We start from the raw sequence: 53287 nt of genomic DNA on the forward strand, positions 1-53287 counted from the left end.
AGTGAGCAGAAAGACAAAAACTCTGCTCACTTTTATTTTAAAAAGAAAAAGAACCGAATCAAAATGATTCGGTTCATAAAGTCTGATCTTCGTCAATGTCTTAACTTAATGACATTGCTTCAATTAGCCTTGCTTTTTTGTGTCTATAAATCAATTTATAATTTTACTTATTTATTCAACGTAGTATTTGCTTCAATTACTTCTAATGGCAAAGTAATATGAAGATCATCAACATCTTCATTATTCATCATCTTAGTCAACATTCTCATCGCTACCGCCCCGATATCATAAAGTGGTTGGCGAATGGTAGTCATTTTTGGTCTAACAATTTCAGCGACCATAGTTGATGCAGCAGAAATAATTTCTAATTCCTCTGGAACTTTAACATTATTATCTTGAGCCGCATTCAAAATACCAGCTGCAGCCATGTCGCGTGTCGCAATTACACCATCAATTTTATCTGCATACATCTTATTAAAGATCTTGTAGCCATCTTCATAGGATTTGATTTCTGAATAAATATGAGGTGTCAAATTGTGGTCAGACATAAACTTATTATAAGCTTTAATACGGTGAGCAGCATTTACATAAGCCTTTTCATCGTTTAAGACTAAAGCCAAATTGCGTTTGCCATCTTGATATAAAATATTTAAAGCTGTCTCTTCTGCTTTCTCGTAATCAATTGCCACACTACCAAAATCTGGATTAGAATCAATTGTTCCAGCTAATACGACTGGAGTGTTTGTTCTAATCAAAGCATTTCTAGCTTTTTCAGACATTTGATTAGACATATAAATTACTCCATCGACTTGTTTATTCAATAAATTTTGAATAACCTGATCATCCTCAAGCAATTTATTTTCAACACTTGATAAAAGGATATTGTACTTATACATCGTTGCAATATCATCAATACCTTGAGACAATTCAGCAAAGTGTAAATTAGTAAACCCCGGTACAATTAAGCCAACTGTTGTAGTCTTCTTCGAGGCTAGGCCTTGTGCAACCGCATTTGGTTGATAGTGTAAACGATCAATAACTGCTAAAACACGATCACGCGTTTCTTTTCGAACATTATTATTTCCGTTAACTACTCTTGAAACTGTAGCCATTGAAACTTTAGCTTCACGAGCTACATCGTATATTGTTACTTCTTGTTTTTGCATCGATCTCACGCTCCAATTCTTTCCTATCTAACTTATCAAGAAAAGCCTGCTATTGCAAGCGTTTACCCATAATTTACGTTTATTAATCCAAATTTATGATATACTCACGATACAAACATAAATATTTTTAACAAGGAGATTAATATGAATCTAGATAAACTACAACAATGGTTAATCGACACTAATAACGATGTAGCCTACGTTTCTGATCCTATTAGTATCAATTACTTTACTGGCTACAGCATGGAACCTCATGAAAGAATTTTTGCTCTCGTAGCATTTAAAGATGCCCCTGCATTTATTTTTGCTCCCGCATTAAATGTTGAAGAAGCTAAAAATTCTGCATGGAATGGCGATGTTTATGGCTACTTAGACCACGAAAATCCATGGATGATGATTGCGGACCTAGTTAAAAAACGTGTTAACAATCCTCTAAATATCGCTGTCGAAAAAAGTCATTTGAGTGTTGAAAGATTAGAACAATTGAAAGTAGCTTTTCCAAACTCTATTTTTACTAACAATCTTTCTCCGTTCATTTCACAAGCACGTCTAATTAAAACTGAAGACGAAATCGCTCAACTTAAAGCAGCTGGTCAAGAAGCAGATTTTGCTTTCACAGTTGGTTTTGATGCTTTAAGAAACGGCGTGACTGAAAGATACGTTGCAGGGCAAATTGACTATCAATTAAAGCTTAAAAAAGGTGTAATGCACACCAGCTTTGAAACGATCGTCCAAGCCGGCAAAAACGCTGCTAATCCTCACTTAGGCCCTACCATGAATAAAGTTGAACCAAATGAATTAGTTTTATTTGACTTGGGGACAATGCACAACGGTTATGCTTCTGATTCAAGTAGAACTGTTGCTTATGGTGAACCTAGTGCTAAAGAAAAAGAAATTTATGAAGTTGACCGTGAAGCTCAACAAGCTGCCATTGACGCTGCTAAGCCTGGTATGACTGCAAGTGAATTAGATGCAGTTGCAAGAAATGTTATCAAAAAAGCAGGCTATGGTGAATACTTTATCCACCGTTTAGGCCACGGAATCGGTCTTAATGTTCATGAATTTCCACAGATTATGGAAGGAAACGATGTCGTTTTACAAGAAGGTATGTGTTTTTCAATTGAACCAGGTATCTACATCCCTGGTTTAGGCGGCGTAAGAATTGAAGACTGTGGTGTAGTTACTGATCATGGTTTTGAAACATTTACCAAAACAAGTAAAGAATTAAAATATATCCCAGTTAGAGACTAATTATTTAGCTATCAAAAAAGCAGGCATGTGCCTGCTTTTTTGATATGGATATTAAAACTAATTAGTACCTTCAGAGTTTTTCAAATCTGAAACGGCTTCTTTATTCGTTTTATCATCATCGCCCAAATCTTTAGAAGTATCGTCAATTACGATATCATCAAAATCTTTTAATTCAGAATCATCTTCTACACTTTTAGGGAATGATTTTAATTGAGTTTTGATAGTTTCAGTACCCTTATCATATTTTTCTTTTAAATCTTGAAGCTTATCATTTTCAGCGATTTTTTTCTTTAAATCTTCTTGTGCATCATCTGGTAAAAGCATTGAAGCGGCTACTAAACCAGCACCTAAACCAATTACACTACCTAAAATAAAACTACCTACTTTACTCATAGTTAAACACTCCTTTATTATTTATCTAATCTTGACCCTTACGACGCTTGCGTCGAGCAAACATACGACTAGCTAGTGATGAAACAATACCAATGCTTGCACTACCGATACCAAAATTTGAGAATCGACGAATTAATTTTTTAGAAGAATCATTAATATCTGAAACACTTTCTCCTAAATCTGCTGCTGCTTTAACAACAGGATCTAATTCAACTATCTTCTTGTTGACATCAGATAGTAAAACATTGCTTTTATCCATCAAGTCTTCTGTCTGTTTCATTAAAACATTAGCTTGTGCATTTAAGTCATCGATTGTTTGGTTGACACTATCTAAAGTGGAATCCACTTTTTTCATAGTTTTTGCAGCTTTAACAAGTAAAGGCAAAGTGAACAAAACTAAAATTAAAAATGCAATTGCCGCAATTAAACCGGCTAATGCGCCAAAAGAAATTGTCATTTTCTTTCCTCCATAAAGTTACTTTACTACTCACTAAAAAGTCTAGCATTAATTATCGCCGCAAGCAATGAATACTCCTCGAGATTTTGTTATACTACAGTCAATAAGCAAAAGGAGTTTTGTATGAATATTTCTTCACTTTTAAGTAAAAGTACTAATAAAAATTCAACGACACCATTAATTGATTGGAACGATGTTGCCCATAATCTATTGGGTAAAACTATTCATTTAATTATCACGAGTCTAATCTTTTTTATAATCTGGCGAATTGGGAAAAGATTAATCAATAAATATGTAATTAACAACAAGAAGTTTCAAACTAAAATTTCTAGTCGCACACGGACACTTTCTGAATTGTCCATTAATATTTTTCAATATTCTCTTTTATTTTTCTATCTATATGGCGCATTAGGAATTTTAGGCCTGCCTGTAGGGACATTACTAGCTAGTGCGGGGATTGTTTCTCTAGCACTTGGAATGGGTGCACAGGGCTTTGTAAGCGACTTAGTCAATGGAATTAACCTTCTAAGCGAAGGTCAATTCGATGTTGGAGACACCGTTAAAATCGGCAATTACACCGGAACCGTTATGCAGCTTGGACTCAGAACAACAAAATTAAAAGGAATTGACGGAACAATTACCTATATTCCTAATCATAATATTAGTGTTGTTCAAAATATCACTCGTGGTGGTGTTAGCCTGGATATCGTTTTACAGCTTAATTCAACTAGCAATCTAAAAATCGTCCAGCAATCTATCGAAACTGCCAATCACGCTTTAAGGCCTAAATTTATGAGTCAAATTAAAAAAGGGCCAACTATTACTGGAGTAACTGCTCAAAATGGTGGTACATTAACCTATGAAATTCATTTACAAGTTCTACCTGGAAGTGAAGCTAAAATTAAAAATGCATACTTTACCCACTATATTAACGAATTGAAAAATAATAATATCAAATTTAGTTAAAAAGCTTAATTACGTTTCAAACGCAATTAAGCTTTTTATTATTTTTCTTTTTCCATTTTCTTCCACCAAGCTGGAAGTTCTTCTAATAACTTTCTCAAAGCTTGGCCGCGATGAGATATTGCATTTTTTTCATCTACATCCATTTGTGCAAATGTCTTGCCCTTTTCTGGAACAAAAAACAAAGGATCATAACCAAAGGTTCCATCGCCTCTTGGACTAGTTAAAATTTCGCCTTTAATCTCACCTTGGGTAATAAGATCATCATCAAATCTTCCCGGCCAAGATAAGACCATTGTCGTATGAAAAGTTGCAGTTCTCTTTTCACGAGGAACTCCACCTAATTCAGCAAGAAGTTTAGCATTATTTCTAGCATCATTATGATCTTGCCCGCTATAGCGAGCAGAAAAAACGCCAGGAGCCCCATTTAACTTATCTACACAAAGTCCTGAATCATCTGCTAAAGTTGGCAGATGGCTGAATTCAGCTAATTTATGTGCCTTTAATTTTGCATTGGCTAAAAAAGTAGTACCCGTTTCTACAACCTCTGGCGGATTATCTAAATCTTGGTCAGTAATAACTCGTAAGGGAAAATTAGCCTTAGATAAAGCTTCTTGAACTTCCTTTGCCTTATTTTTATTACTAGTCGCAAATAATAAAGTATCCATACTCATACTCTTTTCTATTAATCTTGAACGTGCTTAGCAATAAGTTCTGGATCGTTCATCCATTGACGAGCAATCTCAGTAAACTTGCGAGCATTTCCTGTAGTGTAATACTCATGTTTAGCTGGGCCCTCTGCAAGCATATTATCTCTTTTTAAGACATTATAAGTATACTGAGCAACTTGATCAGCTGGATCTAAAATACATTTATCTGGAGAAATGCAGGCTTGAATCTCATTTAACAACAATGGATAGTGGGTACATCCCAAAACCAAAGTATCAAAGTCCCCATTTTTTAAAGGCCGCAGACTCTGACTGACAATTTTTAATTTAGTATCTTCATCTGGATCTTCTTCAGCTAATGGTGCTAATGCGGGCTGAGCAAATTCTTGAACTTGTATATCTGAATCTCTAGAATGAATTTCATCGCGATATGCATGACTCAAAGTGGTAGCCGTTGTTCCAATAACTGCTACTTTTTTAGTTTTAGTTTTTTTAGCAGCATCTAAAGCACCTGACTGAATAACGCCAATGATTTGTAGATCAACTTCATTTTGAATTGTCGGCATTGCAGCCGCAGTTGCAGTATTACAACCAAAAATAATAGTTTTTACATTCTTAGAAAGCAAAAATTTTACACTACTGCGAGTTAATTCAATAATTTCTTCTTTTGAACGATCACCATAAGGCATATTGGCTTGATCGCCGATAAACACTGTAGATTCGCCGGGTAACTTAGCAATAACTTTTTTTAAAACTGTTAAACCTCCTAAACCCGAGTCTAATACCCCAATTGGACGATTATCCATAAAAAAATTCTCCTTTAATTAATGATGTTGAAAATAAATCCCTTTTCTACTGTACCCATTTTAGGTTAAAATACAAAAGAAGACAAAAGGAAATGAAATTATGAAAGACAATCAAGAACATCTTTACTTTTTAAATTCACTTTATCGTGATTGTATTTTACCCCAAATACTTGGTACAGATGACCAAGATATTTTATATTGGGCAGGCAAACATGTTAGTCGTAAATATGATTTATCAAATATTGATGAATTACCTGAGTTTTTCGATATGGCAGAGTTTGGTACTTTGAAGATTTTAAAAGACAAGAAGCACTCAGCTCTCTTTGAACTTTCAGGACAAACTGTCAGCGACCGTTTAGACAGCGGTAGCGAGGAATTTTCCTTAGAAAGTGGAATTATAGCTGAATGTATTGAAAGACAAACACAGAGCCCAACAGAGGCATCTGCAAGCATTAATGTCAAGAACCACACAGTACAAATCACTGCTCAATCAGACTAAATCTATTCAAAAAGACCTAGCACTTCAGATTGCTAGGTCTTTTAAATTAATCAACATATTGATCTAAGATTGATTCTAGTTTTTCTTTTGGAGTGTAACCAGTTAATCGGTCGACAATTTTACCATCTTTTTTAATTAATAAAGTTGGAATAGCCATAATTCCTAAATTCTTGGCTGTTTCTTGGTTTTGGTCAACATCCATTTTGGTGAATTTTACATCGTCCATCTCTTCAGAAAGTTCATCAATCACAGGTGATTGCATCTTACATGGCCCACACCAAGTTGCCCAAAAATCTGTTAAAACTACACCTTCACTAGTTTCTTCTTCAAAAGTTTGATCTGTAATTTCTTCAACCATAATATTATCCTCCGAATCAAAGATTATAACTAGATTTTAGCGATTATACTTACTTTTTGCAAGTAATATGCCTACTTAAAATGAACAATCGTAGCTCCTGTTCCACCTTCATTTGCCGGAGCATAGCTAAAATCTTTTACATGACGATTACGTTTGAGATATTGGTTAACACCATTTCTAATAGCACCGGTACCAATTCCATGGATAATCGTCACTGTATTAAGTCCACTAAGCAAAGCTGAATCAATATAGCGATCCAAATTTGTCATTGCTTCTTCATAACGCTGACCACGCAAGTCTACTTCAGCGCGTACATTTTGCATTCGTAAGCCTTTGGCCGATCTGACAACTTGTTCAGGCTTTTTAGGTTTTGCAGATGCGGTTTTTTCAATATCGCGATCAGAAGCTTTTACTTTCAAGATACCAATTTGAACTTCATATTCATGCTCACCTAATTTTTTAGTAATATGGCCCATTTGTCCATAAGATAGAACTTTTACAGTATCTCCTACTTTTACATCATGACGACGTTTTTCGCGCTGCAAAACGCGATTATGAGCCAAATTATTGCTTTCTTTTTCTAATGTGTTCAAAGCGCCTTTAGCATCGATAATTTCATTGGTTTTAACTTTAGCTCCCGCACGTCTTTGCTCTTCTAGCTCAGCAATAATCTTATCTGCTTTTTCACGCTTTTTGGCAACAATTTCATTAGCTTTTTCTTGAGCTTTTTCAAGTTGCTTTTCAACTTGTTGGTTATACCAGTCAAGCCCATCTTGTAATCTACGCTCTAATTCAGTACTCTTGTTGACTTTCTTTTCTAAAGTCTGACGTAAATTTTCTGCTTTTTTAGTTTGATCACTCAAACGTTCAATCATCGTATTGATATCACTATCTTCATCTTTCATCAAACTTCGAGCAGCTTCAACCACCATGTGATCCATCCCCAATTGACTAGCAATAGCAAACGCATTACTTTGCCCAGGGATGCCGATACGTAATTTATAAGTAGGTGATAAGGTCTTAATATCAAATTCCATTGAAGCATTCGTCGTTCGCATGCGATTATAACCATAAAGCTTAAGTTCTGGATAGTGAGTTGTAATTGCAACTTTACAGTCTTTAGATTGTAAATAATCTAAGATAGCGATTGCCAAACTCGCGCCTTGCTCGGGATCGGTTCCTGCACCTAATTCATCGATTAAAACCAGATCGTTGGCAGTTACATCTTTCATAATCCTAATGATTTGATCCATATGTGAAGAAAAAGTACTCAATGATTGTTCAATGGACTGTTCATCACCGATATCAGCATAAATTTCACCAAATACGCCAACTTTGCTTTCTTCATTGGCTGTAATAAATAAACCTGATTGAGCCATTAACTGCAATAATCCAAGTGTTTTTAAAGTAATCGTTTTACCACCCGTATTTGGACCGGTAATAAGCATGGTATCAAAAGATATCCCTAATTCAATATCATTTGCTACTACTTTTTTAGGGTCAATTAATGGATGGCGCGCTTTTCTTAACTCAATTGAATGATCATTAGTCAAGATAGGTTCAGTTGCCCGCATTTGTTTGGCTAGTTTGCTTTTTGCACTTAAAAAGTCTAACTGCATCAAAGATTGAGAGTTCTTTGAAATTTCATCTGTATGATCAGCAATTACAGCAGATAAGTGTTTTAAAATTGTCCGAACTTCTTGTCTTTCTTGAGCCATCAAATCTTGCTGACGATTATTCAAACTAAGAACTACTTCAGGTTCTACAAATAAAGTCTGACCACTGGCACTTTGATCATGAACTACACCGCCAAATTTATTTTTATACTCTTGCTTAACAGGCACTACATAACGTCCATCACGGATTGTAATAATACTTTCTGAAAGATATTTAGTTGTATTACCTTTTATATAGCGATTCATGTGATTTTTGATATCAATTTCATTAGCCTGAATATCATGACGTAATTGTGCCAATTTTTCTGAAGCGGTATCTAAGACACTACCATCAAATTCAATTGATCTTTTTAAAACATTGAATAAGTCATCGTCAACTTGGAGATTTTCGAGATATTCATCAATAGAAGTAGTATCAATTTCACGTTCTTCAAAATCTTGAGTGAATTTATCAATGTCTTTAGCTAAACTCAAAATTAAGAAGATATTTCCAATTTCTTGCCCATTTAAATTAGCTTTAACTTTTAAACGTTTAACAGCGGGCTTAACATCATTAAAATCAGTTAAAGGAAGTGGTCCTTTTAAACGTAAAATGTTTGCTAAAACACGTGTTTGTTCAATACTACGTTTGACCTCATCAAAATCAGAGCTTGGTCTTAAATTGTGAGCTTGTTTTTTAGCTGGACCAGTTATAGCAAAATCTGCTAGGCGGTCAATGATTTTTTTATATTCTAATTTTTCTAAAATTTTTGAATTCATAATTTTTCCTAACAAAAAGGTCCCAACATGGGACCTTATCTAAACTGAAGTGACAAATAAATTAATAAACAAGTGTGAAATTCCGGGTGAAAAGCGCAAAATACTATTGGCTAAAATCGATTTACCAAGACTATGTTGGATACCAGGTTCAGCAACTGTCGCCAAAATAAAGAGTAATAAATACAAACTTATTTGAGTGACAATTAATGAAATTAAAATACCGCCCCAAGCGTTAATACTTGCGTTAATATCAATATATTTCAAACTATTGAAGCCTGATAAAATCAGACGCCAAATGCAAAATACAACCAATAAAACAATGACAAAAGAAACCGCAGCATAAAATGACTGGTCTAAAGTTAAACCAGTTGTTTTATCAAAAAAGGCAAATGTACTTTTATCATTAGCTGAAGGATATGGAACCCATAGATTTATTAACTTACTTACTGGCTTATAGAGCAAAGCAGCAATTAATAAACTGATCACATAGCCAATCCCTACAAGCCCTTCGTAAATAACTCCACGTCTATATCCCACATAGCAACAATATATGAAAATTAAGATAATAAGAAAAGAAAGCATAATTCCCCTTTAACCAAAAAAGACTAGCAAAGCCAGTCTTTTCTAGCGGTTATTCCCCACTTAAACGATCATCTGACAGAAAAGTATTCAAGACTCCTTGAACCATATCCCATTCATCATCATCAGTTATTTCATGAAGATCTGAACTAGTTACTTCACCATCTTCGTCGGCATCATATGAAAATGCTTGAACTTCAACATCATCATCTTCACCAACAGCAGCTGGATAAAGCAAAACATAAGATTTATTGTAATCATCTGAAGTAAACGTAAACAATACTTCAAATAATTCTTCATTACCGTTTTCGTCAACTAAAGTAATTTTTTGGTCAGCATTTTGACCATTAATTTTTTCGCTCATAGTTAATCCTTTCTGGTTCTTTCCAGATAGTTTTGCAAGATTAAAACAGCAGCCATTTGATCGACAACTTTTTTTCGTTTATTTCGATCATGCATACCAGCTTCTTGAATAAGCAAGCGATCAGCTTGTTTAGTAGTAAGGCGTTCATCATTATAATAAACTGGCAAGCCAAACTTTTTAATTAAACGCTCACCATAACTCTTACTTCGAGCAACTGATGGACCGTCTGAACCATCCATATTTTTGGGTAATCCCAAAACAAAACCATCTATCTCATACTCACGTACAAGCTGTTTAATTTTCTTGATTCCAAAATTAAACTTACTTTCATCTATTGGAATTGTTTCGACTTCTTGAGCAGTAATTCCAAGCGGATCACTCACGGCAACTCCCACTGTTTTACTGCCAACATCTAATCCCAGAAGGCGCATTATTTATCTTTACCCAGATAGCTTTTTACTAGTTCCTCAATAATCTCATCACGTTCATGTTTCAAGATTAAATTACGTGCATCATTATGACGAGGAATATAAGCAGGGTCGCCTGAAAGTAAGTATCCTACAATTTGATTAATAGGATTGTAGCCCTTTTCTTCCAAAGCAGCATAAACATCTTGTAAGGTATCATAAACATTCTTGCCTTTGTTTTGGTTAAAGTCAAAATGCATTGTTTTATCTAGCGAACTCATATTCAATTCCTCCCATCTACTCAATTTTACTTGAAATTAGAACGTAAGACAATTAATTTTGTTTTTCTTCAATTTCTTTTAATACTTGCTTCAAAGCATCGTCTAACCCAGCTGGGTTTTTACCTCCAGCTTGAGCCATATTTGGACGACCGCCACCGCCGCCACCAAAGAGAGGAGCAACGGCCTTAATTAAGTCGCCTGCCTTAAGACCTGCTTTGATTGCAGCATCGTTTAAACTAATAACCATGTTTGCTTTGTCGCCCACTTTAGCAGCTAAAGCTAACACATCGGACTTATCTGAGTTCTTCCAGTTATCAGCTAATTCACGAAGGTCATTCATTGATTCAACATTTGCCATCGTAGCAATTACGCGCAAGTTTTTAACTTGTTTAACATCGCTAAATAGATCGCCTGCTTTAGCTTTGTTAATTTGAGCTTTAAGTTGTTCAACTTCTTTTTGACTTGCACGCAAGTTTTCTTCAATTGAATCAATCTTATTTTGAACATCTTCAACCTTTGTTGCTTTAACATCTTCTTGGATTTGCTTTAAGATATCGTCATGCTTAGTTACGTATTCGTAAGCTTGTGGACCAGTTACCGCAATAATTCTGCGAGTACCAGCACCAACAGCGGATTCAGAAACTATCTTGAGCATTCCAATTTGGTCGGTATTTTCACAGTGAGTACCACCACAAAATTCAGTTGAGAAATCATCGATTTGAACAACACGAACTTGATCGCCATATTTTTCGCCAAATAAAGCTAGCGCACCCATCTTAAGACCTGTTTCTGGATCAGTTACAGTAGTCTTAACTGGAATTTCTTCCCAAATCTTTTGGTTAACGATCTTTTCAACGTTAGCAATTTCTTTCTTAGTCATTGGCTCTAAACTAGTAAAGTCAAATCTTAGATAATCAGGCTCAACTAAAGATCCTGCCTGGTGAGTATGGTGACCTAAAACCTCACGCAAAGCTGCATGAAGCAAGTGTGTAGCAGTATGGTTATGTTTAAGACCGCGACGACGCTTTTGATCGACTTTAAGAACGTATTCTTGGCCTTTTTCAAGTGGTAAAACAATATCTACAAAATGTAAGTTTTGATCATTTGGTGCATGTTGAACGTCAACAACTTTAGCTACTAACTCACCATCTTGGTTTAAGATTTCACCATGATCAGCAACTTGTCCACCACGTTCTGCATAAAATGGAGTCTTATCAAAAATCAAAGCTGCATTTTCACCATCTGCTTTGTCAACTAACTTATCATCAACAACAATATCAATTAACTTGGCGTGGTTTTCTTGCAATACTCCATATTCAAACTCACTCTTGTCTTTGATATTCATCAAAGTTACATCTTGTGAGCCCATTGATTGTAAGTTACCACGAGCTTTACGAGCACGTTCTTTTTGAGCCTTCATCTCTTGATCAAAGCCCTTTTTATCAACTTTCAATCCTGCATCTTGAGCAGCTTCAAAAGTTAATTCATAAGGAAAGCCGTAAGTATCAAATAACTTAAATGCATCCTTACCGGAAACAGTCTTATTATCGCTGTTTTTAGCTTCATCAATGATATTATCAAGCAAGTTTAGACCTGAAGAAAGAGTTACTTGGAATCTTTCTTCTTCATTTTTAATAACTTTTTGAATAAATGCTTGTTGGTCAATAACTTCTGGATAGTGGGTCTTCATTATTTCACCGACTACAGGAACTAATTTGTACAAAAATGCACCTTTAATTCCCAAACGTTGACCATTTAGGTCAGCACGTCTAATTAAACGGCGTAAAACATATCCACGACCTGAATTTGAAGGAAGTGCACCATCACCAATTGCAAAACTTACCGCACGAACGTGGTCAGCAATAATCTTGAAGGCAACATCGTCTTCTTTATTTTTACCATAAACCTTACCATCACTTAACTTTTCAGTAGCATGAATAATTGGCAAGAATAAGTCAGTTTCAAAGTTAGTTGGAGCATCTTGAATAATTGAAACAACACGCTCTAATCCCATACCGGTATCGATGTTTTTATGTGGTTGATCGACATACTTACCATTTGGTAAGTGGTTAAATTGTGAAAATACGATATTCCAAATTTCAAGATAACGGGCATTTTCACCACCAGGGTAGTTTTCTGGATCATCTTCAGCAACATCATTATTTTCTTGACCACGGTCATAGAAAATTTCTGAGTCGGGACCACAAGGACCTTCCCCAATATCCCAGAAGTTATCTTCCAACTTAACAATATGATCTTCAGGCAATCCTACAACATCATGCCACATATGATATGCATCCGTATCTTTGGGATAAACTGTTACATAAAGTTTATTAGGATCAAGACCGAGCCATTTAGGACTGGTTAAAAATTCCCATGCCCAAGGAATAACTTCTTTTTTAAAGTAATCACCCACAGAGAAGTTACCAAGCATTTCAAAGAAAGTTTGGTGACGAGCGGTTTTCCCAACATTTTCGATATCGTTAGTTCTAATTGACTTTTGTGATGACGTAATGCGGTGATTCTTAGGTACAACAGAACCATCAAAATATTTCTTCATTGTAGCCACACCAGAGTTAATCCACAATAAAGTTGGATCATCTTGTGGAATTAATGGTGCACTTTTCATTACCATGTGACCATGTTCTTTGAAGAAATCAAGGAACATTTGACGAACTTGAGAACTAGTCAATTGTTTCATATAAAATATCTCCTAAATAATGCAAAAAACACTCTTGCATAAACAAGGACGCTCCCAGCGCGGTACCACCTTGATTGCAACAGTGTTTGTTACCTCTTAAAATTGTTATCGTTAATTAGTGGATAGGTAGCATTCTTAAAATTGTTCTAGGCCTTCTCACCATTTAGCCCTCTCTTTGAAAATTAACTTTAAGAATATGTCCTAAACTTTGTATTATTTTACTACAAAATTTTTACTTGTCAAAATCGTTTCGACTTCTTTCACGCTCACGTTTTCTGCGTCTTTTTGCTTTACGCATTTCATGACGCTCTTCAAGCTTACGCTTTTGACGACGATCATCTTGGATAGCTTTTTGAATCTTCTTTTTATAACCCGGTTTGCGCTTTTTCTTGGCTTTTTTAACCATTCCTACTAAACGATTATCCAGCTTATGATTACGGGTTTTACGATTATCTCGGCGATGATAGTGAGTTCTTTCAACTAATTCACCATTTTTCAACTCTTTAAAGTCAAAATGCATCCCTAATTTTTCCAAATCTTCAATATCTGACATTTCGTCATCGTAAATCAGAGTAATTGCATGACCAGGCAGATTATTTCGACCAGTTCTACCGATTCGGTGAATTACAAACTCAAGATCCTTTGGAATTTCATAATTAATTACCAAGCTAACCCCATCAATATCAATTCCGCGAGCAGCTAAATCACTTGCTACAACATATTGATATTGACCCTCACGAACCTGTCTAATTGTTCGTTTTCTTTCTCTTTCAGTAATTCCGCCATGGATCTTAGCTACTTTAAGTCCTTGATCTTCTAAATAAGCACTTAATTCGTCAACCTTTTGCTTAGTATTGGCAAAAACTAAGGCTAAATAGGGCTGGCCCATAGTCAACAGCTTATACAAAATTTCTTTTTTGTCTTTTGAACCAACATCAATTAAATCATTTTGAATAGTTGGCGCAATAACGCTTGGATTATCAATCACAATAAATTCCGGCCGCGACATATATTTACGTAAGAAATTTTCTAGCTTAACAGGAATAGTTGCAGAAAAAGCAGATAGTTCAGCATCTTTAAGTTTAGAAATAACTTCGTCCATCTGATGCAAAAAGCCCATATCAAGTGTCATATCAGCTTCATCAATGACAAAGACTTTTACATTCTCAAGGTTAATCACTTTTTTTGATACAAAATCATGCAAACGTCCCGGCGTAGCAATAATTAACTGTGGAGCTCTACTTTCAGCCTTCTTTATCTGACGATCGCGGTCATTTCCCCCACCTAAATATTCAATAGAGATATTTAGACCAGATGCTTTTTTTAATTGTTGGGCAACCTTATATAATTGATTAGCTAATTCACGGCTAGGAGCTGTAATTACAGCCTGAGTTACCGGAATATCTTCATTAATTTTATTAAAAATTGGAATCAAGTAAGCATGTGTTTTTCCTGATCCAGTTGCAGCTTGTACAACAACATTTTTATCGTTCAATAATTCAGGGATAACTTTTTCTTGAACCTTTGTTGGCTTTTCAAAGTTGATTTTTTTTAGAGCTTCACGAAGCTGTGGTCTTAATTGTTCATTTTCAAAAATATTAGTTTTTGTCATGTTCTTCACGATATTTCTTAGTTACTTCAATAACTTCATTAAATATTTCTTTTACTTCATCCATGTCTTTGGCATTGGCACCACTAGCTAAAGCGTGACCGCCGCCATCATGTTTAGCAGCTAATTCGTTAATAATAGGACCTTTTGAACGATAATGTACTCTGAACGTTCCATCTGGCTTTTCGACAAAGACATTCCAAGCAATAATATCTTTAATACGGCCCGGTGTAGATACAGTAACTGAAGCTTGGTCATCTGTTATACCATATTTTTTAAGGTCCTTTTGAGTTAAAACTGCATAAGCTGCACCACTTGGATCTACTGTCATGTAGTCTAAGACCATGGCTTGAAGTTTAGCTTGTTTTAAACTTACATCACTAATATTTCTAGCGATTTCAGTAATATTAATACCTGTTTGAGCCAATTGACTAGCAATTTCAAAAGTATGAGCAGAAGTTTCAGGATACATAAAACGTCCTGTATCTCCAACCATTCCAGCATATAATGCATAAGCAATATCTGGGGTAATTTTGATATTTTCTGCATTTAAAAAGTCAGCAATAATTTGACTAGCTGCTGGAGCATCTGGATCCACATAACTCATATCCGCATATGGATCAACATCTGGATGGTGATCAATTTTAATCAAAAAGTCGCCTTGATCATATAACTTATTAGAAATTCTTGGTGTATTAGCAGTATCAGTGGTAATTACCAAAGCTCCCTTATAATCTTCAGCCTTTACTTCATCCATTGTATTAATCCAAGCTAAATCGCCCTCATCATTTTCACCAGCACATAAGATACGCTTTTCAGGAAAAGTAGCCTTTAAGCCGCGAGCCAGTCCAGCTTGAGATCCCAAAGCGTCTGGATCTGGACTAGTGTGTCTGTGTAAGATAATAGTTGGATATTGTTTTATTTTTTCAAATATTTCGTCAAAAGTTGCCATTAAAATTACTCCTTAAATAAATTGTCTCTTTATTACTTAGTTTCAAACAAATCGAGTTTTACTTCTTCAAACTGAGTGTCACTCAAGTCAGTCACAGTTAACCCTAATAAGCGAATACCATCTTTTAGAAAATATGCTAGTGGCTCAAATAAAACTTTCGCACTTTGAAAGAATTCAATTGGATTACGTGTCGGCTTTTTTAGCTTTAATCTACGCGTTACTGTCTCAAACTTATTATTGCGAATTTTAATCACTACTGTTTGGGCAGATGCTTTTTTATTTACCAACTTTTGAGAAAGTTGCTTGCTGTAATTTCTCAATAAAGTTAAAGCCTGATCTTGATCATAAATATTAGGTTCAAAAGTACGCTCAATTCCAATTTATTTTCTCTTACGTTTTTTAACTACTGGATTGAGATCAATACCATGAGCATGTTGAGCAATCACATATCCCATTTTTTTGAACTTCTTTATTAAAAATTCAGTATCTAATTTTTGCAAATCAGAGCCATTTTTAACACCTAATTCTTTTAGCTGCTGCTGCGTTCTTTCTCCAATACCTGGAAAATCACTAATCTTACGCTGCGATAAAAAAATTTTAGCTTCATTTGGCAAAATTACTGTCCTTCCAAAAGGCTTGGCATATTCTGAACCCATTTTGGCAAGAAACTTATTATAGCTGATTCCAAATGAAGAGTTCAAATGTACCTCTTTAAAAATCTTTTTTTGTAGTCTAATAGCTAATTCAAGCGCTGAATAAGCACCTAATTTGTTTTGAGTCACGTCAAGATAAGCTTCGTCTAAAGCAACCGATTCAACTTGATCAGTCATTTCATACATTAGTTCATGAATCTGACTTGATACTGAGCGATACTTTTCAAAATTCGGCTTTAAAAAGACTACCTCAGATTCTGGCACTAGCTTGAGGGCTTTCATGGTTGACATTGCCGAATGAACGCCAAACTTTCTAGCCACATAATTAGCAGTAGCTACTACTCCATGTCCATTGTTTAAACGAGGATCTTGCCCAATAATTAAAGCTTTATTTGCTAAAGAAGGATTATCACGCATTTCTACAGATGCATAAAAAGCATCCATATCTAGATGAATTATTTTTCTAGAAGTATCATTTTTTGGAAGTAATCGATCCATTAGCGATAAATCCAGTGCTCTTTTGGATCATCAAAAATATCATTTGCACTCTTAGGGCCGAAAGCCATTGGTGCGTACTGTTCAGGATGTTTACCTTCACTATTAAGTTTTTGCCAAGCCTTTTCTACAGCATCAACAAATTCCCAATAACGCTTTAATTCTGCCCAGTGAGTGAAGTTAGTACTATCTGCGACAAAAACATCATGTAAAAGCCGCTCATATCCATCTGGAACCTGAGCCATTTCTTCTTTAGAAAAAGTATAATCTAAAATTTCACGTCTTAGACCATCTGTAGAAATCTTCTTACCATTAATGGTTAAATAAATTTCACTAGTTGGATCAATAATAATTGAAATATTGTTTGAATGAGCACTACCATAAAGATTATTCATATGCTTTAAAACAATATCAATACGAGAAATTTTTTCTTTCATTTCTTTACCAGTTCTAAAGTAGATCGGTACACCTGCCAAAGGGCCTTGATCAAATTTGACTTGGCCAGCTGCAAAAGTTTCAACATTGGATTGAGGATCAACTTGATCTTCTTCTAAATAAGCTGGTGTCGTAGCGCCTGCACAATATTGACCACGAGCAAAATGTTTTTCAACATCATCAAGTCCAGGAATTTGCAAGCTTGCTAATAAGTCTTGCTTTGCCTTATGGATTGCTTCAGAACTCAAATTCTCTGGCTCTGGCATAGCAAGTAAAGTAATAATTTGAAAAATATGATTTTGAACCATATCTCTTAAGGCACCAGAAGTTTCATAGTATCCTCCTCTAGTTCCCACTCCGATACTTTCAGCCAAAGTTACTTGAACGTTTTGAACAAAGGTATTATTCCAAATATTTTTAATTAAAGGGTTGGTCATACGCAATGGCATTATATTTTGAACCATTTCTTTGCCAAGATAGTGGTCAATACGATAAACAGAGTCTTCGTCAAAGCTCGCTCTAATTTCTTTATTTAATTCTTCAGCTGACTTTAAATCACGACCAAATGGCTTTTCAACAACTAATCGGTTGAAGCCAGATCCCGTCAAGTTTTGATCATGAATATGCGTTGCAATTGTTCCAAAAAAGCGTGGAGCCATTGCCATGTAAAAAATTCTATTACCTTCAGCTGCGTATTTTTCATCTAACTCACTAGCTAAGTCCTTTAAAGCGATGTAGTGATCAACATGCGTTACATCATGAGATTGATAATAAAAGTGTGAAGCAAATTCTTTAACTTCATGTTCATCAACATCATCGTTATTTTCAAAAACAGCTTGTTGGACTTGCTGGCGCAAATAGTCATGACTCCAAGGCCTACGTGCAGTTCCAATTACCGCAAAATGATCGTGAATTAAGCCTTTGTGATACAGATTATACAAAGCCGGATATAACTTTCTATGCGCTAAGTCTCCGGATCCACCGAATAAAATTAATACTACTGGAATATTATTCATAGTATTCCACCTTTAGCCCTTTCATAGTTTACTTCACTAAACATTTTACAATATCCACTTAAATTAGTGAAAAAAATAAAAGCACCCCCGCGCGGTGCTTTTATTTTAAAAGATTACTTGTTATCTTCTTTTTTATTTTCATCTTCAGATGAAGCTTCTTGAGTTTTATCTTCTGAAGATTCTACTTTTTCTTCTTTAGCTTCGTTACTTTTGACATCACTAGCAGAAACTGGAGTTTCAGGAGGTAAAACTTGACGAATAGCCATTCTTGCAAATGTTAAATAAATTCCATCAGCATCAATAACAACAGTGTTATCTTCTTTATTAATTGAATCTACTTTTCCATGAAGACCACTCATCATTACGACGCGGTCACCTTTTTTTAATTGAGACATCATTTGCATACGAGCTTGTTGCTGCTTTTTTTGTGGGCGCATTACAAAGAAGTACATAAATGCAAGTAAAGCAATAAAGACAACGATCATAAATAAATTGTTACCACCAGCGGCAGCATTTTGAGCTAAATATAAAAAATTCAAAGTTTCCACCTCATAAATATAAAAATATAGATAATTTTAACTATCATATACAATACTACTATTATACATTAAATCACAAAAACTTTCAGTTAACTGTGTTTTGGCTTTAATCCTAATTGTAAATAAGCCTTCGCTGTCGCCATTCTCCCGCGCTGAGTCCGGGTAATAAAGCCTTTTTGTAGCAAATATGGTTCATAAACTTCTTCAATAGTATCCGTATCTTCACCAATATTCGCACTGATTGTTTTAATTCCAACGGGGCCGCCGTTATAAGCCTCTATCATTACCTTCAAAAGCTTGCGATCGGTCTGATCTAAACCTTCATCATCAACTTCTAATTGAGTTAAAGCATGCTGAGTAGTCGTCAAAGATATCGATTCTTCTCCTTTAACTTCAGCAAAATCTCGTACCCTTTTTAAAAGTCGGTTAGCAATTCTAGGCGTACCACGAGAGCGACGTGCTAATTCTATACTTGCTTCTGGATCAATTTTTGTATCAAAAACTGCACTAGATCTTTGGACAATTTTTTCCAAATCAGAAACATCATAGTATTCCATGTGCTCAATAATTCCAAAACGATCACGTAGTGGCGCTGACAATTGACCTGCGCGCGTAGTGGCACCAATTAAGGTAAACGGTGGTAATGGAACATGAACGGCATGGGTAGTTTGACCTTCACCAACAACGATATCAATATAAAAATCTTCCATTGCTGAATAAAGCACTTCTTCAACAGGTTTTGCTAGGCGGTGAATTTCATCAATAAACAAAACATCCCCCGGATCTAATTCAGAAAGAAGCGCCACCAAATCACCAGCTTTTTCAATTGCTGGACCTGACGTACTTTTTAAATGCACGTGCATTTCATTAGCAATTACAAAAGCTAGCGTCGTTTTACCTAAACCAGGTGGTCCGTAAAGCAGCACATGATCAAGAGCTTCATCACGTTGAAGAGCTGCCTTAATGTAGACTTTCATTTCGGATTTTACTTTGTCTTGACCAATATACTGATTTAAATATTGCGGACGAAGCGATAATTCCATTTCTTGATCTTCAGAGTTGCTTTTACTATCCACAATTCTTTCTTCATCTGACATCTAATTTCACTTCCTTATTGAATTAACTTGTAACTAATCTTTTTATTTCTTAAGTAATAAGGCCAAGGCTTGCTTAATGTAGCCATCAGCACTATTTTCATCTAGCTCGACCAATTTTGGCGTAATTCGATCGACTTCTTTTTGAGTATAACCTAAGGCAATGAGCGCCATTAATGCATCTTGCAAGCTTGGAGATAAATTGCGATTAAGGGGAGTTTGCTTAACATAATCGCCGAGTTTACCTTTTAAGTCTAAAACAATTTGTGAAGCAGTCTTTTTACCCACCCCAGGAAAACGTGTTAAGTACTTCACTTCACCTTTTTCAATTGCTGATGCTAGTGAATCACTGTCTTCAGCTGCCATAATAGCTAAAGCTGACTTAGGTCCAATTCCTGAAACAGATAGCAATTTTAAAAATAATGCTTTATCTTCCTTAGTTAAAAAGCCATATAAGCTAATGCCAGTATCACGGACAATTTGTTCTACGTATACAGTAGCACTTTCATTTTCTTGATAACTATAAGGAGTGGGTGAAAAAACCTTATAACCTACCCCATTAACGTCAACCACAATAAAACTTGGCTCAATTAAGGTGATTTTTCCTTTTAAATATTCAAACATAAATCCTACTCATTCTTTTTAAACATTTTATTTAGGTCATTATTACTAATTTTGACGATTGTTACACGTCCAGATGGATCATTATAAGGGTCTGAACTGAGCATAATCTTATTCAAAATATCCTGCATTTCAAGATTAGACAATTTGCTCGTACGTGTAACTTCTTTATTAACAATCATAATTGCCATTTCAATCTTAATTTTATCAAGATCTTGTGTACGATTATTTAAAAATAAATCCAAAATTTTCCGCACACCAGCTTCAATATTATTTCTTAGCCAAACAGGGTATGTTCTTAAAATAAAAGTATTTTGACCAAAATCCTCAATAAAAATCCCTAGCTTCTGGATGAGATCTATATTTTCTTTGATTTTGAGATAATCCACATTTGAAAAATCCAAAACTAATGGTTCAAGCAATCCTTGCTGCGCACTTTTTTGCTTTTGTAATTCTTGTAAAAGCTCATCAAATTTAAGCCTTCTTTGAGCACTTAATTGATCAATCAAATACAAGTCATTTTCATGGCTAGCTAAAATATAAGTATTAATTTTACCAATTAACTTCAATTCAGGAAGCCGTAAACTAACATTTTCTTGTCCTTGTGAAGTAATGATATCTGAAGACGTTGTTTGTGAAAACGGCATTAATTTTGTTTGCTCTAAAACATTCTTATTCCAAGTTGCGGTAACTATATATTTATCATTACTTTGCACCTTGTCCAAAGTCACAAAATGACTGGCTGGCTCATGAACTTCTAATTCTTTTCCTTTATTATCTTCTTGTTTATCATCAGTGAAAATTACCGGTCTTTTAGTGTCAACTACATTTTTATTCAAGTTGAATTTTAGCTGATCAACTGGCATTTCTTTTTCTGATTGAAACAAATTCTCTATTGCTGATTGTGCTCCTTCATTTTTGAGCAAGGTCTCACTTATTGTTTGAGTTAACAGACGCTCTAGTTCTTTTTCTTTAGATAAACGAACTTCCTGCTTTGTAGGATGCACATTTACATCAACTAATAATGGATCCAGTTCAATATTAATTACTGCAATCGGATAACGCTTGGCAGCTAATTTACTACCATAACCAGCAATTAAGCTTTGAGTTAATTGGTAGTTTTTGACATATCGACCGTTCAACAAAAATGAAATAAAATTGCGATTTGAGCGTGTATCTTGAGGACTAGAAATTAATCCTGAAATTTTAAAATCAGGCGTTTGACCTGTAATTTCAAGCATTTTTTCTGCCAATTGCCTACCGTAAATATTGGCCATATCTAAACGTAAGTCATCACGTCCAACAGTCTTTAAAATTGGTTTATTATTGTTAGTTAAAGTAAAGCTAACTTCAGGATGTCCTAAAGCTAAACGATCCACAATATCCACAATTTTTAAGATTTCGGTACGTTCAGAGCGCAAGTATTTTAAGCGTGCGGGAGTATTGTAAAAAAGATCTCGAACAGTAATTTTTGTGCCTTGAGGTGAAGCAGCATCTGTTTGGCTTAACTTTTTGCCACCAGCAAATTTAGCTGTAGCGCCATTGGCTCCTCCAACATTAGTTAAGATATCCACATGTGCAACAGCTGCAATTGAGGCTAATGCTTCTCCTCTAAATCCCAATGTGGAAATGTTGAAAAGATCTCGTTGGGTGGATATTTTACTTGTTGCATGCCGAGTAAACGCCAAATCAAGCTGATCTTTTTCAATACCGCTACCGTTATCTTGAACACTTATTTCTGCAAGACCTGCATTAATGAAATTAATTCTGATGCGACTTGCGCCGGCATCAATCGAGTTTTCACACAGCTCTTTAACCACACTAGCAGGGCGTTCAATAACTTCTCCAGCGGCAATTTGATTAGTTAATTCAGCGGATAATTCATGAATTTTAGTCATTAATCTTTATCCTTTAATTCATCTTGCCAGTCGGCTACTAATTGCATAATTTGCAAAGGGGTTTTATCTGCCAAATACAAGTTTTGAATTGCATCTAAGACATCTTTTTCGTCACTTGAGACACTTTCTGTGTTGTCGTCACTATCTGGCTCATTGAATAAATCAAGCTGCTCACTAGTCGGCTGCAAGCTTCCAGCTCCTTGTTTTTCAAGGCGATGAAGCATTGTTGTCGCTTCACGCAAAACTTTTCTTGGTAAACCTGCAAGCTGAGCCACGTGAATTCCATAACTTTGATCTGCAGGTCCTGGCAAAATCTTATGTAAGAAAATTAACTTGCCATTTTCTTGTGTTGCACCAACATGAATATTTTCTAAATGTTCTAGGGTTTGGTCCAGATCAGTCAATTCATGATAGTGGGTCGCAAATAAGGTCTTTGCCCCAACTTTATCATGTAAATATTTAACAATTGCACCTGCTAGTGCCATCCCATCATAAGTTGCAGTTCCACGGCCAATTTCATCAAATAAAACAAGCGAGCGTTTAGTAGCATGCTGTAGTGCTTCATTTGCCTCACTCATTTCGACCATGAAAGTACTTTGACCAGAAATTAGGTCATCAGCTGCTCCAATACGGGTAAAAATTTGATCAAAAATAGGTAAAATTGCACTATCTGCTGGAACAAAGCAGCCAATTTGCGCCATTATCGCAATCAGCGCCATCTGACGCATATAAGTAGATTTACCAGACATATTAGGACCAGTAATTAAGAAAATATCTATATTTTTACCCATCTTAACGTCATTGGGAATAAAACTACCTGCAGTCATTACCTGCTCAACTACGGGATGGCGGCCATTTACTACATTTATTTCATTATCATCACTAGTCATAGCTGGACGGACATAATTATTTTGTTCACTAACCGTAGAAAAAGCAGTTAACACATCCAGACTAGCAATTTGCTTAGCAAGTTTTTGAAGAGCTGGAATATATTTTTTAACATTTTCTCGTAATTTGACAAAAATATCATATTCTAAATCTGTTGAACGAGATTCAGCTTCTAAGATCAGAGCTTCATGTTCTTTTAATTCTGGAGTAATGTAACGCTCTGCATTAGTTAAAGTTTGTTTTCGGGTATAGCGATCAGTTGGCACTTTTGCTTTATTTGAGTTGGTAACTTCAATATAATAGCCAAAAACTTTGTTAAAACCAACTTTTAAGTTATTAATGCCTGTCTTACTTCGTTCGCTAGCCTCCATTTCAGAAAGCCATTTTTTACCATTGGTCATCGCGTCCCGGTAGCGATCAAGTTGTTCATCAACACCGCTGCGAATAATTCCACCTTCAGTAGTTAAAAGCGGTGGATTATCCACAATAGTCTTTTCGATTAAATCACGAATTCCTGCTAATGGATCAATATTTTGAGCAAAACTCATTAAGTTTTCATTACCTGATTGTTTCAGTGAATCCAAAATTGCGGGTACTGCGGCTAATGAATGAGCAAGCTGGAGCATTTCACGTGCATTAACTGACCCAAAGGCAATACGACCAGTTAGACGCTCTAAGTCATAGACGCCCTTTAAATTATCAATAATATTTTCGCGAGTAAAATAGTCATCAAATAAAGCTTGTACCATATCTTGACGAGCCTTTATTTGGCTGTGAGATAATAGTGGCCTTTCGATCCAGGACTTAAGCAGTCGTCCACCCATGGCTGTCGATGTTTTATCAAGTAGCCAAAATAATGATCCCATCTTTTTGCCAGTTTTAGCATTCTTGATTAACTCCAAATTAGTTTGTACAGTATGAGACATCTGCAAGTATTGGGTCGGTTCATAACTTTGCGCTACTTGCAGGTGGGCTAAACTTCGTTTTTGGGTCGACAAAAGATATGAAACTAGCTGTTTAGCTGCTTTTATTTCTGGCTGATTAGATAAGTTTTGCACAACATAAGAAATTTCAGCATGCTCTTGTTCTAACTTAACAGGACTTGAGACAGTGATATTGGCTTTTTGTAAGAAATCTTTATTCGCGCTAGTTAGTGGGCCATCATAAACTACTTCTCGAGTTTGAAGTGACAATAATTCATTAGCAACTGCTTCCCAATCTTTTAAATGTGTGGCAAAAGTTTCCCCAGTGGATAAATCGCTGTAAGCCAGACCAAAACCACTTGCAGTTGAGACAACAGAAGTTAAATAATTAGTATCTTTTGCTTGATCTGGACGCTGCTCCATCATTGTTCCGGGCGTGATTAATTGAATAATTCCGCGCTTGACCATTCCCTTGGCTTTTTTAGGGTCTTCAAGTTGTTCACAAAGAGCAACCTTATAGCCTTTTTCAACTAAAGTATTCACATAAGTATCCACAGCTAAATGAGGCACACCTGCCATTGGAATTGGATTTTTAGTCTTATTTGAACGATGAGTTAAGGTTAACTCGAGAATTTGAGCACCTTTAACTGCATCATCTTCAAAAAGTTCGTAAAAATCGCCCACACGATAAAACAAAAATGCATCTGGATATTGCTGTTTAATTTCGTAATATTGCTCCATCATTGGCGTCGTATCTTTTTTTGCCATTCGTTACCAAATATCCTTTCTTCCAAAAACCTATGTTCTATTATAACGTAAAAACTGCTGAAAAATGTTAACTCTTAGAAGGCAAAAAATTCTCCATGCTTAGTTGCATGAAGAATTTCACTTAAATACTAAATATATGCATTTTTCTGTAAGTTATACATTTCTTGATATTTCGAATTATTATTCAATAAATTAGCATGAGTATCAAAGCCGCTAACTTTTCCACTATCAAGAAAGAGTACTTTATCAGCAAACTTAACTGCAGATAAACGGTGGGTAACAAAGAAGATCGTCTTTTGATTGTTTTCTTTTAAAAACCGTTCATAAATTTCTGCTTCACTCTTGGCATCTAACGCTGCTGTGGGCTCGTCCAAAAATTCAATTTTTCCATTTGCATATAAGTCTCGTGCTAAAGCAATTTTTTGCCATTGACCACCAGATAAGTCAGTTCCCTTTTCAAAATCTTTAGCTAGAATCGTACTTAGTTGAAGATGACCATTGGCCAGCAAATTCTCTAGTCCTGCTGCTTTCAAAACATTATTTACACGATCTTTATTAAATGAATATCCTGTAATCACATTTTCTTTCAGTGTTAACTTAAATCTAGAAAAATCCTGAAAGGTAGCTGATAGATTTTTATGTAAGTTGGTAATCTTAAAATCTTTTAGACTATGATTATCAATCGAAACAGCTCCAGCAGTCGGATCGTAAAAACGCATGAGCAACTTTACTAAAGTAGACTTTCCCGATCCGTTTTCCCCAACAATTGCGATCTTTTCGCCTCTATTTACTGAAAAACTGACATTGTGTAAAACTTCATCATCAGAAAATGGATATGTAAATGAAAGGTCCTTAACTTCAATCTTCTTAAACTCATCGGGAAATTCCTGCCTTCCATTTTCAAAATTATCGTGATACTCAAGAAAATTAAAGTATTTTTCAATCCACAATAAAGAATCATAGAGCATACTGCTATCTTCGACTACTCGGGCCATACTTGTAGAAATATAGCCAATTATAGAAACAAACATTAACAAAACGCCAGCTTCTAAAGCGCCTATCCTTACTGAGTTAGCAAACCAATAAAAACCGTATCCAAACACTCCAACAGTTAAAAAAACAAATAATGAACTAACAGCAAGTTGCTTTTTACGAATTTGATTTACATCATTTTTAGTCTGTTCAAATAAGGTTGTATACTTTTCAATAATTTTAGGAAACATATTAAAAAGGCGAACTTCTTTTGCATCTCTACGATCTAACAACAAACTACTATAGTAATGTAAATATCTCGCATTCTTGCTTCTTTCCACCATTGTTTCAAATGATTGTTGTTGAATATGGTAGTAAGAAATACTTTGCGGCACCATTACAATTAATAATAAAAGTGCTAGCCACCAATTATAACGAGCCAAGTACACTAACATAAAAGCTAGAGTTAAAAATGACTGCAAAACTGATACTCCAAAAACAATTAGATTAACTGGACGCCAGCTTGCATCATCACGAAGCATTTGTAAATCATCGAAGTATTTACTGTCATCAAAAATACTGATCGATTGTAAATTTTCAGATTTTTTCATCAAGCTAATGTTAATAAAACCTGTTAGTTTATCAGTTAAAATTCCCTGCACCATTGTTGATAAAGATGGTAAAAACTGTTGAAACGCAGTCGCTACAATCCAGACAAGGATCATTTCCATAAAAGGAGAGTGATTCGTAACTTGATCAATTACCTTTTGTCCAGCTGCCACGGCAATTAACGGAACTGCCGCTTGCAACGGCGTCAATAATAAAACACAAGTTGCAACTAGCGGAGCTGATTTAAAAAACAAATGATAAGTCCTAGTTAATTCTATGAAGTACTGATTTACTCTTTTCAAATGATTCATTTTGTCCTCCTCGATGAACGGATTCAACAAAATGAATTTTAATTATTTTCCGCTCATCTATTATTTATTATCTTGTACATTTTGATGAGCGTTTAATACTACCGTTGGCATAATTTTATCCTCCTCACTTAATATTTTTATTAAATTATACTACACAAAATGATCTTTAGATTAAAATATATATAATACTTACACAAAAAAACTCCATGGTTAAAATCATGGAGTTTTTGATTAATCTTATTCAGTTCATAAATGTAATTACTCTCTAAATTACATTCCCATACCCATACCTGGGTTTGGAGCAGCTGGTGCAGCAGCCTTATTATCTTCAGGTTCATCTGCAACTACAGCTTCAGTAGTTAAGAGCAATGCAGCAATTGAAGCAGCATTTTGAAGTGCTGAACGAGTTACCTTAGTTGGATCGATGATACCAGCTTTAACCATATTTTCCCACTTGTCAGTTGCAGCGTTGTAACCAACTTCTGGATCTTCATGTTCTAAGTGGTCTAAGATAACTGAGCCATCTTTACCTGCGTTTTCAGCAATTTGACGTACAGGTGCACCTAATGCCTTCATCACAATGTTAACACCAGTTTGTGCATCTTCGCTGTCGCCTTCTACGTGACCGCTAATTGACTTCATAACATCAACTAATGCAGTACCACCACCAGCAACATAGCCTTCTTCAACAGCAGCACGCGTTGCGTTCAAGGCATCTTCGATTCTGTACTTTCTTTCTTTCAATTCAGTTTCAGTAGCAGCACCAACCTTGATGACAGCAACACCACCAGCAAGTTTTGCAAGACGTTCTTGTAATTTTTCACGATCAAAGTCAGAATCAGCTTCAGCAATTTGCTTCTTGATTTGATCTACACGTTCTGCAATAGCTTCTTTTGAGCCAGCACCTTCAACAATAGTAGTTGAGTCCTTGGTTACAGTAACCTTGCCAGCCTTACCTAATTGGTCAATCTTAGTGTCCTTTAATTCAAGACCTAAGTCTGAAGAAATTACAGTACCACCAGTTAAGATAGCAATATCTTCAAGCATTGCCTTACGACGATCACCAAAACCAGGAGCCTTAACAGCAACAACGTTGAAAGTACCACGAATCTTGTTCAAAACAAGAGTTGGAAGAGCTTCACCATCAACATCATCAGCAATGATTAACAAGCTCTTGCCTTGTTGAACGATTTCTTGTAACAATGGCAAGATATCTTGAATGTTAGAAATCTTCTTGTCAGTAATCAAGATGTAAGGGTTGTCCAAGTCTGCTTCCATCTTGTCGTTGTCAGTTACCATGTATTGTGATAAGTAACCACGATCAAATTGCATACCTTCAACTACTGATAATTCAGTATCAATACCCTTTGATTCTTCGATAGTAATAACACCATCGTGACCAACTTTTTCCATTGCGTCAGCGATCAAATTACCAACTTCTTTAGAAGCTGATGAAACTGAAGCAACTTGAGCAATTTCATCTTTAGTACTTACTTGATGACTGATCTTGTGTAATTCATCAACAGCAGCCTTAGTTGCAGTTTCAATACCGCGACGAATTCCAACTGGGTTTGCACCAGCAGTAACGTTCTTCATACCTTCACGAACGATTGCTTGAGTTAAAACAGTAGCAGTAGTGGTACCGTCACCAGCAATATCGTTAGTCTTTTGTGCAGCTTCAGCAACTAACTTAGCACCTAAGTTTTCGAAGTGATCTTTTAATTCAATGTTCTTAGCGATAGTTACACCGTCGTTAGTAATGTCAGGAGCTCCGTAGCTCTTTTCCAAAACAACATTTCTACCCTTAGGACCAAGTGTAGTCTTAACAGTATCTGCTAACTTGTCGACACCTTTTAATAATGAGTGTCTTGCATTTTCAGAAAATTTAATCTCTTTAGCCATATTTATGTGCCACCTTTTATTTCAAATTTTATTACTTAACGACTGCTAACAAATCGCTTTCACGAAGAACTAAGTACTTTTCGCCTTCGTATTTCAAATTAGTGCCAGAGTATTTGTCAAAAAATACAGTTTCACCTTTTGCTACAGACATAGGAATTAAGTCGCCATTTACATTACGCTTACCTTCACCTACAGCAATAATTTCGCCCATTTGAGGCTTTTCTTTTGCGTTAGAAGCCAGGACAATGCCCCCAACTTTTTCTTCTTCTTCGTCTTTAACTTTTACGATCACGCGATCACCGATTGGTTGTAACACGTTATGTCCCTCCTATTATTTATAATCAAATTAATTTTTAGCACTTTCACAAGCTAAGTGCTAACTTACAATTAAAATAGTAACCTGTTTAATAAATAAATGCAAGCATTTACACATAAAAATTAGCACCTTTCGATGAAAAGTGCTAATTTTTTGATTATTGATACTTAATTTAAAAAGTATAGCCCTTATTTCTGGGCCAAAATAAAAATAATAAAAATATCAAGCCTGCAACTAATTCCCAGACTAATGGATAATTCCAAGAAAATGCGATTGCTCCTATGTCATTAAGGGTATATCTAATGATGTAAATAATCAGCGATTATACATACTTTACCGTAATGTCGCCCATATTAGTGCGTCCTTGTAAAACAAAAGTTGGACCATCTGCTTGACTATCATTAGGCACATTAATATCGCCAAAACCAGAAGATAAGTTACTTCTAACCTTCCAATTCTTCGGAATATAAAAAGTTACGTCTCCCATTGAAACATCCACATTAGCATAAACCTTATCAGCACTTGTTTTAACATCATCTAAATAAACTTTAACATCCCCCATCGAGGTGTGAACATTAATTGAACGCAAATTATCTGAATGGATATATCGTGATACATCCCCCATCTTGGTCGAAATTACCACATTTTCACCATCGTCGGTTTGATAGTTCCCATTAATTTCGTCAGAATCTCCTGTGAAATCAGCTTTCAAATTCTTTAAATCCGACCAATTCATGTTTACTTTCTTGCCATTAATTACTACGTCCGGCTTAAAATTTCTCTTAAAAACCATGTTCAATCCAATCGAAATCAGTAAGCCAGCAAGCAAGATCGTCCAAGGAACAAGTCTTTGAATATGGAGCTCTTTAGCATAGATAATTAACAAAAATGCAATTGAAAATACAGTACCTGAGATGCTTTTATTCATAATTGCATAAATGCCGCCTACTGCAAAAACTACAGTCCATACAACTGACCAAAATCCGATATGTACTGAAACTAAATGCAACTGATCTAAAACTAAAAAAGCTGCTGCTAAAAGTAATGCCACTCCTAAAATAATTCTCTTACTATGTGCTCTCATTTTGATAGCCTTCTTTCTTCCAATCTTTGTCTTAACTCACGATAATAATGCCGCGAAACGTAAACCGATTTATAAGAACCATAAAATTCAACCTGACAATTGGAAATAGATCGCGTCAGGGAATAAATCTGATCTAAATTCAAAATAGTTGATTTAGATACACGCATGAATTGACCAACTAGCAATTTTTCTAATTCATATAACTTATATTTCACTAAAAAAGCTTGCTTAGTAGTATGGGCCATAACCTGCTTACTATCCGTTTCAAAAAATAAAATATCATTCATATTCAAATAATAAGCTTTATCGTCTAAATATCCTGCCAACTGATCGGGATGCTTAGAATTTTGCTGGAGCAGATGATAGATATGCTCGATTTCTGGTGTCAATTCTTTAGCACGGATAGTCACTTCAGTTCCATCTTGATTAGCATCTAATTCCAACTTTACTTTCACGTTTCTCACTTCCTTGAATTAGTTAATGATTATATTAAACATGATATTTACATTAAAATCTAGTTAAGCTAAGTAAGTGGTCGAAAATTTCTCCTAAGAGGCAAAAAAGCCCCCAGAGCAAAAACTCTGAGGACTTGAAAATCTTTTCTTTCTATTATTTATCTTTATCTGAATCCAAGAAATAAATCAATGTCTGCAATTCTGTTGCTAGATCGACATTTTGAACTCTCACATCAGCAGGTGCAGATAAACGCAGCGGCGTAAAGTTCATAATTCCCTTAATGCCTGCTTCAATCATTTCATCAGCAGTCTTTTGCGCAGCACTTTGAGGAACAGACAAGATCGCAATTGTAATTTGTTGTTCTTGAAGTTGCTTTTTCATTTCACTCATGTCGTATACTGGCACCCCACTCATAATCGTACCAGTAATTTCAGGATTGATATCAAAAGCAGCTGAAATTCTAATATTATTAGTACGCTTAAAATTATAATTCAAAAGCGCATGTCCCATATTACCAACACCAACTAGGGCAACATTAGTTAAAGTATCTTGATTCAAAATCTTCTTGAAAAAGTTAAGTAAATTCTTAACATCATATCCATATCCACGCTTTCCGAGTGCTCCAAAATACGAGAAGTCACGTCTAATAGAAGCTGAATCAACTTGGACTGCTTCGGATAATTCAGTAGATGAAACCTTCTCTTTGCCTTCATCATTTAAAAATATCAAATAGCGATAGTATAATGGTAATCTCTTGGCTGTTGCCTTTGGAATTTTTATTTCTTCGTTCATCTACATACCTCTTTTGCTCATTTGTGAATGTGAAATCTTTACTAATCAAATAAATAATACGCATGTTACAGGGATAAAATCAAGTACTATCTTTCACAAATTAGTAAAATAGTTAAACTTTTTATTATTTTTCACAAGATATCCGATATTTTGCCAGCAAAAGCCCTATGTTACAATATTTGCTAGGAGAAAAATATTATGATTATTGCACAAGGACAAAATCTCGAACAGCGCTTCGGCGCAAATACAATTTTTTCAGGAGTAAGCTTTTCTATTCCTGATAATGCTAGAATCGGCTTAGTTGGACCTAATGGTGCTGGGAAAACCACCTTATTAAAAATAATGACTGGCCAGCAAGAACCAACTAAAGGCGAATTTACCATTAATAAAGGACTCAAAGTTGGTTATATTGCCCAGGAAAATGGTCTTGATGAAGATAAAACAATTTGGGATGAAATGCTGACCGTTTTTGATAATCTAATTCAAAAAAACAAAAAGATCACCCACATGCAGCAAGAAATTGCCGATCATCCTGAAGATGCTGACCTACTTAAACGTTACGACCAAATGTCTTATGAATTTGAACAAGAAGGCGGCTTTACTTACCAGGCTGAAATCAAGAGTATTTTAAATGGTTTCAACTTTAAAGAGGCTACTTGGAATAAGGTAATTGCTACCTTATCTGGTGGAGAAAAGACGCGCTTGGCTTTTGTAAAACTACTTTTGCAAAAGCCACCACTACTATTGCTTGACGAACCGACTAACTATCTTGATTTGGACACTTTAGATTGGTTAGAAGCATTTTTGAAGAATTATCAAGGAGCAATCGTGACGGTCTCTCACGACCAGTACTTCTTAGATCATTTGGCAAATCAAATTTTTGAACTAGACTTTGGTAAATTAACTACTTTCAAAGGTAACTACACGCAGTATACAAAAGAACGTGAGTTAATGAATACTCAACAAGAAGCCGCTTATGAAAAACAGCAAGAACAAATCAAAAAAGATGAAGAATTTATCCAAAAGAATTTGGTCCGTGCAACAACTACTAAGCGTGCTCAAAGCCGGCGCAAGCGATTAGAAAAAATGGAGCGAATAACTCCGCCTAAGCACAAGTCAAAAGTCAGAATCCATTTTTCAAGTGATCACCCTTCTGGTAAAGAAGTTCTGATCTTAAAGGATTTAACGATTGGTTATCCTGATAAGACAATGGTTTCTGATATTAATTTCCAGGTAAATAAAAATGACCGCGTCGCAATTATTGGACCTAACGGGATTGGAAAGTCGACCCTGCTTAAGACCGTGATGAAGCAGCTTAAACCTAAAGAAGGTTCAATAAAGTATGGGGCAAGCCTTGAGATCGGTTATTACGATCAAGAACTTCAAGGCCTTGATCCCTCTAAGACAGTGCTTGATACCATTTGGGATCGCCACAAGACAATGCCTGAAAAAGACGTCCGCTCTATCTTAGCTAGTTTCTTATTTACTGCTAAAGATATCGATAAGACAGTGGGTCAATTATCTGGTGGACAAAAAGCTCGTCTAACGCTAACAGTGTTATCTCTAGAACATGATAACTTCTTGTTAATGGACGAACCTACTAACCACTTAGACATCGAAGCTAAAGAAGTTCTCGAAAATGCCTTATCAGATTATGATGGTACGCTTTTATTTGTTTCTCACGACCGTTACTTCATCAATCAATTAGCTAATAAGATTGTTGTTGTTGAGGATGGCCACGCTAAGATCTATGAAGGTAATTATTCATACTACTTAGACGAAAAAGCTAAGCAAGCTAGTGCCGCGCAAGAAAATACTAATGAAGACAAGTCTGCTCCAACTTCAACTAGTGCTGAAAATAAGGGTAAGCTTTCTTACCAGGAGCAAAAAGCACGCGATTCTCAAAAACGTAAATTAGAGCGTGCAGTTACAGATAGTGAAAAAGAGATCGAAGATTTAGAAAATCAAGAAAAAGAAATTCAAGAAGAAATGGCCAATCCAGAGATTGCTGCTTCTTTTGAAAAGCTTGGACCTCTTCAAGAAAAACTATCTGCTGTTCAAGAAAAGCTGAATAAGTCAAATGAGGCCTGGGAAAAGGCAATTGAGGAACTAGATAATTTTGAATAAAAGAAAAAAGCTCCGCCGGCTGAAATAATCAGCTTGCGGAGCTTTTATTTTGCATTAAAAAATTGTTTTATTTTTCTTTTGGCACTAAAAGCAAATTGAATTTTTTCATCTGTGGGAAAAATAAGGATTCGCTTTTTAAGATCAACCCTTACAACATTATCCATATTCACCAAGTAAGATTGCGATACTTTTATTAAAGATGGAATCTCAGTTTGGATATTTTTAATATCACCAGTAAATTCCCCAATATCATTTTTAGCCACAACTTTTAAGCGATGTGGAAAAGGCGTGGTAGAAATATAGTAAATATCATTACAGTTTATCCGATAAAAATTAGTGCCCACTTGATAAGTAAATAAGTTTGCTTTACTTTCATCAGCTTCTTCTAATTTATGCCATGCTTTTTCTAAATCACGGGTTATTTTGGATTGAATTTTATCTTCTTCGTCATTTTTCACAATATAATCAAGTGCTTCAATTTGACGTTCGAATGTCATCAGAGCTAATTCATCATGTGTGGTCACAAAGATAATCTGGGCATCTTTTTGCCGCTTTCTAATTAAATTAGCTAGCTCAATACCATTTGCATCCTTTAAATCATCACTTAATTGAATATCCAAGAAATAAATATCACTTAATTCACCAGCATTAATAACTTTACTAGCTTCCTCATAAGAGTAAAAATTATTGTTTATTTCAAAATTGCTGTGTCTGTCAGACAAGAACATACAAGATTTTTTGATCATTTGAGTTAAGTGCTCATTTTGAGATTTGTCATCTTCACAAATACCAATCTTATACGTTTTCACTTGATTCATCCCCTACTATATTCAAGCTAAAAATAAACCAATCTTGTTTAACTTGATAATTAATAAACAAATTAGGATATTTCTGCTTGATTTGCTCTATATTAGACAGCCCTAAACCTTGATGATTCTCTTTTGTTGAAACGCCAGCCTTCTTAATTTCTGATATTTTAACTTTGTCTTGCATTTTATTTTCAATTTCAAAGCTAAAAGAATGCTTATCTTGAAACATATATGCTTTTATTTCACCTTCTGGATTATTTTTACTTGCCTCGATTGCATTATCAAAGACAATTCCAAGAATTCTACTTAAATCAAAAGGATCAATTAATTCACTCAAGTTATCAATAACCGTAGTGCACTCAAATCTAAAACTTATTTGATCTTTCTTAATTTCATTTATCTTGCTAATGAGTAAGCTCTTGATTTGTAAATTTTTGATTCTTGTTAGGTCTTTAAATTTTTCAAAGCTGCCTGAATCAAGCTCAGTTTTTGAATAATTATCTAGTTTTTTTAGTAAATCGCTAGTATTATCCGATTTTGCTGCGCTACGTAAACTTAGCAGCAGATTTTGATAGTCATGCTTAAAACGTCGCAGTCTTTCTTCACTATATTCTAGATTTTGCAGATACACTTCAAGATTTCTTTCTCTTTCTTGCTCCAGTTCATTTTTTAAGTTTCGTTCAAAAATTTTATTTTGAACATTAAAAGCATAGATCATGAACAAAAACTGAATGAACAAAAGTAAACCCGTAATCAAGATCCCTGTCATATCTTGATCAGCTCGCATAATTACTAATCCAATTACATGAAGCGCTATGAAAGCATAAGCAATTAACCCTAAAAGCAGATAATTATTTTTCCTCGCAAATAACTGATACAATTTTAGTTTTTCAGTTAAAACATAAACTAGGCCAAAATAAATTAAGGTTATCGGTACTAAATAAACTGCAACTGCCGGAGCCAACATAATAATCAATCTTAAAAATAGATCTGCTGCATAAGTTAACAAACTAGCAAACAAAATTGTACTAATTGTTTTAATTAGATTTTGTTTTCTCGCATATAGACAGACTACTAATACTAAGAAAACCACTTGGCTCAATAAAAAATCTGGAATAATTAAACTGACTCCTAAGATCAATATAATTTTTAGGATGTCTTTTGACTGCAGCTTATACTCATTCAATCTATAAAAAAGTAATAATTGATATGCAGCTGAGAAAAAATACAGCAAATATGTGAAAATTAGAAACATGTGCACTATTCCTTCTAAAAGATATATTTAGAATATCATGCCATTAGATAAGAAAAAAGAGGATGAATTTGACACCCCCTTTTCCTTACCATGTACCAAATGAAGGTACAAAAGCCCAATTAATATCCATATAAATCCTGCTATGTTTGTGGGAATTATTATAAGATTCTAACTGCCAAGCTAATCCCTTGTAATAAAGAGAGCCAGCTGTTTCAATCTTATATTTAGTTACATGACCGATAAGACCAAGAACATCTTGAAAATGCCGATATTTATTTACAGTATAAGCAACTGCTGCATTTGAACTATAGTACGATCTTTGTCCCCACCAGAACCATTTAGCTTGTAATCCAGGTCTTATGCTAAAGGCGCCTTGAACAAACATAGTATATGGGCTATATTGAACAATCTCTTTGGTTTCTGGATCGATTATGAGACGATTCTTCTTAATCCCACTATTTACATTTGCTATTTGCTGTTGAGCCAAACGAACTTTATTGAGAGGAATATTAGCATTTTCTGGAACTCGTAAGACAAATTCATTGTTTTCTACGGTAACATACTGATCAATCTCATGAATATCTGTTTGTGATAGTGCATTGCTAGATACTGATTGATTTGAGGAAGAAACAGTAGCCGCTTGAACAGGTTTCGTATCAATTATTGCAAAAGATAGACTAGCAAGCCCGACTATAATATATTTTTGTATTTTCATTATTTATCCCTTCTTTTCCTAACTCCAAATACAATCAAAAATATCAAACCAAAAACAAAACTATAAAAACTTACTGCATACATTGCCAAATCCCAATTCTCTTTTGAAAAATAAACCGAGATAAAATTGATAATTGCTAATCCAATAAATGCTATTGCCAAAACTAGCCATATTCTGTAGGGATGATTTTTGCTTATTAGTAAACCAATCCCAATGATTGCAGCCAATACTACTAAATCTATAATCATTTTTTGACCTCCATTTTTGATTTCATAATCACTATATCTTTTTGAGGCCTATATTTGCTATTAACTTCAAATTCGTTAGTTTTTTATTCAAATCCATTAAATAGAAAAAAGCTCCGCAAGCCACTAGCTTACGGAGTTTATTTAATCTAAACCACATTTTTTGAAAATTTCATCCACATGGCGCAAGTGATAATGATAATCAAAGGCATCATCAATGTCTTCTTTTGAAAGATAATTCATAATCTCACTGTTTTCCACAAGTGGACGGAATTGTTTTTGCTCGTTCCAAGATTCAGCAGTTAACTTTTGTACCATATCATAGGCTTTTTCACGCGATAAGCCCGCTTCATCAATTAGCTTTAACAACACTCTTTGTGAATAAATCAAACCATAAGTACGATCCATATTCTTGAGCATTGTTTCAGGGAAAACATCCAAATTAGTCAAAATTCTATTAAAGCGATGAAGCATATAGTCAACCGCAATTGTTGAATCAGGCAAAATAACACGCTCGGCACTAGAATGCGAAATATCACGTTCATGCCAAAGAGCCACATCTTCATAAGCTGCCACAATATGACCACGGACGACTCTAGCCATTCCACATAAGTTTTCTGAGCCAATTGGATTACGTTTATGAGGCATTGCTGAAGAGCCTTTTTGTCCAGCTCTGAAGTGTTCTTCAACTTCATGAATTTCACTACGCTGCAAGCCACGAATTTCTGTGGCCCAATTTTCAATACTAGTAGCGATTAAAGCAAGCATAGCAATATATTCAGCATGTAAGTCACGTGGTAAGACTTGACTTGTAATTGGTTGCTGAGTTAAGCCCAGTTGCTTCATGACACTAGTTTCAACTTCTGGTGGGACATTTGCAAAAGTACCAACAGCACCAGAAATCTTACCAGATTCCACACCTTTTGCTGCATGTTCGAAACGTTCAATATCGCGATTAATTTCGGCATACCAACGAGCCAATTTCAAGCCAAAAGTAGTAGGTTCAGCTTGCACCCCATGAGTGCGTCCCATTTCTACAGTGTATTTATATTTTCTAGCTTTTTCAGCAATCGTCTTTTTTAATTCGTGTAAATCTTGACGAATAATTTCATCAGCTTGCTTAAGCAGCACTCCTTGGGCAGTATCTACCACATCAGTTGAAGTCAGGCCAAAGTGAACCCACTTTTTTTCATCGCCTAAGCTTTCAGAAACAGTTCTAGTAAAAGCTACTACATCGTGGTGAGTCACTGCTTCAAGTTCAGCTACACGCTCAGCAGTAAAACTCGCATTTTTAGCAATTTTTTCTGCATCTTGCTTTGGCACCTCACCTAATTGCGCCCAAGCATTAGTGGCTGCAATTTCAACTTTTAGCCAAGCTGCATATTTATTTTCATCTGTCCAAACTTTGCCCATTTCAGGACGAGTATAACGTTCAAGCATAAATTACATTTCCCATGGATTTCTTAAAACGATAGTTTGCTCTCTATCAGGACCTACTGAAACGGTTACTAGAGGAAGACCTGTAACTTCTTCGATTCTAGCTAAGAATTTCTTAGCATTTTCTGGTAAGTCTTCGTATTTCTTAACCTGGGTAATATCTTCCTCCCAAGCAGGTAACTCTTCATAAACAGGCTTACATCTATATAATTCCTTTAAACTTGCTGGATAATAGTCAATCTTTTGACCATCTAATTCATAAGCAGTCGCAATTTTAACTGAATCAAAGCCTGAGAAAATATCAAGCAAGTTCAAACTCAAGCCATTGATTCCAGCTACGCGGTTTGCGTGACGAAGAGCAACAGAATCAAACCAGCCAACTCTTCTCGGACGTCCAGTAACAGTACCATATTCATGAGCAGTTTCACGAATTCTATCGCCGACTTCATCTAATAATTCAGTAGGAAATGGACCTGCACCAACACGTGTTGTGTAAGCCTTACATACTCCAATTACAGTGTTGAGACGGTTAGCGCCCATCCCGATTCCAGAAGCAATTCCGCCAGAGATAGTATTAGATGATGTAACAAATGGATAAGTACCCTCGTCAATATCAAGCATTACGCCTTGTGCACCTTCAAACAGAACTTTTTCATCATTATCAAGTGCATCGTTAACTAGGACTGAAGTATCAGTGACATACTTTTTCATCTTTTGACCAAATTCATAATACTTATCAAAGATGTCTTCGAATTTTAAGGCAGGTTTGCCATAAACTTTAGTAAATAATTCGTTTTTAACTTTTAAGTTAGCACGCAATTTTTCTTCAAAAGTGTCTTTTTCAAGCAAATCACACACGCGAATACCAATTCTAGAAGCCTTATCCATGTAAGTTGGACCGATACCATTTTTTGTAGTACCGATCTTGTTAGCCCCTTTGGCTTCTTCTTGATATTCATCTTGCTTAATATCGTAAGGCATGATGATGTGAGCACGGTTAGAAATTCTGAGCTTGCTAGTATCAATCCCGTTTTTTTCTAAGTTATCTAGTTCTTCAAACATAACTTCAGGATTGATAACGACACCATTACCAATAACTGCACCTTTTGAAGCTGCAAAAATTCCTGAAGGAATCAAGCGCATCTTGAAGTCTTTTCCATCAATTTCAATAGTATGCCCTGCGTTGTTCCCACCATTAGAACGAACTGCCATTGTGGCATCTTTACTCAAAAAGTCAGTAATCTTTCCTTTACCTTCATCGCCCCATTGGCTTCCTACAACTGCAACTGCTGTCATTTAAGTTCACCTCATAAAAATTAAAAAATCTCAAAACCGAAATCTAGTTTAACAATCCAAACTATGTAAGTCAATCATTTTCCGAACATTTTTAATATTCATTCCATGCAAAGTTCAACTTTATTCTTGACTTTTACTATTTTTACCCGTATATTAGCCTTTGTGATTTACAAATAGCGAGGTATTAAATTTGAGTAACTATTTCAGTATGGAAGCATTTGATTACGATGATATTCAACTAGTTCCAAATAAATGTATCATTAAAAGCCGAAGTGAAGCGGATACTAGTGTAAAATTTGGAAACCGAACATTTAAGATTCCTGTTGTGCCTGCCAATATGGAAAGTGTCATTGATGAAAACTTGGCTATCTGGCTGGCACAAAATGATTACTACTATGTAATGCACCGTTTTTATCCAGAAAAAAGAGCTGATTTTATTAAAATGATGCATGAAAAAGGCTTATTTGCTTCAATTTCAGTTGGAATTAAAGATAGTGAATATGACTTTATTGACTCTTTAGCAAGCCAAAACTTGGTACCTGAATATATTACGATTGATGTAGCTCATGGACATTCTGATTTTGTAATCAAGATGATTAAATACATCAAAGATAAGTTGCCAGATTCATTTTTAACAGCAGGTAATATTGCGACTCCTGAAGCAGTTCGTGAATTAGAAAATGCCGGTGCTGATGCAACTAAAGTTGGAGTCGGTCCTGGAAGAGCCTGCATCACAAAGCTCAAGACTGGTTTTGGAACTGGTGGTTGGCAATTAGCAGCACTTAGAATGTGTTCAAAAGCGGCAAGCAAGCCATTAATTGCAGATGGTGGAATCCGCCACAATGGTGATATTGCTAAGTCAATAAGATTTGGTGCAAGTATGGTGATGATCGGATCCCTTTTTGCAGGACATGAAGAGTCTCCTGGTAACATCATTAAAATTGACGGTAAGACTTACAAACAATACTGGGGTTCAGCTTCTGAAGTTCAAAAAGGAGCTTATCGCAATGTTGAAGGTAAGCAAATGCTCGTGCCATATCGTGATTCAATTAAAGATACTTTGCAAGAAATGCAAGAGGATTTACAATCTTCGATTTCTTATGCTGGTGGTAAAGATTTAAACTCTATTAGATTAGTTGACTATGTGATTGTTAAATCTTCCATCATGGATGGCGATAAATAAAGAACAAAAAATCTCACTGTTTTTTAAGCAGTGAGATTTTTGTTATGTCTTAAGTCAATTTAAAAGTTAACGATTACTCTAAATAGTGCAAATACTAATGCATAAGCAATTGCCAAAGATGCACTGTAAATTACTGCCCCATAGAACGGATCATGTATTACAGGCTCATTATCAGGATTTCCACGTAATGCTACAACAAATGAGCCTATGCTAAACAGTGCACAATATAGCATAAATAAGTTATAGCCACAGCTAATAATTCCTGAATTTACAGTAAATAATAAACAAATAAAGGCGATCACTGAAACAATAGTGTTGCAATTACTTGCTTGTGTGACACGGTTTACGTAGTACCAAAAGTTTCTTACAGTACCAAAAATAAATAAATGTCCGACCATCGAACACAAAATTGATACTACTTGGAATAATAGTAATAGTACAATCAAGCCAAACACTAAGTTAGTTATTTGAGCACCAAATAAACCAAAAATATGAATTCCAAATAAGGCATTCGCTAAAGAAGAGCCAGCAATTGCCATACCAATAAATAGCAAGGCATCTTCCCAAAGTAAGGTGATAATCCCATACCAAGGAGCAGCATCATCAGTACTATACATTGGATAACGCCATGATCTATAGATCCATTTCCAATAACCAATTTGCTGTGCAGCTAGCGGACTTGTTTCAACTTTACTAAGGTCTTCTCCACAATTTGAACAAAACTTTGCATTTTCAGGCATCTTTTGCCCACAATTTGGACATTTTTTCATTGTTCTTACCTCCTCATCATTCCTATAACATGTACCTTTATTATACCAAGTAGCCAGTTAAACAATAAATAATAGCCCTTATAGCACAAAAAAAGCGTTAGACCATTCGATCTAACGCTTAATTCTTAATTCAACATATTATCTGCATATGGTAATTCTAATGATGGATCAGCATTCAAATGCTCATCGCTAAATTTACCTGCATTATATAAATTATAGGCAGCTGCCCCAATCATAGCAGCGTTATCGCCACATAATTTAAGATCAGGCAAAATTACTTTTGGTTTAATACTTGCTGGTAATTTTTCAATTTCTTGATCTAAACGCTCACGTAGTCCGTGATTAGCAGCTACTCCTCCACCCAAGATAAAAGTTTTAGGTTGATATTCTTTAATAGCTCTAATTGTCTTATGACTTAAAACATCAACAACTGAAGCTTGAAAGCTTGCTGCTAAATCATACTTATTGAGCTTTTCATGGATTTGATCAGCATGATGACAAGTATTAATAAATGCACTCTTAAGGCCAGAAAATGAAAAGTCGTAATCATCATCTTCCATCATTGCTCGTGGAAAATGAAAAGTATCTTTTCCCTTATGTGCCCATTCATCAATAGTTTTTCCTGCTGGATAATTTACTCCTAACACACGACCTATCTTATCATAAGCTTCTCCAGCTGCGTCGTCACGCGTATCACCGATAATTTCAAAATGAATTGGATCGTGCATTAAAACAATTTCAGTATGCCCTCCTGAAACTTGAAGAGCCAAGGCTGGGTACTTAATTTCATCTTTAAGTTGCGCTGCCATAATGTGTCCCATAATATGATCAACACCAATTAAGGGAATTCCAGTAGCCATAGATGCAGCTTTAGCTGCACTTACTCCAATAAGTAATGCACCAACTAATCCTGGACCATATGTTACCGCAATTGCATCAATATCATTCCAAGTAACATTAGCTTGCTCTAAAGCTTCTTTAGTAATCTGAGTAATTACTTCAATGTGGTGGCGACTAGCAACTTCTGGTACCACTCCACCAAAGCGTTGATGACTTTTAATTTGAGTAGCCACAATTAGGCTTTCAATTTCTCGTCCGTTCTTAATTACAGCAGTTGAGGTTTCATCACATGAACTTTCAAATGCTAAAATTCGTACATCTTTTTTCGTCACTTTATAAATTCCTTCTTTTTAATATCGGACATTTTTAAAATCATGCTTAATGCATCAGCATGTTCAGTTATATAGTAATTTTTTCTAACAAAATTAGGCTTGAATCCCAATTTTGTATAAACGCCCTTGGCTTGTTCATTATCGGTTCGAACTTCTAATGTCATTTGCACAGCATTATTTTTTTGTGCTAGTTGGATCATCAACTTTAACAAAAATGTTCCAATTCCTTGATGCTGATAAGCGGGCTTGACTGCAATATTGGTAATATGCCCTTCTTGAGCTTGCAAGCGCATCCCAATAAAGGCAACCAAAGTCGAACCTTCATAAACCACTAAATAAATGGAATTACTATGCTTTTGAAGTTCATTTTTAAAAGAAAACTTATTCCAAGGAGTTCTTCCTGAATAAACTTCTTGCTCCAGCACCAATAAATCTGAAATGTTTTCGTCACTTGCCTTCATAATCTGCAGAGTCTGACTATTTATTCGAAGAGCAAATGGCGTAAAGGATAGGTCAATCTTTTCCGGATGAAAAAAATAATTAAACTTCTTCCACATAGTCGCTATCAGATCCATAAGCTTTACCTGTCTTTTTATGCCAATCTAATTCAGCTTGTGTTCTACGTAAATATTTTGGAATCATTTTATCTGGATCAACGGGTTTCTCATGTAAGGCGAGAAGACCAATATTTTTAGCAGAAACTTGATTTGCTTGTTTACTTTGAGCAAAATTGTCGCTAGCTAATAGTTCATGGATTTCGTCAGTATATTTATCAATAGCACTACCGACAAAGATTATCTTTTGATTATTAGCGACACTTTTTGTTTGCTTCATCAATTCATCAATATGATAATGCCCATCTTCAACTAAATTCTTAACTTGGCCATTTTCTTTAATATAGACGCCCGCAAAGAAATTTTTATTTCTTGCATCAAGCTCTGCGACAATTACACCATCTTCTTGCACACCTTCAGCTAAAGCTGCTAGTGTAGAAACTCCTACTAATTCTTTATTTAAAATCGAACTAAACATTTTAGCAGTAGTGATGCCAATTCTAAGTCCCGTATATGAGCCCGGTCCCTGAGCAACCGCAAAACGATCAATATCTTTTAAGGTTAAATTATTTTCTTTTAAAATTTGACTAATCATAGGATCCAAATGTTCACTATGATTTCTTTGATCTTCTTCATTTTTTTCAGCGATTAGTTTAGTATCATCACTTATTGCAACACTTAAATGATTAGTTGCAGTTGTCATACTTAAGATCTTCATTAAGATTTTCCCTTTACAAATAAAATTACTTTTTTATTTTAACACGTTGCAGCGCATTTAAAACAAGGTAGATAACAATCATTTGTACCCACGGAACAATTAGTTCTTTCACTACTCTAGCCAAAAAGGCTGCCTTTAAATTTAAACCATATAACAAATGAAGCCAGTAGGTATTGAGCAAAACATTTACAATTGCGGTCACAAGAAGTGTTGCCACAATAATTCTCCATATTTTAATCGGCTGCTTATAAAAAAACACCCCATAAATTAAAGCTGCTAACATAGCCGATAAAGTAAATCCCGGGAAAAAGCCGCCTTCTACCCCAAAGATTGCTGACATAAGTAAGTCGCTAACTCCAGCCCCAATTGCACCCCAGAGCGGGCCAAAATAGTAGCCTAATAAAGTTAATCCAATAAAACCCAAACCTACCTTTAAGTAAGCTGGGCCAATTTGAAGCTTTTGAAGAACGATATTAATAGCAACTAATAAAGCTAAAATCACTAGATCCTGCAGATTTAAACGAAGTTTAGTCTCACTCATTGGACTCACACTTTCTAAAAAAGCATGACCTAGGTCATGCACTATTTTATATATCTTTCCATTTCAATTCAGCCAAGGCACAAGTATCTTCGCTGTGTGATATCAGATGATATGAAATCAAATTATCATTATCTAATTTTAACTTAGATTGTGCAGTTTGACCATACTTTACTTCCTTTTTGAAAGTAATATCAATTTCTGTTAACTTATGACTATTCAGAAATTCGCGATCTAAACTATCAATAATCCAGTCAAAATAGCGACTATTAGTTAAATGATGATTTGTATCTAAATCATAGTAACGAACAGTATACTGTTTTTGATCTTCATAATCATTTATCTTTCTTAAACGTTTAAATCGTGGCATTTTCTTAAGCTCTTGATTATCAAAGGCTTGCATTAATTCAGGATTTGCTTCAACAATCTTACGCTTTTTCAAATCTAAGATAACCCATTGACTTTTAACATCAATAATTTGATCATCGTTTGCATCAAATGCCCCAAAATCACGATATTCAAAAAAGCGATTATAACCACTGGCATTAGTCGTAAAAGTGATCTCTTCACCTGCTTTAGGCAAACGTTTGATATCAAAATGATAGTCCACTACAACCCAGCCTAATCCTTTTTTTAAGAAATCGCCAATCCCGGCCCCACCGTCAGTTAATTGATGGTTGGAAGTTTCCATCATAAAATTAATTAATGCTGGTAGTTTTAGGTTCCCATTTTCATCTGCATCACTATATGTAATTAGGTGCTTTTGTTTATAGATTGCCATGATTCACCTCAATTTTGATGATACTTATCATACAGTTCATTCTTAGAAATATTATTTTCTTTAGCAACTTTTTTTATTGCATCTTTTTTACTGATATCTTGTTTTACTAGTTCATTCACTTGATCAATTAATTCTGACCAAGATAGAGTTTTTTCTTCTTCGGTATTTGGAGAAACTAAAACTACAAATTCCCCCCGCGGATCGTTTTCTTCAAAATAATCTACAACTTCTTTAATTGAACCGCGAACAAATTCCTCATGAATTTTTGTTAACTCTCTAGCACAAACAATCTGGCGAGAATCTTCAACTGCCTTGGCTAATGTCTTCAAGGTCTTTTTTAAGCGATGCGGTGCTTCATAGAAAATCGAAGTAGCATCCGAAGCTGCCATCTTTTCAAAAAATGGTGCCTGTTCACTGCTTTTTCTTGGCAAAAAACCATAATACGTAAACGGTTGTGCATCAAATCCTGAAGCAATTAAAGCAGTCGCAAAAGCAGAAGGGCCAGGTAGTGGCACAATTGGAATATCATTTTTGATACATTCTTGCACTAGAATATATCCTGGATCTGAAATAACCGGCATCCCTGCATCAGAAATTTCAGCAATATCTTTGCCCGACTTTAAAATCTTAATTAACTCTGGTGCTCTTTGTTTAGAATTATATTTATGAAAAGATAACATGTGGTTGTGCACACCAATTTTTTCTAACAAGATCCCACTAGTGCGAGTATCTTCAGCTGCAATATAATCCGCTTCAGTCAAAATGCGTTTAGCACGCAAAGTAATATCTTCTAAATTTCCAATTGGAGTTGGCACCAAATACAAATGACCAACTTTATCATCTTTAAAACTACGCTGTATCTGCATTTTATTTCCTTTGTGGTTTTTGACCGTGATTTACAAAATTATCTAAAATATCTAAGCAAAACATGCAATCTTCTCCTGCATCACGGTGGGATCCATAATACATGTTACAAATATGATATCCAGAATTATAAATATTTCTAAGTGACTTAAGGCCAGCCTGCGATTTACCAACAGGATTTTCAGCTTTTTTATCTAATTTGGCAATTTTTTCTCTTAGTAGTTGATTCTCTACTTTTAATTCTGTGTTTTCTTTTAAGATATCAAGCATATCGTTTTCTAAACCAGACACAGTCTTAGTCATTGCTTTTAAACTTTGTTGTAATTGTGATAATTGTGAAAATGGATCCAATATAGCGCACCTACCTTTTACTAAAAATTCAAAATTAAATAATCTAAACAGTTTATAAAACTAACATTGCTTGAATACATCTTATCGATTTGCATAAGTATATCTAACAAATGAGTATTTTCTTGTATGCTTTTATTTTGCCTAAGAGCTTCAAGACTTAAATTTTTTAGCCAATAAAAGACAAACTTTTGCTTGCCACTAGTTGCATTTTGAGCCAAATGATAAGCCCTAACAAAGGCTAATTCATTATGTTCAAACAATTCTTGATATAAATACTTAACTTCTTGTTTTAACGAATCGAGATTACCTAATTCCTCAATCTCATCGCTTGTCAAACCGTACTCAAGTAATTGACCAGTTTGAGAATCAACCTTCTCATTTTCAAAACTAATAATCTGCGTGCGAGAGCGTACAGTAGGCAAAATTTGATTTTCATTAGTAGTAATTAAGATAGTTACAACAGGTGCAACTGGTTCTTCAAGCAAGTTTAACAAAGCGTTATTAGCAGCTAAGGTTAGTTTTTCTGCATTCTTGATAAAGAAAAAGCGTCTAGTACCTTCAACCGGACTTTTTGAGAGTTCTTGTTTTAAAGGGCGTACTTGATCAATTGATAAGCTCTGTTTTCCATTAGAATCTACTAAAAAAACATCAGGATGGTTACCAGTTAAGATTCGCTGACATTCATTACATGTGCCATCAGGCTTATTTTCACCATTACAGTTAAATAAGCACGCCAGCCAATAAGCAGTCGCAAGACCCTTTTTTTGCATTGGGTCGACAAATAGATAGGAATGAGCGATCTTTTTATGGGTATACGCATCCTTTAAAAATTCAGCTTGCTGTTTACCTACGTCTTTTAAATTAATCATTAGAAATGTTCAAATGCCTCTATTGGCAATACAAAAACTGTGGCTCCACCAACAGTGACTTTTACCGGTTGACTTATCATTGAAGTGCCTGCAGCATCCATGTTCATATTCGGGGAAACATATTGTTCACGAGTGTGAGAAGATTTTTTGATAATTGAAATGACATCATTTACTTTTTCATCTTCAATCCCAATGATAAAAGTAGTATTACCCTCTCTTAAAAAGCCACCGCTAGTGGCTAATTTAGTAGCGCGGATGCCTTTTTCAATAAACTGTCTAGCTAATGCATTTGCATCTTTATCTTGTACAATCGCAAGAATCAGTTTCATATAATCAAATCCTTACTTAAAAATCTCTGGCAATTGTTTTCTTATTATTTTAACACTTTGGGCAACCACATCAGTAATTGACGCGCTAGCATCTACAACTTTAATTCTTTCAGGATACTGTTTTAAAAGTTCTTGGTATCCTTGATAAACTTTCTCATGAAAAGCTAAACGTTCTTGTTCTAAACGATCTTCTGCATCAGGACGTAATTTCTTTATTCTTGCCAAACCTTCAGCAGGATCAATATCAAAAAACAAAGTTAAATCCGGATTTAAATTATTTGTCGCAAAATCGTTTATTGCCTTAACCTCTTTAATCCCTAAATCTCTTCCCACTCCTTGATAGGCAAGCGAGCTATCAATATAACGATCTGAAAAAATGATCTTATTGGCCTTTAAGGCAGGCTTAATTACTTCATTGACGTGTTGACCGCGCTGAGCGGCATAAAGCAAAGCTTCTGTGCGATCATCCATTTCTTTATTATTAGGATCAAGAATGATATCTCTAATCGCCTCAGAAATTTTTGAACCACCAGGCTCACGTGTGACAATCACGGGATACTTAACCTGACTTGGAAAAGTCTTCATAATCTCATTAATAATAGTTGTCTTACCGGCTCCATCTGGACCTTCAAATGTAATAAAATATCCGCTCATTTTTTCCCTCCAAATGGAATTGTACTGTAAACAAATAATTAAAAACAGTCTTGTAATTTTCTTTTAGATAAAGTTTACAAAAAAATGGCCCACCAAAGATGGGCACATTTTATTGTGTGATTACACTATCAGAACTACTAGATTTGGTATTTCTTCTGCGAGCTTCCTCATAAAGAAAATTATATTTGGCATGTAAAATTTTATTGGCAATTCGATTATCCGCTGAATAATCGACTGTTGTTTGATCAAACATTTTTTGATTTGCTAGTTGCTTTTGAAGCCGAGAGATCTCTTCAATTAGCATCTCATCTCCCAGCTTTTTTATTTTATTTCTATGTCCAATCATAGTGTCGTTCTCCCTTGTACAGCTCTTTTGAGTGTGATTGCATTTGCATATTCAATATCACTTCCGACAGCTAACCCGGCAGCTAAACGCGACACCTTAATTCCTGCTGGCTTAATAAGTTTACTAATATACATCGCAGTCGATTCGCCTTCAGGAGTGGAGTTAAGAGCCAAAATAATTTCCTTAACATCATCATTTTTTTGTAAACGTGTAATTAAACTCTTGATGTTAATTTCTTCTGGTCCTATCCCATCCATTGGTGATAACACCCCATGTAAGACATGATAAAGCCCATTATAATCGCCCATTTCTTCAAAAGCCATTACATCTTTTGGTTGTTCAACAACCATAATTGTTGATTGATCGCGATCAGGATTACGACATATTTCACACGGATCGCTCTCAGTTATGTTTCCACAAATTGAACACGAATGTAGATCGCTTTTAACTTGTAGTAATGATTTTGAAAAATCACTCACATCTTCTTGTGGCATATCTAGCGTATAAAAAGCCAAACGAGTGGCCGTTTTTTCACCAATACCTGGTAGTTTCATATAACTTTCAATTAAACGTGCAATCGGTAATGGATATTGCATTTTACATCAAACCTTTAGTGTACTTACCCATCGAAGCTTGCGTAGCTTGTTCTACTTCATTAATTCCTTTATTTACTGCGTCAATTACTAAATCTTGCAGCATATCAGGATCATCAGGATCAATAGCTTCTTTATTGATCTTTAAATCTTTCAACTTACGATCTCCACTAAAAGTAGCAACAACTAAATCATCTGCAGATTTTCCAACAAATTCTTGAGTAGACAAGTTGGCTTGTTCTTGCTCCATTTGTTTTTGCATTTTCTTAGCTTGTTTAATCAAATTTTGCATATTGCCCATACCCATTGGGCCAAAATTAGGTCTCTTACTCATTTTTATCTCCTTATATATTATTCATCTTTTATTGTAACTAAGTCACCAAAAAGTTCTTTTGCTTTATCGACTACCTGCTTTTTTTCTTCAGCAGTTACTTGACTTGCTTCGTCTTTTTGGGCTTCTTGCTCTTTTTGCTCAATCTTTTTTAGCTTTTTTGCAAGCAATTCTTCTTTATGACTTGCAACGAACTCTTTTCTAACTTGCATCCAAGAAGAATCAGCTACTAAAACAATATCATAATTATGCTTTGTCAGCGTTGCAATATTAGATTCCAATTCATTGATTAGGCTATTATCTTTATTTGCTCGTTCGAACCAAAGCTCATATTTACATTTTAAAACAACTTGCTTGTCGCTCGCAGCTACAGGCTCTAAAACTCCTAAAACTGCCTTTTTTGATACTTCAAGCATAGACAGTAAATCTGGCCAAATATCTTTAATAGTCGCAATATCTTGTTTAGTTGCATTTTCCAAGACATGGTAGACTTGCTTACGGTTATTTTCTTGAGAAGCTTTAGTATTAGTATTGAGCTTCTTTTTAACTGGCTTTTGTTCTTGAACTGGTGCTGAAGTAGGTTCCGTAACTTTTTTATTAGATGGTTTAAAGCTATCTTGAATTTTACCAGAGAAGTTACTATTAGTTGATAATTTTGAATTTTGACTAGTCTTTAATAAACTATCAACTTGTTGCTTTAATTCTAAAAGTTGCTTTTTTAAACTAGCGACTTCACTTGGACTCTGGACAACTTGCTTATCAGAGATTGAACTTACCATATCTTGGCTAGCTTTAACGATAAAGACATCAAGCGGGATCTGCTGCTGGTTAGTGTAGCGTAAGTCATTTAAAGCTTGATTAGCTAAATCAACGATTTTAAAGAACCTCTCACTTGCAACAGTTTTAATTTTTTCTTGATAATCTTCAATAAAAAAGGTCTGATCCTCATTCCCCTTTAAAGTAAGCATTACTTTAACAGATAGGGCAATAATTTCATCCAAAATATTTTTAGTTGAAGCACCATTATCAAGTAACTGCTTAACTATTTCCAAGGCTTGGTCTGTTTTTTGGTCAGTCAAAGCCAAGAGTAAATTTTCGATTTTTTCTTGATCAGCAAAACCAGTGATCTTCAAAGCATCTTCATATCTGATTGAGTCTTGATCATAAGACAAAATCTGATCCAAGATACTTAAAGCATCCCTCATCCCACCATCAGCTACTTGAGCGATAATATTTAAAGCTTTAGGTTCAAAATCTACTTTTTCTTGCTCCAAGATATAACTCATTCGCTTAACCAGATCTTGTTGATCAATACGTTTGAAGTTATAACGTTGAGTTCTAGAAATAATAGTTGCCGGAACCTTTTGTAGCTCAGTCGTAGCTAAAATAAATACTACATGTTCCGGTGGCTCTTCCAAAGTCTTTAACAATGCATTAAATGCCCCCATTGAGAGCATATGAACTTCGTCAATGATATAGACTTTATACTTTCCTTGAGTTGGCGCATATTTTACCTTATCACGAATCTCACGAATTTCATCAACGCCGTTATTTGATGCAGCATCTATTTCAATGATATCGTTCATCGAACCTTGATCGGCTGCTTTACAATTTTCACACTCATTACAAGGCTCACCATCTTGCAAATTTGTACAATTCAACGCTTTTGCAAAAATCTTAGCACACGATGTCTTACCAGTTCCTCTAGGACCTGCGAATAAAAAGGCATGTGAAATCTTTTGACGCTTGATCGCATTCTTTAGTGTATCTGTAATTGCTTCTTGTCCCACAACTGCATCAAATGTGCGTGGTCGCCACTTACGATAAAGTGCTTGATAAGCCATTTTTATCCCCTTAGTAAAAAAACTCCTAACTCTTTAAAAGAGCTAAGAGCGATGTTTAAAGTCTCAAAAAAAGGCACATGCCCAAGCAACCTTAGTGCTGCTACCTTCCGGTCCTGACACGATTCAGAAGAAGGACATTGCCCACAGAAAAGTTTACCATATTTATCTGCTGCATACAACATACATCATGCATTATAATGCATGCATCTATTCTTGATTCAGTTCTTTCTTTGCCTGCTTTTCAAGCTTTTGCTTTTGCCGAATTTCTCTAAAAAAAGATCTCAACATTTCCACAGATTGATCCTTATATAATCCCCCAAAAACCTGTGGATGATGGTTAAACTTATCCACAGTGAATAAATTTACGACAGTACCTGCTGCTCCTGCTTTTTGATCGAAAGCTCCGTAATAAACCTCTTTGATACGCGAATTAATGATTGCACCAGCACACATTGGGCATGGTTCTAAGGTAACAAACAAGCTGCAATCAACTAGACGCCATGAATTTAAGTTTTGGCAAGCTTGCCTGATCGCAATCATTTCTGCATGCTGGGTAGAATCTTCATCTAATTCTCGCCGATTATAACCGCGTCCAATAATATTTCCTTCATTATCCACAACAATAGCACCAATTGGAACCTCGCCTTGTTTCTGGGCAATTTTAGCTTGCTCAAAAGCAGCATTCATATATTTTTCCTTTTGCTCTTTAGTTAACATGTTTTTTCCTCTTTATCTACTACATGCTATTTTAACAAAAAGAAAAAGCTAGCGTCTTGGCTAGCTAAAATAAAAAGCCAGCTCTAGTCTGACTTTCGCTAATATTCAAATTTAAGATCTCTTCTTCAAAGTATAGGATTGAATAAAATACCATGCAGAACCAGCAAAATAGATTAATGCTAAACCAGTAGCGCCAAAAACGGCATTTCCATTAATCGCTACTAAAACTAAGCTGATAGTAGCAATTAGAACAATTAGCGTCAAAATAATATTAATAACTTTCATAGTAATTCTTCTTTCATTCTTCTGAATACGCTTACATTATAACATCAGTTATCAATATTTTCTATATTGACGCTTTAAAATATAGCATTGATATATATGAATACAATACTAATATATTAATTATTTCTGCTAGCTAAGATATAGTAGCCTTTATCTCTAGTTAGAATTTCGCAATTCCCATAGACCTCTGTCATTAACTTTTTAGCACTAGGAGCACCTTGCTTTTTTTGAATGACAGCAAGAACCAACCCATCCTTAACCAAAAAGTCTTTAGCTCGAGAAATAATTTCATCCACTACTTTTTTGCCTGCCCTAATTGGTGGATTGGTAAGAATTAAGCCAAAATTTCTTTTATCCACTTGTGTATAAATATCAGATTCGTAAATATCGACATTATCAATATTATTTAATTGTGCATTTCTTTTAGCTAAATCTAGTGCACGTTCATTAACATCAACCATTTGCACTTCTTGCTGCGGCCAAAATCTAGCAGCAAATAAGCCAATAGGTCCATAGCCACATCCCACATCTAAAATCCCTTCATTAGGGAAAGATTGGCCTTTCATAGCTTTAATTAAGACACCTGACCCATAATCAACTCTCATTTTTGAAAATACACCTGCATCGGTATAAAACTTTAAGTCAATATCATCAATGCGGTAGTGGACTAAGTGTTCATCATGCTTGCTATTTGGATTAGCAGCAAAGTACATTTGATTTTTTTCATTTGTCATCTTTATCACCTTACTTCTCATTAAACATTATATATATTTTACTTTCACTTTTTTAGTTTTATAATAAGAAAGAGTAAAATAATTAGGAGAAATTTTTATGGATATATCG

55 protein-coding genes, 1 other RNA gene and 1 pseudogene are annotated in these 53287 nt (G+C 35.1%); 5 read left to right on the forward strand and 52 right to left on the reverse strand.

Annotation, left to right across the window (positions count from 1 at the left end; translation table 11 throughout):
• Positions 1 to 167: 167 nt before the first annotated feature.
• Positions 168 to 1166 (reverse strand): substrate-binding domain-containing protein, encoded by a 999-nt coding sequence (locus tag Q0Y70_RS03045; protein WP_297816377.1) that lies wholly within the window; start codon positions 1164 to 1166, stop codon positions 168 to 170.
• 144 nt (positions 1167 to 1310) lie between these two features.
• Here Q0Y70_RS03045 and Q0Y70_RS03050 point away from each other — a divergent pair, with 144 nt between their 5' ends.
• Positions 1311 to 2417 carry a Xaa-Pro peptidase family protein gene (locus Q0Y70_RS03050; RefSeq protein ID WP_297816379.1) on the forward strand — a complete coding sequence of 369 codons (1107 nt, stop codon included), beginning with the start codon at positions 1311 to 1313 and terminating at the stop codon, positions 2415 to 2417.
• Positions 2418 to 2474: 57 nt separating this feature from the next.
• Here Q0Y70_RS03050 and Q0Y70_RS03055 read toward each other — a convergent pair whose 3' ends face one another.
• Entirely contained in the window at positions 2475 to 2810 is a 336-nt protein-coding gene (locus Q0Y70_RS03055; RefSeq protein WP_297816382.1) for a DUF1269 domain-containing family protein, read from the reverse strand.
• Positions 2811 to 2835: 25 nt separating this feature from the next.
• A complete protein-coding gene (locus Q0Y70_RS03060; RefSeq protein WP_297816385.1) occupies positions 2836 to 3267 on the reverse strand; it encodes a DUF948 domain-containing protein in 432 nt (143 codons plus the stop codon).
• A 123-nt stretch (positions 3268 to 3390) separates the two neighbouring features.
• Between Q0Y70_RS03060 and Q0Y70_RS03065 the strand changes: the two genes are divergently transcribed.
• Positions 3391 to 4233: a mechanosensitive ion channel family protein gene (locus Q0Y70_RS03065; protein WP_297816389.1), complete on the forward strand. Its 843-nt coding sequence runs from the start codon at positions 3391 to 3393 to the stop codon at positions 4231 to 4233.
• A gap of 38 nt (positions 4234 to 4271) precedes the next feature.
• On the opposite strand, the gene Q0Y70_RS03070 is transcribed toward Q0Y70_RS03065, so the two are convergent.
• On the reverse strand, positions 4272 to 4898 hold the full coding sequence (locus Q0Y70_RS03070) for an XTP/dITP diphosphatase (protein ID WP_297816392.1): 627 nt from the start codon (positions 4896 to 4898) through the stop codon (positions 4272 to 4274).
• Between the two features lie 17 nt (positions 4899 to 4915).
• On the reverse strand, positions 4916 to 5704 hold the full coding sequence (murI, locus tag Q0Y70_RS03075) for a glutamate racemase (protein ID WP_297816394.1): 789 nt from the start codon (positions 5702 to 5704) through the stop codon (positions 4916 to 4918).
• A 100-nt stretch (positions 5705 to 5804) separates the two neighbouring features.
• On the opposite strand from murI, the gene Q0Y70_RS03080 reads away from it, so the two are divergent.
• Positions 5805 to 6203, forward strand: a complete 399-nt coding sequence (locus Q0Y70_RS03080) for a YslB family protein (RefSeq protein ID WP_297816398.1) — start codon at positions 5805 to 5807, stop codon at positions 6201 to 6203.
• Between the two features lie 46 nt (positions 6204 to 6249).
• Here Q0Y70_RS03080 and trxA read toward each other — a convergent pair whose 3' ends face one another.
• From trxA to Q0Y70_RS03190, 22 genes and pseudogenes are all read right to left on the reverse strand, one after another.
• The gene (trxA, locus tag Q0Y70_RS03085; RefSeq protein WP_297816401.1) at positions 6250 to 6561 is read right to left on the reverse strand and encodes a thioredoxin; all 312 of its coding nucleotides are present in this window, start codon (positions 6559 to 6561) and stop codon (positions 6250 to 6252) included.
• A gap of 71 nt (positions 6562 to 6632) precedes the next feature.
• Positions 6633 to 8996 carry an endonuclease MutS2 gene (locus Q0Y70_RS03090; RefSeq protein ID WP_297816404.1) on the reverse strand — a complete coding sequence of 788 codons (2364 nt, stop codon included), beginning with the start codon at positions 8994 to 8996 and terminating at the stop codon, positions 6633 to 6635.
• Between the two features lie 39 nt (positions 8997 to 9035).
• Positions 9036 to 9578 carry a CvpA family protein gene (locus Q0Y70_RS03095; protein WP_297816407.1) on the reverse strand — a complete coding sequence of 181 codons (543 nt, stop codon included), beginning with the start codon at positions 9576 to 9578 and terminating at the stop codon, positions 9036 to 9038.
• 49 nt (positions 9579 to 9627) lie between these two features.
• On the reverse strand, positions 9628 to 9939 hold the full coding sequence (locus Q0Y70_RS03100) for a DUF1292 domain-containing protein (protein ID WP_297816410.1): 312 nt from the start codon (positions 9937 to 9939) through the stop codon (positions 9628 to 9630).
• Positions 9940 to 9941: 2 nt separating this feature from the next.
• A complete protein-coding gene (gene ruvX, locus Q0Y70_RS03105; RefSeq protein ID WP_297816413.1) occupies positions 9942 to 10370 on the reverse strand; it encodes a Holliday junction resolvase RuvX in 429 nt (142 codons plus the stop codon).
• Positions 10370 to 10627 (reverse strand): IreB family regulatory phosphoprotein, encoded by a 258-nt coding sequence (locus Q0Y70_RS03110; RefSeq protein WP_209687300.1) that lies wholly within the window; start codon positions 10625 to 10627, stop codon positions 10370 to 10372. Before Q0Y70_RS03110 ends, ruvX begins: the two co-directional genes overlap by 1 nt.
• Positions 10628 to 10679: 52 nt before the next feature.
• On the reverse strand, positions 10680 to 13328 hold the full coding sequence (gene alaS / locus Q0Y70_RS03115) for an alanine--tRNA ligase (RefSeq protein WP_297816418.1): 2649 nt from the start codon (positions 13326 to 13328) through the stop codon (positions 10680 to 10682).
• 232 nt (positions 13329 to 13560) lie between these two features.
• Positions 13561 to 14940 (reverse strand): DEAD/DEAH box helicase, encoded by a 1380-nt coding sequence (locus Q0Y70_RS03120; RefSeq protein ID WP_297816421.1) that lies wholly within the window; start codon positions 14938 to 14940, stop codon positions 13561 to 13563.
• On the reverse strand, positions 14927 to 15889 hold the full coding sequence (locus Q0Y70_RS03125) for a bifunctional oligoribonuclease/PAP phosphatase NrnA (RefSeq protein ID WP_297816424.1): 963 nt from the start codon (positions 15887 to 15889) through the stop codon (positions 14927 to 14929). The genes Q0Y70_RS03120 and Q0Y70_RS03125 overlap by 14 nt, the downstream gene beginning before the upstream one ends.
• 32 nt (positions 15890 to 15921) lie before the next feature.
• Positions 15922 to 17040: pseudogene (dinB, locus tag Q0Y70_RS03130) on the reverse strand (DNA polymerase IV).
• A complete protein-coding gene (gene zwf, locus Q0Y70_RS03135; protein WP_297816427.1) occupies positions 17040 to 18488 on the reverse strand; it encodes a glucose-6-phosphate dehydrogenase in 1449 nt (482 codons plus the stop codon). Before zwf ends, dinB begins: the two are co-directional and overlap by 1 nt.
• A gap of 113 nt (positions 18489 to 18601) precedes the next feature.
• Positions 18602 to 19027 (reverse strand): preprotein translocase subunit YajC, encoded by a 426-nt coding sequence (yajC, locus tag Q0Y70_RS03140; RefSeq protein WP_297816430.1) that lies wholly within the window; start codon positions 19025 to 19027, stop codon positions 18602 to 18604.
• Between the two features lie 89 nt (positions 19028 to 19116).
• Positions 19117 to 20124, reverse strand: a complete 1008-nt coding sequence (gene ruvB, locus Q0Y70_RS03145) for a Holliday junction branch migration DNA helicase RuvB (protein ID WP_297816433.1) — start codon at positions 20122 to 20124, stop codon at positions 19117 to 19119.
• 42 nt (positions 20125 to 20166) lie between these two features.
• Positions 20167 to 20745, reverse strand: coding sequence for a Holliday junction branch migration protein RuvA (gene ruvA / locus Q0Y70_RS03150; RefSeq protein WP_297816436.1), 579 nt, complete (start codon positions 20743 to 20745; stop codon positions 20167 to 20169).
• 5 nt (positions 20746 to 20750) lie between these two features.
• Positions 20751 to 22640 carry a DNA mismatch repair endonuclease MutL gene (gene mutL, locus Q0Y70_RS03155; protein WP_297816439.1) on the reverse strand — a complete coding sequence of 630 codons (1890 nt, stop codon included), beginning with the start codon at positions 22638 to 22640 and terminating at the stop codon, positions 20751 to 20753.
• Positions 22640 to 25219 (reverse strand): DNA mismatch repair protein MutS, encoded by a 2580-nt coding sequence (mutS, locus tag Q0Y70_RS03160; RefSeq protein ID WP_297816442.1) that lies wholly within the window; start codon positions 25217 to 25219, stop codon positions 22640 to 22642. The genes mutL and mutS overlap by 1 nt, the downstream gene beginning before the upstream one ends.
• Positions 25220 to 25347: 128 nt before the next feature.
• Positions 25348 to 27111 (reverse strand): ABC transporter ATP-binding protein, encoded by a 1764-nt coding sequence (locus tag Q0Y70_RS03165; RefSeq protein ID WP_297816446.1) that lies wholly within the window; start codon positions 27109 to 27111, stop codon positions 25348 to 25350.
• A gap of 270 nt (positions 27112 to 27381) precedes the next feature.
• Positions 27382 to 29013, reverse strand: coding sequence for a chaperonin GroEL (groL, locus tag Q0Y70_RS03170; protein ID WP_297816449.1), 1632 nt, complete (start codon positions 29011 to 29013; stop codon positions 27382 to 27384).
• 31 nt (positions 29014 to 29044) lie between these two features.
• Positions 29045 to 29329 (reverse strand): co-chaperone GroES, encoded by a 285-nt coding sequence (groES, locus tag Q0Y70_RS03175; protein WP_008469769.1) that lies wholly within the window; start codon positions 29327 to 29329, stop codon positions 29045 to 29047.
• A gap of 322 nt (positions 29330 to 29651) precedes the next feature.
• A complete protein-coding gene (locus tag Q0Y70_RS03180; protein WP_297816454.1) occupies positions 29652 to 30413 on the reverse strand; it encodes a LiaF transmembrane domain-containing protein in 762 nt (253 codons plus the stop codon).
• Positions 30410 to 30868: a LytTR family DNA-binding domain-containing protein gene (locus Q0Y70_RS03185; protein ID WP_297816458.1), complete on the reverse strand. Its 459-nt coding sequence runs from the start codon at positions 30866 to 30868 to the stop codon at positions 30410 to 30412. Before Q0Y70_RS03185 ends, Q0Y70_RS03180 begins: the two co-directional genes overlap by 4 nt.
• 154 nt (positions 30869 to 31022) lie before the next feature.
• Complete coding sequence (locus tag Q0Y70_RS03190) at positions 31023 to 31661, reverse strand: redox-sensing transcriptional repressor Rex (protein WP_297816462.1); 639 nt, start codon at positions 31659 to 31661, stop codon at positions 31023 to 31025.
• A gap of 198 nt (positions 31662 to 31859) precedes the next feature.
• Here Q0Y70_RS03190 and Q0Y70_RS03195 point away from each other — a divergent pair, with 198 nt between their 5' ends.
• Positions 31860 to 33788 carry an ABC-F family ATP-binding cassette domain-containing protein gene (locus Q0Y70_RS03195; protein WP_297816465.1) on the forward strand — a complete coding sequence of 643 codons (1929 nt, stop codon included), beginning with the start codon at positions 31860 to 31862 and terminating at the stop codon, positions 33786 to 33788.
• Positions 33789 to 33832: 44 nt separating this feature from the next.
• On the opposite strand, the gene Q0Y70_RS03200 is transcribed toward Q0Y70_RS03195, so the two are convergent.
• From Q0Y70_RS03200 to Q0Y70_RS03225, 6 genes are all read right to left on the reverse strand, one after another.
• Positions 33833 to 34606, reverse strand: a complete 774-nt coding sequence (locus tag Q0Y70_RS03200) for a LytTR family DNA-binding domain-containing protein (RefSeq protein ID WP_297816467.1) — start codon at positions 34604 to 34606, stop codon at positions 33833 to 33835.
• Positions 34584 to 35852, reverse strand: a complete 1269-nt coding sequence (locus tag Q0Y70_RS03205) for a sensor histidine kinase (RefSeq protein ID WP_297816470.1) — start codon at positions 35850 to 35852, stop codon at positions 34584 to 34586. Before Q0Y70_RS03205 ends, Q0Y70_RS03200 begins: the two co-directional genes overlap by 23 nt.
• An 85-nt stretch (positions 35853 to 35937) precedes the next feature.
• On the reverse strand, positions 35938 to 36567 hold the full coding sequence (locus tag Q0Y70_RS03210) for a hypothetical protein (RefSeq protein ID WP_297816473.1): 630 nt from the start codon (positions 36565 to 36567) through the stop codon (positions 35938 to 35940).
• Positions 36567 to 36815 carry a hypothetical protein gene (locus Q0Y70_RS03215; protein WP_297816476.1) on the reverse strand — a complete coding sequence of 83 codons (249 nt, stop codon included), beginning with the start codon at positions 36813 to 36815 and terminating at the stop codon, positions 36567 to 36569. Before Q0Y70_RS03215 ends, Q0Y70_RS03210 begins: the two co-directional genes overlap by 1 nt.
• A gap of 141 nt (positions 36816 to 36956) precedes the next feature.
• Complete coding sequence (gene purB, locus Q0Y70_RS03220; protein WP_297816479.1) at positions 36957 to 38252, reverse strand: adenylosuccinate lyase; 1296 nt, start codon at positions 38250 to 38252, stop codon at positions 36957 to 36959.
• A 3-nt stretch (positions 38253 to 38255) separates the two neighbouring features.
• Positions 38256 to 39545, reverse strand: a complete 1290-nt coding sequence (locus Q0Y70_RS03225) for an adenylosuccinate synthase (RefSeq protein ID WP_297816482.1) — start codon at positions 39543 to 39545, stop codon at positions 38256 to 38258.
• 190 nt (positions 39546 to 39735) lie between these two features.
• Here Q0Y70_RS03225 and Q0Y70_RS03230 point away from each other — a divergent pair, with 190 nt between their 5' ends.
• Positions 39736 to 40728: a GMP reductase gene (locus tag Q0Y70_RS03230; protein ID WP_297816485.1), complete on the forward strand. Its 993-nt coding sequence runs from the start codon at positions 39736 to 39738 to the stop codon at positions 40726 to 40728.
• A gap of 59 nt (positions 40729 to 40787) precedes the next feature.
• Here Q0Y70_RS03230 and Q0Y70_RS03235 read toward each other — a convergent pair whose 3' ends face one another.
• The 19 genes from Q0Y70_RS03235 to Q0Y70_RS03325 all read right to left on the reverse strand — a co-directional run bounded on the left by Q0Y70_RS03235 (position 40788) and on the right by Q0Y70_RS03325 (position 53178).
• Complete coding sequence (locus Q0Y70_RS03235; RefSeq protein ID WP_297816488.1) at positions 40788 to 41498, reverse strand: zinc ribbon domain-containing protein; 711 nt, start codon at positions 41496 to 41498, stop codon at positions 40788 to 40790.
• A 125-nt stretch (positions 41499 to 41623) separates the two neighbouring features.
• Entirely contained in the window at positions 41624 to 42670 is a 1047-nt protein-coding gene (gene tsaD / locus Q0Y70_RS03240; RefSeq protein WP_297816491.1) for a tRNA (adenosine(37)-N6)-threonylcarbamoyltransferase complex transferase subunit TsaD, read from the reverse strand.
• Complete coding sequence (rimI, locus tag Q0Y70_RS03245) at positions 42667 to 43227, reverse strand: ribosomal protein S18-alanine N-acetyltransferase (protein ID WP_297816539.1); 561 nt, start codon at positions 43225 to 43227, stop codon at positions 42667 to 42669. Before rimI ends, tsaD begins: the two co-directional genes overlap by 4 nt.
• On the reverse strand, positions 43211 to 43942 hold the full coding sequence (gene tsaB / locus Q0Y70_RS03250) for a tRNA (adenosine(37)-N6)-threonylcarbamoyltransferase complex dimerization subunit type 1 TsaB (RefSeq protein ID WP_297816494.1): 732 nt from the start codon (positions 43940 to 43942) through the stop codon (positions 43211 to 43213). Before tsaB ends, rimI begins: the two co-directional genes overlap by 17 nt.
• Before the next feature lie 25 nt (positions 43943 to 43967).
• A complete protein-coding gene (locus Q0Y70_RS03255) occupies positions 43968 to 44483 on the reverse strand; it encodes a folate family ECF transporter S component (RefSeq protein ID WP_297816497.1) in 516 nt (171 codons plus the stop codon).
• A gap of 46 nt (positions 44484 to 44529) precedes the next feature.
• Positions 44530 to 45261 carry an acyl-[acyl-carrier-protein] thioesterase gene (locus Q0Y70_RS03260; protein ID WP_297816499.1) on the reverse strand — a complete coding sequence of 244 codons (732 nt, stop codon included), beginning with the start codon at positions 45259 to 45261 and terminating at the stop codon, positions 44530 to 44532.
• A gap of 8 nt (positions 45262 to 45269) precedes the next feature.
• The gene (gene rsmI, locus Q0Y70_RS03265; protein ID WP_297816502.1) at positions 45270 to 46127 is read right to left on the reverse strand and encodes a 16S rRNA (cytidine(1402)-2'-O)-methyltransferase; all 858 of its coding nucleotides are present in this window, start codon (positions 46125 to 46127) and stop codon (positions 45270 to 45272) included.
• 1 nt (position 46128) lies between these two features.
• Positions 46129 to 46476 carry a DNA replication initiation control protein YabA gene (yabA, locus tag Q0Y70_RS03270; protein WP_297816505.1) on the reverse strand — a complete coding sequence of 116 codons (348 nt, stop codon included), beginning with the start codon at positions 46474 to 46476 and terminating at the stop codon, positions 46129 to 46131.
• 20 nt (positions 46477 to 46496) lie between these two features.
• Positions 46497 to 47345, reverse strand: coding sequence for a DNA polymerase III subunit delta (locus tag Q0Y70_RS03275; RefSeq protein ID WP_297816509.1), 849 nt, complete (start codon positions 47343 to 47345; stop codon positions 46497 to 46499).
• Positions 47345 to 47674: a cyclic-di-AMP receptor gene (locus tag Q0Y70_RS03280; protein ID WP_297816512.1), complete on the reverse strand. Its 330-nt coding sequence runs from the start codon at positions 47672 to 47674 to the stop codon at positions 47345 to 47347. The genes Q0Y70_RS03275 and Q0Y70_RS03280 overlap by 1 nt, the downstream gene beginning before the upstream one ends.
• Before the next feature lie 12 nt (positions 47675 to 47686).
• A complete protein-coding gene (tmk, locus tag Q0Y70_RS03285) occupies positions 47687 to 48328 on the reverse strand; it encodes a dTMP kinase (protein WP_297816515.1) in 642 nt (213 codons plus the stop codon).
• 109 nt (positions 48329 to 48437) lie between these two features.
• On the reverse strand, positions 48438 to 48674 hold the full coding sequence (locus Q0Y70_RS03290; protein ID WP_297816518.1) for a YaaL family protein: 237 nt from the start codon (positions 48672 to 48674) through the stop codon (positions 48438 to 48440).
• Positions 48671 to 49270 carry a recombination mediator RecR gene (gene recR / locus Q0Y70_RS03295; protein WP_297816521.1) on the reverse strand — a complete coding sequence of 200 codons (600 nt, stop codon included), beginning with the start codon at positions 49268 to 49270 and terminating at the stop codon, positions 48671 to 48673. The genes Q0Y70_RS03290 and recR overlap by 4 nt, the downstream gene beginning before the upstream one ends.
• A gap of 1 nt (position 49271) precedes the next feature.
• A complete protein-coding gene (locus tag Q0Y70_RS03300; protein ID WP_297816524.1) occupies positions 49272 to 49601 on the reverse strand; it encodes a YbaB/EbfC family nucleoid-associated protein in 330 nt (109 codons plus the stop codon).
• Positions 49602 to 49618: 17 nt separating this feature from the next.
• Positions 49619 to 51442 (reverse strand): DNA polymerase III subunit gamma/tau, encoded by a 1824-nt coding sequence (gene dnaX, locus Q0Y70_RS03305; protein ID WP_297816527.1) that lies wholly within the window; start codon positions 51440 to 51442, stop codon positions 49619 to 49621.
• A gap of 54 nt (positions 51443 to 51496) precedes the next feature.
• Positions 51497 to 51596: signal recognition particle sRNA small type (ffs, locus tag Q0Y70_RS03310), an RNA gene on the reverse strand.
• 53 nt (positions 51597 to 51649) lie between these two features.
• The gene (tadA, locus tag Q0Y70_RS03315; protein ID WP_297816530.1) at positions 51650 to 52159 is read right to left on the reverse strand and encodes a tRNA adenosine(34) deaminase TadA; all 510 of its coding nucleotides are present in this window, start codon (positions 52157 to 52159) and stop codon (positions 51650 to 51652) included.
• A 111-nt stretch (positions 52160 to 52270) separates the two neighbouring features.
• The gene (locus tag Q0Y70_RS03320; protein WP_297816533.1) at positions 52271 to 52444 is read right to left on the reverse strand and encodes a hypothetical protein; all 174 of its coding nucleotides are present in this window, start codon (positions 52442 to 52444) and stop codon (positions 52271 to 52273) included.
• Between the two features lie 116 nt (positions 52445 to 52560).
• Positions 52561 to 53178: a class I SAM-dependent methyltransferase gene (locus Q0Y70_RS03325; RefSeq protein WP_297816536.1), complete on the reverse strand. Its 618-nt coding sequence runs from the start codon at positions 53176 to 53178 to the stop codon at positions 52561 to 52563.
• Between the last annotated feature and the right edge of the window lie 109 nt (positions 53179 to 53287).

The organism is uncultured Lactobacillus sp. (assembly GCF_947367085.1).
GTDB lineage: Bacteria > Bacillota > Bacilli > Lactobacillales > Lactobacillaceae > Lactobacillus.

What these genes read in the sequence shown, in the direction of transcription:
- alaS (WP_297816418.1), bottom strand. Translation starts at nt 13,328, where the DNA reads ATGAAACAATTGACTAGTTCTCAAGTTCGTCAAATGTTCCTTGATTTC.
- groL (WP_297816449.1), bottom strand. Translation starts at nt 29,013, where the DNA reads ATGGCTAAAGAGATTAAATTTTCTGAAAATGCAAGACACTCATTATTA.
- purB (WP_297816479.1), bottom strand. Translation starts at nt 38,252, where the DNA reads ATGCTTGAACGTTATACTCGTCCTGAAATGGGCAAAGTTTGGACAGAT.
- Q0Y70_RS03090 (WP_297816404.1), bottom strand. Translation starts at nt 8,996, where the DNA reads ATGAATTCAAAAATTTTAGAAAAATTAGAATATAAAAAAATCATTGAC.
- Q0Y70_RS03215 (WP_297816476.1), bottom strand. Translation starts at nt 36,815, where the DNA reads ATGATTATAGATTTAGTAGTATTGGCTGCAATCATTGGGATTGGTTTA.
- Q0Y70_RS03195 (WP_297816465.1), top strand. Translation starts at nt 31,860, where the DNA reads ATGATTATTGCACAAGGACAAAATCTCGAACAGCGCTTCGGCGCAAAT.
- Q0Y70_RS03045 (WP_297816377.1), bottom strand. Translation starts at nt 1,166, where the DNA reads ATGCAAAAACAAGAAGTAACAATATACGATGTAGCTCGTGAAGCTAAA.
- Q0Y70_RS03275 (WP_297816509.1), bottom strand. Translation starts at nt 47,345, where the DNA reads ATGATTAATTTAAAAGACGTAGGTAAACAGCAAGCTGAATTTTTAAAG.
- ruvA (WP_297816436.1), bottom strand. Translation starts at nt 20,745, where the DNA reads ATGTTTGAATATTTAAAAGGAAAAATCACCTTAATTGAGCCAAGTTTT.
- tadA (WP_297816530.1), bottom strand. Translation starts at nt 52,159, where the DNA reads ATGTTAACTAAAGAGCAAAAGGAAAAATATATGAATGCTGCTTTTGAG.
- Q0Y70_RS03255 (WP_297816497.1), bottom strand. Translation starts at nt 44,483, where the DNA reads ATGAGTGAGACTAAACTTCGTTTAAATCTGCAGGATCTAGTGATTTTA.
- ruvX (WP_297816413.1), bottom strand. Translation starts at nt 10,370, where the DNA reads ATGCGCCTTCTGGGATTAGATGTTGGCAGTAAAACAGTGGGAGTTGCC.
- Q0Y70_RS03050 (WP_297816379.1), top strand. Translation starts at nt 1,311, where the DNA reads ATGAATCTAGATAAACTACAACAATGGTTAATCGACACTAATAACGAT.
- Q0Y70_RS03290 (WP_297816518.1), bottom strand. Translation starts at nt 48,674, where the DNA reads ATGATTGGACATAGAAATAAAATAAAAAAGCTGGGAGATGAGATGCTA.
- mutL (WP_297816439.1), bottom strand. Translation starts at nt 22,640, where the DNA reads ATGACTAAAATTCATGAATTATCCGCTGAATTAACTAATCAAATTGCC.
- Q0Y70_RS03235 (WP_297816488.1), bottom strand. Translation starts at nt 41,498, where the DNA reads ATGAAAAAATGTCCAAATTGTGGGCAAAAGATGCCTGAAAATGCAAAG.
- tmk (WP_297816515.1), bottom strand. Translation starts at nt 48,328, where the DNA reads ATGAGCGGATATTTTATTACATTTGAAGGTCCAGATGGAGCCGGTAAG.
- Q0Y70_RS03055 (WP_297816382.1), bottom strand. Translation starts at nt 2,810, where the DNA reads ATGAGTAAAGTAGGTAGTTTTATTTTAGGTAGTGTAATTGGTTTAGGT.
- Q0Y70_RS03300 (WP_297816524.1), bottom strand. Translation starts at nt 49,601, where the DNA reads ATGAGTAAGAGACCTAATTTTGGCCCAATGGGTATGGGCAATATGCAA.
- mutS (WP_297816442.1), bottom strand. Translation starts at nt 25,219, where the DNA reads ATGGCAAAAAAAGATACGACGCCAATGATGGAGCAATATTACGAAATT.
- Q0Y70_RS03080 (WP_297816398.1), top strand. Translation starts at nt 5,805, where the DNA reads ATGAAAGACAATCAAGAACATCTTTACTTTTTAAATTCACTTTATCGT.
- Q0Y70_RS03200 (WP_297816467.1), bottom strand. Translation starts at nt 34,606, where the DNA reads ATGAATCAAGTGAAAACGTATAAGATTGGTATTTGTGAAGATGACAAA.
- Q0Y70_RS03120 (WP_297816421.1), bottom strand. Translation starts at nt 14,940, where the DNA reads ATGACAAAAACTAATATTTTTGAAAATGAACAATTAAGACCACAGCTT.
- recR (WP_297816521.1), bottom strand. Translation starts at nt 49,270, where the DNA reads ATGCAATATCCATTACCGATTGCACGTTTAATTGAAAGTTATATGAAA.
- Q0Y70_RS03070 (WP_297816392.1), bottom strand. Translation starts at nt 4,898, where the DNA reads ATGGATACTTTATTATTTGCGACTAGTAATAAAAATAAGGCAAAGGAA.
- Q0Y70_RS03260 (WP_297816499.1), bottom strand. Translation starts at nt 45,261, where the DNA reads ATGGCAATCTATAAACAAAAGCACCTAATTACATATAGTGATGCAGAT.
- zwf (WP_297816427.1), bottom strand. Translation starts at nt 18,488, where the DNA reads ATGAATAATATTCCAGTAGTATTAATTTTATTCGGTGGATCCGGAGAC.
- Q0Y70_RS03325 (WP_297816536.1), bottom strand. Translation starts at nt 53,178, where the DNA reads ATGACAAATGAAAAAAATCAAATGTACTTTGCTGCTAATCCAAATAGC.
- rsmI (WP_297816502.1), bottom strand. Translation starts at nt 46,127, where the DNA reads ATGCAGATACAGCGTAGTTTTAAAGATGATAAAGTTGGTCATTTGTAT.
- Q0Y70_RS03280 (WP_297816512.1), bottom strand. Translation starts at nt 47,674, where the DNA reads ATGAAACTGATTCTTGCGATTGTACAAGATAAAGATGCAAATGCATTA.
- Q0Y70_RS03165 (WP_297816446.1), bottom strand. Translation starts at nt 27,111, where the DNA reads ATGAATCATTTGAAAAGAGTAAATCAGTACTTCATAGAATTAACTAGG.
- tsaB (WP_297816494.1), bottom strand. Translation starts at nt 43,942, where the DNA reads ATGAAGATCTTAAGTATGACAACTGCAACTAATCATTTAAGTGTTGCA.
- Q0Y70_RS03190 (WP_297816462.1), bottom strand. Translation starts at nt 31,661, where the DNA reads ATGAACGAAGAAATAAAAATTCCAAAGGCAACAGCCAAGAGATTACCA.
- Q0Y70_RS03180 (WP_297816454.1), bottom strand. Translation starts at nt 30,413, where the DNA reads ATGAGAGCACATAGTAAGAGAATTATTTTAGGAGTGGCATTACTTTTA.
- Q0Y70_RS03060 (WP_297816385.1), bottom strand. Translation starts at nt 3,267, where the DNA reads ATGACAATTTCTTTTGGCGCATTAGCCGGTTTAATTGCGGCAATTGCA.
- Q0Y70_RS03125 (WP_297816424.1), bottom strand. Translation starts at nt 15,889, where the DNA reads ATGGCAACTTTTGACGAAATATTTGAAAAAATAAAACAATATCCAACT.
- trxA (WP_297816401.1), bottom strand. Translation starts at nt 6,561, where the DNA reads ATGGTTGAAGAAATTACAGATCAAACTTTTGAAGAAGAAACTAGTGAA.
- Q0Y70_RS03095 (WP_297816407.1), bottom strand. Translation starts at nt 9,578, where the DNA reads ATGCTTTCTTTTCTTATTATCTTAATTTTCATATATTGTTGCTATGTG.
- Q0Y70_RS03320 (WP_297816533.1), bottom strand. Translation starts at nt 52,444, where the DNA reads ATGAAAGTTATTAATATTATTTTGACGCTAATTGTTCTAATTGCTACT.
- Q0Y70_RS03100 (WP_297816410.1), bottom strand. Translation starts at nt 9,939, where the DNA reads ATGAGCGAAAAAATTAATGGTCAAAATGCTGACCAAAAAATTACTTTA.
- rimI (WP_297816539.1), bottom strand. Translation starts at nt 43,227, where the DNA reads ATGTGGAAGAAGTTTAATTATTTTTTTCATCCGGAAAAGATTGACCTA.
- Q0Y70_RS03065 (WP_297816389.1), top strand. Translation starts at nt 3,391, where the DNA reads ATGAATATTTCTTCACTTTTAAGTAAAAGTACTAATAAAAATTCAACG.
- Q0Y70_RS03225 (WP_297816482.1), bottom strand. Translation starts at nt 39,545, where the DNA reads ATGACAGCAGTTGCAGTTGTAGGAAGCCAATGGGGCGATGAAGGTAAA.
- dnaX (WP_297816527.1), bottom strand. Translation starts at nt 51,442, where the DNA reads ATGGCTTATCAAGCACTTTATCGTAAGTGGCGACCACGCACATTTGAT.
- ruvB (WP_297816433.1), bottom strand. Translation starts at nt 20,124, where the DNA reads ATGTCAGATGAAGAAAGAATTGTGGATAGTAAAAGCAACTCTGAAGAT.
- murI (WP_297816394.1), bottom strand. Translation starts at nt 5,704, where the DNA reads ATGGATAATCGTCCAATTGGGGTATTAGACTCGGGTTTAGGAGGTTTA.
- Q0Y70_RS03205 (WP_297816470.1), bottom strand. Translation starts at nt 35,852, where the DNA reads ATGTTTCTAATTTTCACATATTTGCTGTATTTTTTCTCAGCTGCATAT.
- Q0Y70_RS03210 (WP_297816473.1), bottom strand. Translation starts at nt 36,567, where the DNA reads ATGAAAATACAAAAATATATTATAGTCGGGCTTGCTAGTCTATCTTTT.
- Q0Y70_RS03110 (WP_209687300.1), bottom strand. Translation starts at nt 10,627, where the DNA reads ATGAGTTCGCTAGATAAAACAATGCATTTTGACTTTAACCAAAACAAA.